This is a genomic window from Priestia sp. Y58, assembly GCF_029522095.1.
GTDB lineage: Bacteria > Bacillota > Bacilli > Bacillales > Bacillaceae_H > Priestia > Priestia megaterium_E.
In genome coordinates this window covers 286,778-343,490 of the sequence record NZ_JAKWFL010000003.1, presented here as the reverse complement: position 1 = coordinate 343,490, position 56,713 = coordinate 286,778, and the positions used below count along the sequence as shown (strand labels likewise).

61 protein-coding genes, 1 other RNA gene, 1 pseudogene and 2 riboswitches (2 of these 65 cut by a window edge) are annotated in these 56,713 nt (G+C 38.7%); of the genes and pseudogenes, 25 read left to right on the top strand and 38 right to left on the bottom strand.

The annotated features are described in order from the left end of the window. The 3 genes from MMB68_RS11805 to MMB68_RS11795 all read left to right on the top strand — a co-directional run. A protein-coding gene (locus tag MMB68_RS11805) for an alpha/beta hydrolase (RefSeq protein ID WP_264409130.1) crosses the window boundary here: on the top strand, window positions 1–1,313 show its 3' portion. 241 nt of this gene lie to the left of the window's left edge; 1,313 of the gene's 1,554 nt are visible here — the last part of the coding sequence; the start codon falls outside the window, past its left edge; it ends in the stop codon at window positions 1,311–1,313. A 15-nt stretch (window positions 1,314–1,328) separates the two neighbouring features. Further along, entirely contained in the window at window positions 1,329–1,799 is a 471-nt protein-coding gene (locus MMB68_RS11800) for a DinB family protein (protein ID WP_264409129.1), read from the top strand. Window positions 1,800–1,935: 136 nt separating this feature from the next. After that, window positions 1,936–2,721, top strand: a complete 786-nt coding sequence (locus MMB68_RS11795; protein WP_277548865.1) for a nucleotidyltransferase domain-containing protein — start codon at window positions 1,936–1,938, stop codon at window positions 2,719–2,721. Window positions 2,722–2,785: 64 nt separating this feature from the next. Here MMB68_RS11795 and MMB68_RS11790 read toward each other — a convergent pair whose 3' ends face one another. After that, window positions 2,786–2,983 (bottom strand): hypothetical protein, encoded by a 198-nt coding sequence (locus MMB68_RS11790; RefSeq protein ID WP_264409127.1) that lies wholly within the window; start codon window positions 2,981–2,983, stop codon window positions 2,786–2,788. 412 nt (window positions 2,984–3,395) lie between these two features. Here MMB68_RS11790 and MMB68_RS27520 point away from each other — a divergent pair. After that, a pseudogene (locus tag MMB68_RS27520) lies at window positions 3,396–3,560 on the top strand (MFS transporter); the annotation flags it as partial. A gap of 120 nt (window positions 3,561–3,680) precedes the next feature. On the opposite strand, the gene MMB68_RS11780 reads toward MMB68_RS27520, so the two are convergent. The 3 genes from MMB68_RS11780 to MMB68_RS11770 form a co-directional block, all read right to left on the bottom strand. Then, window positions 3,681–3,878, bottom strand: a complete 198-nt coding sequence (locus MMB68_RS11780; RefSeq protein WP_098979922.1) for a hypothetical protein — start codon at window positions 3,876–3,878, stop codon at window positions 3,681–3,683. Between the two features lie 115 nt (window positions 3,879–3,993). Continuing rightward, window positions 3,994–4,422 carry a metallothiol transferase FosB gene (gene fosB / locus MMB68_RS11775; RefSeq protein WP_264409126.1) on the bottom strand — a complete coding sequence of 143 codons (429 nt, stop codon included), beginning with the start codon at window positions 4,420–4,422 and terminating at the stop codon, window positions 3,994–3,996. 67 nt (window positions 4,423–4,489) lie between these two features. After that, window positions 4,490–5,101 (bottom strand): LysE/ArgO family amino acid transporter, encoded by a 612-nt coding sequence (locus tag MMB68_RS11770; RefSeq protein WP_277548864.1) that lies wholly within the window; start codon window positions 5,099–5,101, stop codon window positions 4,490–4,492. Between the two features lie 103 nt (window positions 5,102–5,204). Between MMB68_RS11770 and MMB68_RS11765 the strand changes: the two genes are divergently transcribed. Beyond that, window positions 5,205–6,647 (top strand): aminotransferase-like domain-containing protein, encoded by a 1,443-nt coding sequence (locus tag MMB68_RS11765; protein WP_277548863.1) that lies wholly within the window; start codon window positions 5,205–5,207, stop codon window positions 6,645–6,647. On the opposite strand, the gene MMB68_RS11760 is transcribed toward MMB68_RS11765, so the two are convergent. The 3 genes from MMB68_RS11760 to MMB68_RS11750 are packed head-to-tail and all read right to left on the bottom strand — an operon-like array spanning window position 6,638 to window position 8,966. After that, entirely contained in the window at window positions 6,638–7,714 is a 1,077-nt protein-coding gene (locus tag MMB68_RS11760; RefSeq protein WP_221782983.1) for a HAMP domain-containing sensor histidine kinase, read from the bottom strand. The two genes, MMB68_RS11765 and MMB68_RS11760, sit on opposite strands and share 10 nt — an antisense overlap. Continuing rightward, window positions 7,711–8,391 (bottom strand): response regulator transcription factor, encoded by a 681-nt coding sequence (locus MMB68_RS11755; RefSeq protein ID WP_221782981.1) that lies wholly within the window; start codon window positions 8,389–8,391, stop codon window positions 7,711–7,713. Before MMB68_RS11755 ends, MMB68_RS11760 begins: the two co-directional genes overlap by 4 nt. 11 nt (window positions 8,392–8,402) lie before the next feature. Then, window positions 8,403–8,966, bottom strand: coding sequence for a class I SAM-dependent methyltransferase (locus tag MMB68_RS11750; protein WP_221782979.1), 564 nt, complete (start codon window positions 8,964–8,966; stop codon window positions 8,403–8,405). 233 nt (window positions 8,967–9,199) lie between these two features. Here MMB68_RS11750 and MMB68_RS11745 point away from each other — a divergent pair, with 233 nt between their 5' ends. Further along, entirely contained in the window at window positions 9,200–9,334 is a 135-nt protein-coding gene (locus MMB68_RS11745) for a hypothetical protein (protein WP_260506605.1), read from the top strand. 83 nt (window positions 9,335–9,417) lie between these two features. Here MMB68_RS11745 and MMB68_RS11740 read toward each other — a convergent pair whose 3' ends face one another. Then, window positions 9,418–10,137 (bottom strand): SDR family NAD(P)-dependent oxidoreductase, encoded by a 720-nt coding sequence (locus MMB68_RS11740; RefSeq protein WP_221782977.1) that lies wholly within the window; start codon window positions 10,135–10,137, stop codon window positions 9,418–9,420. 197 nt (window positions 10,138–10,334) lie between these two features. On the opposite strand from MMB68_RS11740, the gene MMB68_RS11735 reads away from it, so the two are divergent. Together MMB68_RS11735 and MMB68_RS11730 are read left to right on the top strand one after the other, a co-directional pair. Next, window positions 10,335–10,961 carry an FMN-dependent NADH-azoreductase gene (locus MMB68_RS11735; RefSeq protein ID WP_028413489.1) on the top strand — a complete coding sequence of 209 codons (627 nt, stop codon included), beginning with the start codon at window positions 10,335–10,337 and terminating at the stop codon, window positions 10,959–10,961. Between the two features lie 66 nt (window positions 10,962–11,027). Next, a complete protein-coding gene (locus MMB68_RS11730; RefSeq protein ID WP_165635933.1) occupies window positions 11,028–11,240 on the top strand; it encodes a hypothetical protein in 213 nt (70 codons plus the stop codon). Between the two features lie 79 nt (window positions 11,241–11,319). Here MMB68_RS11730 and MMB68_RS11725 read toward each other — a convergent pair whose 3' ends face one another. After that, window positions 11,320–12,087: a TrmB family transcriptional regulator gene (locus tag MMB68_RS11725; protein WP_221782975.1), complete on the bottom strand. Its 768-nt coding sequence runs from the start codon at window positions 12,085–12,087 to the stop codon at window positions 11,320–11,322. 122 nt (window positions 12,088–12,209) lie between these two features. Here MMB68_RS11725 and MMB68_RS11720 point away from each other — a divergent pair, with 122 nt between their 5' ends. The 3 genes from MMB68_RS11720 (at window position 12,210) to MMB68_RS11710 (ending at window position 14,806) form a co-directional block, all read left to right on the top strand. Beyond that, window positions 12,210–12,983, top strand: coding sequence for a sulfite exporter TauE/SafE family protein (locus MMB68_RS11720; RefSeq protein ID WP_013056888.1), 774 nt, complete (start codon window positions 12,210–12,212; stop codon window positions 12,981–12,983). Between the two features lie 164 nt (window positions 12,984–13,147). Beyond that, window positions 13,148–13,813, top strand: a complete 666-nt coding sequence (locus MMB68_RS11715) for a hypothetical protein (RefSeq protein ID WP_264409122.1) — start codon at window positions 13,148–13,150, stop codon at window positions 13,811–13,813. Between the two features lie 102 nt (window positions 13,814–13,915). Next, complete coding sequence (locus tag MMB68_RS11710) at window positions 13,916–14,806, top strand: PhzF family phenazine biosynthesis isomerase (RefSeq protein WP_221782971.1); 891 nt, start codon at window positions 13,916–13,918, stop codon at window positions 14,804–14,806. Window positions 14,807–14,846: 40 nt separating this feature from the next. On the opposite strand, the gene MMB68_RS11705 is transcribed toward MMB68_RS11710, so the two are convergent. The 3 genes from MMB68_RS11705 to MMB68_RS11695 all read right to left on the bottom strand — a co-directional run bounded on the left by MMB68_RS11705 (window position 14,847) and on the right by MMB68_RS11695 (window position 17,793). Next, window positions 14,847–15,125, bottom strand: a complete 279-nt coding sequence (locus tag MMB68_RS11705; protein ID WP_223260155.1) for a hypothetical protein — start codon at window positions 15,123–15,125, stop codon at window positions 14,847–14,849. A 113-nt stretch (window positions 15,126–15,238) separates the two neighbouring features. After that, window positions 15,239–16,741 carry an NAD(P)H-hydrate dehydratase gene (locus MMB68_RS11700; RefSeq protein ID WP_221782970.1) on the bottom strand — a complete coding sequence of 501 codons (1,503 nt, stop codon included), beginning with the start codon at window positions 16,739–16,741 and terminating at the stop codon, window positions 15,239–15,241. An 11-nt stretch (window positions 16,742–16,752) separates the two neighbouring features. After that, window positions 16,753–17,793 (bottom strand): C45 family autoproteolytic acyltransferase/hydrolase, encoded by a 1,041-nt coding sequence (locus MMB68_RS11695; RefSeq protein ID WP_221782968.1) that lies wholly within the window; start codon window positions 17,791–17,793, stop codon window positions 16,753–16,755. Window positions 17,794–17,935: 142 nt separating this feature from the next. Between MMB68_RS11695 and MMB68_RS11690 the strand changes: the two genes are divergently transcribed. The 3 genes from MMB68_RS11690 (at window position 17,936) to MMB68_RS11680 (ending at window position 20,978) form a co-directional block, all read left to right on the top strand. Then, entirely contained in the window at window positions 17,936–19,813 is a 1,878-nt protein-coding gene (locus MMB68_RS11690; RefSeq protein WP_264409120.1) for a terpene cyclase/mutase family protein, read from the top strand. 326 nt (window positions 19,814–20,139) lie between these two features. Next, window positions 20,140–20,682 carry a GNAT family N-acetyltransferase gene (locus MMB68_RS11685; protein ID WP_264409119.1) on the top strand — a complete coding sequence of 181 codons (543 nt, stop codon included), beginning with the start codon at window positions 20,140–20,142 and terminating at the stop codon, window positions 20,680–20,682. A 101-nt stretch (window positions 20,683–20,783) separates the two neighbouring features. Further along, the gene (locus MMB68_RS11680; protein ID WP_264409118.1) at window positions 20,784–20,978 is read left to right on the top strand and encodes a hypothetical protein; all 195 of its coding nucleotides are present in this window, start codon (window positions 20,784–20,786) and stop codon (window positions 20,976–20,978) included. 1 nt (window position 20,979) lies between these two features. On the opposite strand, the gene MMB68_RS11675 is transcribed toward MMB68_RS11680, so the two are convergent. From MMB68_RS11675 to MMB68_RS11660, 4 genes are all read right to left on the bottom strand, one after another. After that, window positions 20,980–21,765, bottom strand: a complete 786-nt coding sequence (locus MMB68_RS11675) for an ABC transporter ATP-binding protein (RefSeq protein ID WP_221779860.1) — start codon at window positions 21,763–21,765, stop codon at window positions 20,980–20,982. A gap of 18 nt (window positions 21,766–21,783) precedes the next feature. After that, a complete protein-coding gene (locus MMB68_RS11670) occupies window positions 21,784–22,266 on the bottom strand; it encodes a GNAT family N-acetyltransferase (RefSeq protein WP_221782962.1) in 483 nt (160 codons plus the stop codon). Between the two features lie 157 nt (window positions 22,267–22,423). Beyond that, a complete protein-coding gene (locus MMB68_RS11665) occupies window positions 22,424–22,900 on the bottom strand; it encodes a site-2 protease family protein (RefSeq protein ID WP_028413498.1) in 477 nt (158 codons plus the stop codon). 146 nt (window positions 22,901–23,046) lie between these two features. Further along, window positions 23,047–23,865: an AraC family transcriptional regulator gene (locus MMB68_RS11660; RefSeq protein ID WP_260506632.1), complete on the bottom strand. Its 819-nt coding sequence runs from the start codon at window positions 23,863–23,865 to the stop codon at window positions 23,047–23,049. 138 nt (window positions 23,866–24,003) lie between these two features. Here MMB68_RS11660 and lacZ point away from each other — a divergent pair, with 138 nt between their 5' ends. After that, complete coding sequence (gene lacZ, locus MMB68_RS11655; protein WP_277548860.1) at window positions 24,004–27,108, top strand: beta-galactosidase, LacZ type; 3,105 nt, start codon at window positions 24,004–24,006, stop codon at window positions 27,106–27,108. A gap of 36 nt (window positions 27,109–27,144) precedes the next feature. On the opposite strand, the gene MMB68_RS11650 is transcribed toward lacZ, so the two are convergent. The 4 genes from MMB68_RS11650 to MMB68_RS11635 form a co-directional block, all read right to left on the bottom strand. Beyond that, a complete protein-coding gene (locus tag MMB68_RS11650) occupies window positions 27,145–28,056 on the bottom strand; it encodes an EamA family transporter (RefSeq protein WP_221782956.1) in 912 nt (303 codons plus the stop codon). Window positions 28,057–28,154: 98 nt separating this feature from the next. Next, the gene (locus MMB68_RS11645) at window positions 28,155–30,071 is read right to left on the bottom strand and encodes a vWA domain-containing protein (RefSeq protein WP_277447869.1); all 1,917 of its coding nucleotides are present in this window, start codon (window positions 30,069–30,071) and stop codon (window positions 28,155–28,157) included. A gap of 11 nt (window positions 30,072–30,082) precedes the next feature. Continuing rightward, a complete protein-coding gene (locus MMB68_RS11640; protein WP_221782952.1) occupies window positions 30,083–30,973 on the bottom strand; it encodes an ATP-binding protein in 891 nt (296 codons plus the stop codon). Window positions 30,974–31,129: 156 nt separating this feature from the next. Then, a complete protein-coding gene (locus tag MMB68_RS11635) occupies window positions 31,130–31,360 on the bottom strand; it encodes a YkvS family protein (protein WP_013056869.1) in 231 nt (76 codons plus the stop codon). 421 nt (window positions 31,361–31,781) lie between these two features. On the opposite strand from MMB68_RS11635, the gene MMB68_RS11630 reads away from it, so the two are divergent. Both MMB68_RS11630 and MMB68_RS11625 read left to right on the top strand, forming a co-directional pair. After that, window positions 31,782–32,276, top strand: a complete 495-nt coding sequence (locus MMB68_RS11630) for an RNA polymerase sigma factor (RefSeq protein ID WP_221782951.1) — start codon at window positions 31,782–31,784, stop codon at window positions 32,274–32,276. Then, window positions 32,273–33,463 (top strand): anti-sigma factor, encoded by a 1,191-nt coding sequence (locus MMB68_RS11625; RefSeq protein ID WP_221782950.1) that lies wholly within the window; start codon window positions 32,273–32,275, stop codon window positions 33,461–33,463. The genes MMB68_RS11630 and MMB68_RS11625 overlap by 4 nt, the downstream gene beginning before the upstream one ends. Before the next feature lie 27 nt (window positions 33,464–33,490). On the opposite strand, the gene MMB68_RS11620 is transcribed toward MMB68_RS11625, so the two are convergent. Beyond that, window positions 33,491–33,943 (bottom strand): helix-turn-helix transcriptional regulator, encoded by a 453-nt coding sequence (locus MMB68_RS11620; protein ID WP_221782949.1) that lies wholly within the window; start codon window positions 33,941–33,943, stop codon window positions 33,491–33,493. Window positions 33,944–34,096: 153 nt separating this feature from the next. Here MMB68_RS11620 and MMB68_RS11615 point away from each other — a divergent pair, with 153 nt between their 5' ends. The 3 genes from MMB68_RS11615 to MMB68_RS11605 all read left to right on the top strand — a co-directional run bounded on the left by MMB68_RS11615 (window position 34,097) and on the right by MMB68_RS11605 (window position 35,580). Further along, window positions 34,097–34,717, top strand: a complete 621-nt coding sequence (locus MMB68_RS11615; RefSeq protein WP_277447870.1) for a hypothetical protein — start codon at window positions 34,097–34,099, stop codon at window positions 34,715–34,717. 109 nt (window positions 34,718–34,826) lie between these two features. Continuing rightward, window positions 34,827–35,004: non-coding RNA, 6S RNA (gene ssrS, locus MMB68_RS11610), on the top strand. 147 nt (window positions 35,005–35,151) lie between these two features. Beyond that, window positions 35,152–35,580 (top strand): pyridoxamine 5'-phosphate oxidase family protein, encoded by a 429-nt coding sequence (locus tag MMB68_RS11605; protein ID WP_221782945.1) that lies wholly within the window; start codon window positions 35,152–35,154, stop codon window positions 35,578–35,580. Window positions 35,581–35,608: 28 nt separating this feature from the next. Here MMB68_RS11605 and thiE read toward each other — a convergent pair whose 3' ends face one another. From thiE to MMB68_RS11580, 5 genes are all read right to left on the bottom strand, one after another. Further along, window positions 35,609–36,253 carry a thiamine phosphate synthase gene (thiE, locus tag MMB68_RS11600; RefSeq protein ID WP_221782943.1) on the bottom strand — a complete coding sequence of 215 codons (645 nt, stop codon included), beginning with the start codon at window positions 36,251–36,253 and terminating at the stop codon, window positions 35,609–35,611. Between the two features lie 13 nt (window positions 36,254–36,266). Then, a complete protein-coding gene (thiM, locus tag MMB68_RS11595; RefSeq protein ID WP_221782941.1) occupies window positions 36,267–37,073 on the bottom strand; it encodes a hydroxyethylthiazole kinase in 807 nt (268 codons plus the stop codon). 75 nt (window positions 37,074–37,148) lie between these two features. Then, window positions 37,149–37,257: riboswitch (TPP riboswitch) on the bottom strand. Window positions 37,258–37,449: 192 nt separating this feature from the next. Beyond that, window positions 37,450–38,667 carry an MFS transporter gene (locus MMB68_RS11590; RefSeq protein WP_221782940.1) on the bottom strand — a complete coding sequence of 406 codons (1,218 nt, stop codon included), beginning with the start codon at window positions 38,665–38,667 and terminating at the stop codon, window positions 37,450–37,452. Window positions 38,668–38,762: 95 nt separating this feature from the next. Beyond that, window positions 38,763–39,362 (bottom strand): TetR/AcrR family transcriptional regulator, encoded by a 600-nt coding sequence (locus tag MMB68_RS11585; protein ID WP_221782937.1) that lies wholly within the window; start codon window positions 39,360–39,362, stop codon window positions 38,763–38,765. Between the two features lie 315 nt (window positions 39,363–39,677). Further along, window positions 39,678–40,142, bottom strand: coding sequence for a GNAT family N-acetyltransferase (locus tag MMB68_RS11580; RefSeq protein WP_221782935.1), 465 nt, complete (start codon window positions 40,140–40,142; stop codon window positions 39,678–39,680). Between the two features lie 169 nt (window positions 40,143–40,311). On the opposite strand from MMB68_RS11580, the gene MMB68_RS11575 reads away from it, so the two are divergent. Continuing rightward, window positions 40,312–40,818 (top strand): hypothetical protein, encoded by a 507-nt coding sequence (locus MMB68_RS11575; protein WP_013082979.1) that lies wholly within the window; start codon window positions 40,312–40,314, stop codon window positions 40,816–40,818. 97 nt (window positions 40,819–40,915) lie between these two features. On the opposite strand, the gene MMB68_RS11570 is transcribed toward MMB68_RS11575, so the two are convergent. Beyond that, window positions 40,916–42,415 carry a UDP-N-acetylmuramoyl-L-alanyl-D-glutamate--2,6-diaminopimelate ligase gene (locus MMB68_RS11570; RefSeq protein ID WP_221782934.1) on the bottom strand — a complete coding sequence of 500 codons (1,500 nt, stop codon included), beginning with the start codon at window positions 42,413–42,415 and terminating at the stop codon, window positions 40,916–40,918. 462 nt (window positions 42,416–42,877) lie between these two features. On the opposite strand from MMB68_RS11570, the gene MMB68_RS11565 reads away from it, so the two are divergent. After that, window positions 42,878–43,486 (top strand): DNA-3-methyladenine glycosylase, encoded by a 609-nt coding sequence (locus tag MMB68_RS11565; RefSeq protein WP_221782932.1) that lies wholly within the window; start codon window positions 42,878–42,880, stop codon window positions 43,484–43,486. 68 nt (window positions 43,487–43,554) lie between these two features. Here the strand turns inward: MMB68_RS11565 and MMB68_RS11560 are convergent, their stop codons facing one another. From MMB68_RS11560 to MMB68_RS11540, 5 genes are all read right to left on the bottom strand, one after another. Next, entirely contained in the window at window positions 43,555–44,523 is a 969-nt protein-coding gene (locus MMB68_RS11560) for a sugar phosphate isomerase/epimerase family protein (protein WP_221782930.1), read from the bottom strand. 1 nt (window position 44,524) lies between these two features. Continuing rightward, window positions 44,525–45,529 carry a Gfo/Idh/MocA family protein gene (locus MMB68_RS11555; RefSeq protein WP_033578852.1) on the bottom strand — a complete coding sequence of 335 codons (1,005 nt, stop codon included), beginning with the start codon at window positions 45,527–45,529 and terminating at the stop codon, window positions 44,525–44,527. A 12-nt stretch (window positions 45,530–45,541) separates the two neighbouring features. Then, the gene (locus MMB68_RS11550; RefSeq protein ID WP_016763946.1) at window positions 45,542–46,567 is read right to left on the bottom strand and encodes a Gfo/Idh/MocA family protein; all 1,026 of its coding nucleotides are present in this window, start codon (window positions 46,565–46,567) and stop codon (window positions 45,542–45,544) included. 32 nt (window positions 46,568–46,599) lie between these two features. After that, window positions 46,600–47,325, bottom strand: coding sequence for a ThuA domain-containing protein (locus MMB68_RS11545; protein WP_277548859.1), 726 nt, complete (start codon window positions 47,323–47,325; stop codon window positions 46,600–46,602). A gap of 89 nt (window positions 47,326–47,414) precedes the next feature. Next, a complete protein-coding gene (locus MMB68_RS11540; RefSeq protein WP_029321510.1) occupies window positions 47,415–48,446 on the bottom strand; it encodes a LacI family DNA-binding transcriptional regulator in 1,032 nt (343 codons plus the stop codon). Between the two features lie 250 nt (window positions 48,447–48,696). On the opposite strand from MMB68_RS11540, the gene MMB68_RS11535 reads away from it, so the two are divergent. Next, window positions 48,697–49,272 carry a cell wall hydrolase gene (locus tag MMB68_RS11535; protein WP_221782926.1) on the top strand — a complete coding sequence of 192 codons (576 nt, stop codon included), beginning with the start codon at window positions 48,697–48,699 and terminating at the stop codon, window positions 49,270–49,272. Between the two features lie 31 nt (window positions 49,273–49,303). Here the strand turns inward: MMB68_RS11535 and MMB68_RS11530 are convergent, their stop codons facing one another. The 3 genes from MMB68_RS11530 to MMB68_RS11520 all read right to left on the bottom strand — a co-directional run bounded on the left by MMB68_RS11530 (window position 49,304) and on the right by MMB68_RS11520 (window position 52,046). Next, window positions 49,304–50,638 carry a sodium-dependent transporter gene (locus MMB68_RS11530; protein ID WP_221782924.1) on the bottom strand — a complete coding sequence of 445 codons (1,335 nt, stop codon included), beginning with the start codon at window positions 50,636–50,638 and terminating at the stop codon, window positions 49,304–49,306. Window positions 50,639–50,814: 176 nt separating this feature from the next. Next, on the bottom strand, window positions 50,815–50,997 hold the full coding sequence (locus tag MMB68_RS11525; RefSeq protein WP_221782922.1) for a hypothetical protein: 183 nt from the start codon (window positions 50,995–50,997) through the stop codon (window positions 50,815–50,817). 302 nt (window positions 50,998–51,299) lie between these two features. Continuing rightward, the gene (locus MMB68_RS11520) at window positions 51,300–52,046 is read right to left on the bottom strand and encodes a TspO/MBR family protein (RefSeq protein WP_264409105.1); all 747 of its coding nucleotides are present in this window, start codon (window positions 52,044–52,046) and stop codon (window positions 51,300–51,302) included. Between the two features lie 226 nt (window positions 52,047–52,272). Beyond that, a riboswitch (TPP riboswitch) is annotated at window positions 52,273–52,371 on the top strand. 96 nt (window positions 52,372–52,467) lie between these two features. On the opposite strand from MMB68_RS11520, the gene tenA reads away from it, so the two are divergent. Then, on the top strand, window positions 52,468–53,157 hold the full coding sequence (tenA, locus tag MMB68_RS11515; protein ID WP_013056845.1) for a thiaminase II: 690 nt from the start codon (window positions 52,468–52,470) through the stop codon (window positions 53,155–53,157). Between the two features lie 28 nt (window positions 53,158–53,185). Here tenA and MMB68_RS11510 read toward each other — a convergent pair whose 3' ends face one another. From MMB68_RS11510 to MMB68_RS11500, 3 genes are read right to left on the bottom strand one after another with little or no spacing between them, the layout of a single operon-like run. Continuing rightward, window positions 53,186–54,586 (bottom strand): aldehyde dehydrogenase, encoded by a 1,401-nt coding sequence (locus MMB68_RS11510; RefSeq protein ID WP_221782918.1) that lies wholly within the window; start codon window positions 54,584–54,586, stop codon window positions 53,186–53,188. A 13-nt stretch (window positions 54,587–54,599) separates the two neighbouring features. Then, a complete protein-coding gene (locus MMB68_RS11505) occupies window positions 54,600–54,902 on the bottom strand; it encodes an ArsR/SmtB family transcription factor (RefSeq protein ID WP_029715041.1) in 303 nt (100 codons plus the stop codon). Window positions 54,903–54,914: 12 nt separating this feature from the next. Further along, complete coding sequence (locus MMB68_RS11500; RefSeq protein WP_277548858.1) at window positions 54,915–55,694, bottom strand: SDR family NAD(P)-dependent oxidoreductase; 780 nt, start codon at window positions 55,692–55,694, stop codon at window positions 54,915–54,917. A 308-nt stretch (window positions 55,695–56,002) separates the two neighbouring features. Between MMB68_RS11500 and MMB68_RS11495 the strand changes: the two genes are divergently transcribed. Beyond that, window positions 56,003–56,713 carry the 5' portion of a helix-turn-helix domain-containing protein gene (locus MMB68_RS11495; protein WP_221782914.1) on the top strand. Its footprint extends 525 nt past the window's final position, so the window shows 711 of its 1,236 coding nt (coding positions 1–711); the start codon lies at window positions 56,003–56,005; its stop codon lies off the right edge, out of view.

The window sequence follows — 56,713 nt, the reverse complement described above, 5'->3', positions numbered from 1 at the left end:
TCCTCTTATTACATACGTTAAATATAAAAAAATGTTATTTTTTAGGAGTGGGATTTGGAGGTCAAATTGCCGTTAAATTTGCTGCCCGCTACGAATTTCTTATTGAAGGACTGATACTATTGTCTCTTCCTTTATATTCAGACAGCACCCTTCAAAAGATTAAGAGATGTTACAACGAAGAAAGTAAAAACCAAATACCGGTAGATAAAATTTTCGAACTAGGAAAACTAGAGAGTTTAGAACCTACAAACATACAACAGATAATTGAAAGACTAAAAAAAATGGATCCCGGGATATATTTCCGCTTTCTTAAACTATCTATTACAGACAATCTATTTCAAGAGTTGACTAGTATTTCACTTCCTGTACTCACTTTATCTGGCCAAAATGATTTGCTGTTTTCATCTCAGTATCTGATTTCAAAAACGATGTTTTTAAAAAACTACAGTCATATGACCATACCTAACGCACACTCTTTATTTCTAGTAAAAGAAAAAACAGCTTTAATCAGAGAAATCATCATAGATTTTATTAAAAGTAATACACAACAACTGCCTTCTTTAAAGAATGATCCTATGAAAATACTTAAGAACTGGGAAAGTGACACAGCTATAGATATACAAAAAGATTTTCATGCACATACACCCTCTCTTAAAGTAGATTTTTTGTACTCTTTTTCAGTCTATGTAAATGGCCAGCTTATTACAGAAGGCTGGAATAAACGTTTTGCTCAAGAAATTTTACTATATCTTATTTTTCATCATTCTATTAGCAGAGAACAGCTATGCGAAGCGCTGTGGCCCGAAATGCCTTTAAGCAACGCCAAAAAGAATTTACGCGTCTACTTGTCTCATTTAAAAAAATTATTGAACGCAGAAAATTCAGAGCCGGTTTTACTTGTTAACAGGCAGCTCATTTCTTTAAATGCAGATGTGTCAAGCGATGGATTAGATTTACTAACTGACCTTCAGTGGATAACCGAACAGTCTGACCCAGCGCTGAAATTCAAGGAAGCTGAACAGCGACTGCACCAATTAGTTCCTCATTATTTAACAACGATTTATGACGATTGGTTCCTTGATATCCGAGTGAAAATAGAGATTATTCTTCTTGATCTATTAATCTGGATGAAAGAATGGCTTTGTGAAAATGGAAAAGTTTCAAAAGCCGTATTTCTACTCATTAAATTTATTGATTTAGTAGAAGAAAAGGAATTCATTTATGATGAAATTGTCGATTGCTATATCAAGCTCGATAACAATGAAAAATCAGCGTACTGGCTGGATCAAAAACTGCGGTATTTATTTGAATAAAAAGGATGTGAATGCATGAATTCGTACTGTGAGATGGTGTTTAATCAAATAAACGTTAACATCCATTCCCTAACCGCAATCATTAATGACGTTACAGAAGAAGAGCTTGCTTATCGTCCCCTCCCTCACAAGCGGTCTATTCAAGAGCTGCTGCAGCATTTATGTCTCATTTGTATTGCAGACTATTATATTTCCTTAGGCTACTCTGCAGATAAAATGAATGACTTTTATCTGCAGCATCCAGCTTATACAAAGCTTGAACTCAAAACAGCTTTAATAGATGGCTTCAATCAGCTAAAAGCGGCCTACTCTTCTTTTGACGAACGAAAACTGTTTTCACCGCAAACATCCTATTGGGGATGCACGTATACGCGCTTTGAATGGCTGCTTGAAATTCAGTCTCATTTATATCATCACCGTGCGGAACTGTATACGCTTCTAACCTGTTACCGCAGAAACGGATTGGATGTAGTGCTTTTTGAGTGATATAATTTTTCACTCTCTATATTTTCATAGCTTTTTAGAGGCTTAAAGGAAGCTTCTTTTATTTGTTTACCATTTTCCATCCATTATGAAATATAATTTGTATATAGAAAGCATTAAAAGAAAATGAGGTTGGCTTATGAAAGAAACAATTGTTGCAGCTTTAAAGAAAATTGAAGAAGATTTCGACGTAAAAGTATTATACGCTTGTGAATCTGGAAGTAGAGCGTGGGACTTTCCATCTAAAGATAGCGATTATGATGTTAGATTTATTTATATTCATAAGAGGAATAAATATTTAAGCATTGATCCAATCGGTGTAGGTAAAAAGCGAGATGTAATAGAGCTACCTATTAATGATCTCTTAGATGTTAGCGGCTGGGACTTAACTAAGACGTTAAAACTTTTTAGAAAGTCAAACCCACCTTTACTAGAATGGATGCAATCAAACATTGTATATTACAAGGCGTATTCAACATTTGATAAAATGAAAGAACTACATTCTAACATCTTTACTCCTACTTCTTGTATATATCACTATTTAAATATGGCTAGAAATAACTTTAGAGAGTATTTGCAAGGTGATGAAGTAAAAATTAAAAAATATTTTTACGTTTTAAGACCTGTGTTAGCTGCTAAGTGGATTGAACAATATAACGAATTTCCTCCGCTAGAATTCCCTATTCTCTTAGAGAAACTGTTACCAGAAGGAGAATTAAAAGAAGAGGTTAGCAAGCTGTTAAAGCGGAAAATTAGTGGGGATGAGTTAGATTTAGAACCATGTATCAATGTTATTAATGAATTTTCAAACTTAGAAATTGACCGTTTAGACAAATACGTCAGAACTTTATCTGTAGAATTAGATGACCCTACATATGAATTAGATCAATTGTTTAGAGATACTCTAGACGAAGTTTGGAACTAAGTATAAAACAAAAAGGCTTATCCCTAATGCAAGTAGCAGCGGATAAGCCTTTTATCTATATCTATTAAAGCGGTATATTATTATTTGTATTTTTTGTTTCATTCAAATAGTTCTCCACATATATTTGTTCTGCATCTGTAGCATTTTCAATTCCATCCTCCGGACTAAATTCAATGTTTCTCTTTATTGCTACACGATCTGCAATGTAACCCATTGCTAACAAAAACACTATACATCCGCCTGCCCACAGCCACATTGTCATTTTAATACCCCCTTTTTCTTCTTTAGTTCACCTAGCGTCGCGTAATACAGCATATATCCTCCGCAGGATAAAAACCCTCCAACAAGTAAAATCGCAAGTTTTTTAATAACTATCCCCTCCACATTCTTTTACACAAAACAGAACTAACAGATACTTCGACTGTATATTAAACGTTTTTCCGCAAAAAGGAATTTAAATTAACATTCCCTATACTTACTATACGTTTTAGCACGAAGAAAAGTTTCAGAAAATTAAATTAATAATTTTCGAGTTGATTTTCAACAAATCTGATTATAATTTTTTATGTTTCATCCTAAATAATTTCAAAAATACAAAGTTACTGCTGACAATCTATCTACAAAGAATTCGAGGCTTTACGCCGTTTTAATCCGGTCTACTATGATTGCCCGGTGCATTAATTATGATGCCGACTATGACTGCAGATATGAACCAATTACCTTAACATTTAATTTCTCACGGTACAGCTTTAAGTAGTACAATTCGTCAAGTTGCAGGTTCAATTGGTACCGCTATACTTGTTACAATTATGACTCAACAAACTACGGAACACCTCGCTAAAGCAATAACAACTTCGACTATAGATGGTAGTAACGATGCATTCTTATTTGTCTTCATAAAAATAGTACTATTTTCAAAAGAAATCTTTTATTTCTCCTGAGAATAGTACTACACTATATTAGATAACCTTTATTTTTGTTTTGATTGTATAATATGTATCTGCTACGAGTCCTACTGCAAGTCCGCTAATCATCCCGTACGGTAATACACCTGGTACATTTTGATAAAAAGTGCCGATTAACATTGCAGCTAGGATGCCGAAAAGTACGCCTATCACAATATGCGAACCAAACTTCACCTGTTTTGCGGTATACATTCTTCCTCCTCCTCACTTTTTTTCCATTATATCACAACAGAATCGTTTATTTAATGATAACTGAGCGAGGAATGCGAATGTAATAAAACTGTAACCTTATATAACTATTTTAATACTACTCTTTTGGCGAATAAAATGTCATATGAGGCTTTTCTTCTTGGTAATACGCTAAACGATCTTGGAGCGTACCGGTATGGAATTCAAATTTATGACCGTCAGGATCCGTAAAATAAATAGATTTTTTGTCTCTCTCGTCACGATTTCTTCCAGGTAAGATATTTACATTATGCTGTTTTAACAGCTCTTTTGCTTGGTCAAAGCTTTCAATGGAAATAGAAAATGCTAAATGAGTATACGAATACTGAATGTCTGATCTAGGAATACTTTTTTCTTCGTTTAACGCCAGCCACAGTCCATTCAAACTAAAGTAAGCGGTGGATTTTCCTTTCACTAAAAGTTCTGCTCCTAGCACTTTCTTATAAAATGTGATGGACCGTTCTAAATTTGACACAGAAAAGCACATATGATTAATTCCTTGAATCATCTTTCCCCCTCGCTTTCTAGAAAAAAGTACTTCTTTCTATTACATAACTTTCCTTTTAGCATCTATTTTACTGAAAAAACATACTTTTTGCCATGTAAAGAGCTACTCCCCAAATCATACATGCAGAAGCCTTATTCACCCAAATCATTATTTTCCCATTCGAATCCATTTTCCCTACTGCTTTTCCTGCAAAAGCTAAGGATAAAAACCATATCCACGAAACGGATATCGTAACGAGCGTAAAAATCCATTTTTCTTTTCCGCTGTACAGCAGAGAATTTGTTCCGATTACGCCCATAATATCCATCAGCGCATGGGGATTTAGCAGAGATACAGAAGCAGCAAATAAAATTTGTGCTTTTAGCGTCATCCCTTCCTTTAATGACGTTTTTGAAGGTTCGCTCTTCCACGTCACAAAGCCCATATACGCTAAAAAAAGAAGACCTATTCCAAAAATAAGCGTTTGAAAAAATGAAAAAGCCGCGGCTGCTGCTGAAACTCCCAGCACTGCTACTAGAATTAAAAACGTATCACAAACAGAAGCCGTTACCACTACGGGAAGCGCCTGTTTGATCGTTCGTTGATTTGCTCCTTGGTTAAAAACAAACACATTTTGTACCCCTAACGGTAAAATCAAACCGAATGCTAACAACAAAGCATGTATAACCACTATAAACATGTTGCTCTCTCCTTTCTCTTTTATCCTACAATTGACATCCCCTGTTGTCTCCATCCAAGTTTTGATTTATAATACCAACCAAATTATAAAAAGGTGGTCTCACATGAACTGGACTCCAAATCCGGCTGATAAAAAGCCAATGCACAAACAAATTCAAGAATATATGAAAGAGAAAATCATAAATGGAGAGTGGCCTGTTGGAACTAAAATTCCTTCGCAGCGCCATTTGGCTGCTAGCTTTTCTGTAAATAGAAGCACGGTGGTGACAGCAACCGAAAACTTAATTGCTGAAGGATTGCTCAGCGGAAACAAAGGCGGTGGCACCAAGGTCATTAACAATACGTGGAGCTTACTAGCATCAGGTTCTCACATGAACTGGAATTCGTATGTAGAAGCAGGAATATACCAACCAAATTCTCCCACTATCCGCCATATTAACGAAGCTGAATTTCAACCGGGCATTATTCGTTTAGGAACTGGAGAGTTAGCACCTGACCTGCTTCCTTCCCCTCAGCTTTCGGAACTATTTAGCGGAATTAACCATGGAAGCGTACATTTGGGCTACGAGCACCCAAGAGGAAATGATGAGCTCAGACAAGAGTTAGTGAATCATGTAAAAAAACGAGGCATTGAAACGTCTCCTTCATCTATTTTAATTGTATCCGGTTCACTTCAAGCCCTTCAGTTAATTTCAATCGGCCTGCTGCCTCCAGGTGCCAATATATTAGCTGAAAAGCCTTCTTATCTTTATTCTCTACCATTATTTCAGTCCGCACAAATGAAAATAACGGGCGTTTCATTAGATGAAGAAGGAATGCATTTAGCTTCATTAAAAGACCAGCACGAAAAAGAAAAAGGCACAGCTTTATATACAATACCGAACTTTCATAACCCCACCAATGTAACGATGAGTGAACAAAGGCGCCAAGCACTGCTTCGCCAGTGTGAAAGAATGCATTTGCCTATTATTGAAGATGATGCTTACGGAGAGCTTTGGTTCCATTCACCGCCTCCGCTTTCATTAAAAGCTCAAGATAAAAATGGAATGGTTCTTTATTTAGGAACGTTCTCTAAAACATTCAGTCCGGGATTTCGAATTGGATGGATTGTAGGGCCTGAACATGTAATTGAGCGATTAGCTGACCTTAAAATGCAAGTTGACTACGGAGCCAGTTCCTTATCTCAATGGGCCGCTGCTGAAGCTCTCAAAACCGGAATTTATGACAAGCATGTGGCCAGCGTACGCTATAAATTAAAAGAAAAATCTCAGCAAACACTGGCTATTCTAGAGAAGTATTTGAAGAATCTCGCTGTGTGGAATGCTCCGAGCGGAGGTTTTTATTTTTGGCTTACGCTGCATAAGCCTGTTTCGATGCGGAAGTTATTTAAGCACTGTCTCGACGAAGGAGTTCTTTTAAATCCAGGCGCATTGTATGACCATGAGACATCACAGCATACCAGAATATCTTTTTCTTATGCGACGCTTGCAGAATTTGAATACGGCATCAAAATAGTCGCAAAAAGCCTTAAGAATCTTTACAAGTGATTCTTAAGGCTTTCTTGTGTTAACGGCAGCTTTATCAAAAAAGTGAGCTTATTATGCTGACGCTCTGCTCGTATCTTCCCTTGATGCAGCTGAATGATTTGTTTTGCAATAGCCAGTCCTAAACCTGAACCATTCGCGTCCGTTCTTGATTCATCACCTCGATAAAATCGATCAAATAACTTTTCTACCTCAATTTTTTCACTGATGTTAATGCTGTTCCTAAAGGAAATTACCAACGAATCCTCATCAATTTCCTGATTCACCTCTAATACGGAAGGCTTTTTGCTGTATTTCTTGACATTTTCAAGCAAATTTTGAAATACTCTTACCATTTTTTCCACATCAATAAATGCATTCCATTCACAAGCAAAGTTAGTCTGAACATCAATGCCTTCTCTTGTTAAAATTGGCTCGTACTCTCCTATTACCTGTTGAAGCAAACGTTTCATATCGACCTCATTTCGTTGAAGCTGAAGATCAGGACTCGTTAATTTTGTATAGTCAAACAATTCTTCTATTAAATCAGTTAAGTATTTTGCTTTTGAATCAACAATGGATAAGTAGCTATCTAATGTTTCATCATCCATACTTTCTCTTTTTTTGATTAAATCTAGGTATCCAACGATGGATGTTAACGGCGTACGCAAATCGTGAGATACACTGGATATTAGCTCATTTTTCACTTGCTCCAGCTCTCGTTCACGATCAAATTTTGTACGAAGCTGCGCAGACATTTTGTTAATATTTTGACTTAGCTCAGCCAGTTCATCTTTTCCTCGCACATGGATGGTTGCGCCTAAATCTCCATTTGATATTTTTTGAACTTGTTTAGAGATTTCTTTCAGATAACGAATATGGGAACGAATAAGTATTAAAAAAACCAAAACAAAGATTACAACAGCAATAAAAATAAGCCCAAATGCCAATAAATTATATGCAGAAACATTCATGTTCTCTTCTTGTATATACCTGCTCAAAACAAGCCTAGCAATTAAAATAAAAATTAAATTGGTAGCCAAAAAACTTATAATGATAGCAAAAAGAAGTTTTACACTTATTCTTCTCATATCCTGTATCCTACGCCCCATATGGTTTTAATATAAATGGGCTTTTTGGGATTATCCTCAATTTTTTCACGGATTTTTGTGATATGGACCATTACAGTATTATCGGATTTAAACGCGTCTTCTTGCCACACTGCTTCATATATTTTCCCCATGCTCATCACTGTTCCTTTGTTGCGTGCCAGCAGCTCTAAAATATCAAACTCTTTTGGCGTTAAACGAATCTCTTGGCCGCGTACAAAGACGAGACGGGTACTGCGGTTGATTTCCAAATCGCCGATTTGAATAATTTCACGCTCAGTACGTTCATTGTATTTTTTATAACGTCTAATTTGTGATTTGACTCGTGCGATGAGCTCGAGTGGGTTAAATGGTTTCGTTAAGTAATCATCTGCGCCTGCTGTTAGACCAGAAATTTTGTCCATATCTTCTGACTTAGCCGAAAGCATAATAATGGGCATATTTTTTTCTTCACGTATTTTAAAAGCAGCGTCGATTCCATTCATCTGCGGCATCATAATATCTAATATAATTAAATCTACTTCTTGTTCTTCTAAAAGCGCCAAGCCAGATACAGCATTAGAAACTTTCAGCGCTTCAAATCCTTCATTTTCTAAGTAAATAGCAATTAAATTACGAATTTGCTCATCGTCATCTATAATTAAAATTCTGTCTTTCATGTACAAACTCCTTATATCTCATTCTTTTCGCATGTAAAAATGTATGCGGGAGGAACGTTTCTCCACTCTTTTTCAACTTTAATGTGCGGGAAAAACGAGCGGATCAGCTGTTTTTTTAAATTCGTATACTGAAACGTAATAAATTTCCCTTCATCGGCTAATACGCTGCGCGTGTTTTGCAAGATACAGTCCGACACTTCAGACGTTAAAGAAGCAAAAGGAAGACCTGATAGTACGTAATCCACTTTTGGAATATCATACTGTATCAAGTACTTTTGAACATGTTCAGCGGATCCGTGTATCACATACACATTTTTTTCATTCCTTACTTGTTCCTTTACTTTTTCGTAAAAATGCCGATTGTATTCGATAAGAAGCAAAGTTGTCTGAGTGCTTCGTCTTCTTATTAATTCACGGGTGAAAACTCCGGTTCCTGGCCCGTACTCTACTATACAGGCTGCATGTTCAAAATCAATCCCTTTTACCATTTTTTCCGCTAAGTGCGTAGAGCTTGGCAAAAGTGCTCCTACCGTTCGCGGCTGGTGAAAATATTGATACATAAAAGCTAAATTCATTTTCTATTCCTTCTTTCTACTCTTTCTTTCTAGAATAGAAAAAAAATCTAAAGAAACGTTAAGTAAATTTCTTAAGAATTCTTAAGAAAACAAAAAGGAGGATGGGACAAACGTATTTTAGTTGAAGGAAGATCCGAACTATGAATTAAAATCCTTTATTGAGAATTAAGTGCATTCGAATTTTTCATGGTGATAGTGAACGTAGGTTTCATGTATGTAGGTGCTTCTAGCTATTGATTGGAGGGAAAGGCGAAGACTCCTGCGGGAAAAGCGGAACAGATGAGACCCCACAGGAGCGCAAGCGACGAGGAGGCTCATCGGCCGCCCGCGGAAAGCGAAGTCTGGCACGGAGATCAACAGCGGTATAACAAGCGCCATACTGAATTATTTATCCCATTTGTTCGTCTTTGGATTGATGTAGTTAATGTCTCCATTCCTTTTGAAAGAGTATTCACCGTAAATAACATCCGCTATTTAAATCGAAAGTGGCTCCTGTATAATGTTTTGCTTGAGGGCTCAGTAAAAAAAGAACCGTATCTGCCACGTCTTGAGGCGTAACAAAGCTTGGAATCAGCTGATGAGCGATGTATTCATTTTTGCGCCACTCTGGAATATTTTTCATCATATCGGTATTTACCATTGTAGGTGCTACGGCGTTCACCCGGATATAAGGAGAAAAATTCATCGCACAGCTCTTGGTTAATCCTAGTATTGCTGCTTTAGACATTCCATATATAGCATCGGAGCTTCCTTCCATTCCTGACACGGAGGATATATTAATAATCGCTCCTTCCGTTTCTTTTTTCATTAATAATTCGCCGAAGTACTTGGAAAAATAAATATATCCTTTAATATTAATGTCCATCACAAAATCTATTTCGTTTTCTTCATAGTCCAATAAATTTTTTCCTAAATATACGCCCGCATTATTAACTAACCCATACAAATTTTTATCTTTTATTTGATAAAAAAGATCTTTTACATCGTTTCCTTTTTTAACATCTACTACGTGTGTTTCAATATGGCCCTTTGTATCTTCAGCTAGCTGTTTCAAAGCTCCATCGTTAATATCACAAGCAATAACTGAATAGCCCTTCGACACACACTCTTTTACAATTTCTTTGCCAATTCCAGAACCTGCACCCGTAACGATTATCCATTTTTCTGTCATCTCGACACCTCTTATTTACTTCTGTTAGACATACTTGTTATGAGAATATTCAAATATTTATTATACCATTATTTTCTATATAGATATCCCTTTCTTGCATTCTTTTTTAGCTTACCTGACAAAGCGCGTATAGTTTTTTATGAGAGTGATAACGATAAGACAGTACATTATTTCAAACAAGAAAGAGATGATAAGACGTGGCAAAAGTACTTTATATTACAGCTCATCCTCACGATGAGTCTCAATCATTCAGTATGGCAACTGGAAAAGCATTTATCGATGCTTACAAAGAGCACAATTCAAGTGACGAAGTTGTACATATTGACCTTTATAAAGAAAATATCCCTCATATTGATGCGGATGTATTTAGCGGCTGGGGCAAACTTCAGTCTGGCTCGGAACTCTCTTCTCACGAACAAGAAAAGGTCAATCGCCTTGCAGAACTGAGCGAACAGTTTGTAGGAGCGGACAAATATGTTTTTGTAACGCCTATGTGGAACTTTTCGTTTCCGCCTGTTATGAAAGCTTATTTAGACTCTGTAGCCGTAGCAGGTAAGTCATTTAAATACACGGCAGAAGGTCCGGTTGGGCTATTGACGGATAAAAAAGCGCTTCACATTCAAGCGCGCGGAGGCATTTATTCTGAAGGCCCTGCAGCTGATATGGAAATGGGGCATCGTTATATTGGGATTATGATGAATTTCTTCGGAGTACCTTCGTTAGACGGTATTTTTGTGGAAGGGCATAACGCAATGCCAGATAAAGCCCAAGAAATTAAAGAAAAAGGAATAGCAGAAGCAAAAAAACTTGCCCAAACTTTTTAATATAAAGAGGCTGTAACAAAAATGTTTTAATTGAAGGAAGATCCGAACGAGGACTCGAGACTCTTAATGGAACATCAACTTTGTTCGGATTTTTCTGTTGGTAAGGTGAACGTAGCTTTCATGCATGGTGGCTGCTTCCAGCAGTTAATTGGAGGGCAAGGCGAAGACTCCTGCGGGAAAAGTGGAACAGATGAGACCCCACAGGCGCGTAAGCGACGAGGAGGCTCATCGGCCGCCCGCGGAAAGCGAAGCCTTGCACGGAAATTAACTGCGATGTAACAAGCTATTCATACTAGATCATTTACCTCGTTTGTTCGTCTTTAGATGGAAGTGATTTCGTTATGTCTAAGTCTCTTTTCTACGCAAAAAAATTTTCTCTTTCCTTTTCGATCCACCTGTCCATTTCTCTATCACTTTTTTCTACAAGTCTGTTAACGAGAATATCATGCCAAATATAATTTTCAAGTAAATTAATGTTGACTGCGTTATTTGTATAGTACGCCATTTCTTTGTGACCATAAATCATTTCACTGCTGTCAACAGATATAATAAACCAGTTTTGATTCCCAATGTTTTCGGTATAGCTTGTATGACGGTGCCGGTCAAATTCCTCCATCGCTTCATCTTGTTCAAACACAATTCCTTTTAGTGTGACACTCTCCCTTAGCTGTAATAAAAGAGGCTTCAACTCATTATAAATATCGGGCCAAAGCGAGATGACAATTTTATTTTTTGCTTTTAACAATAGCGACTCACAAAAAGCAAGAATGGCTGTTTCTCCTTTCATCGTCATAACCCGGCTTTCTTCTACAGACTCTGCAGTTTCAAGACGTTTAAGCGTTTCGCTAACGTCTTCATACGTTTCGTTCCATTTTTTTTGCAGCGAATGCAAAAAAGCATCGACGGGCAACGATGTGTACTGGGTGCCATCATTACTCTCTTCTTTTAACACCATGCCTTTTTCCTCTAGTGTTTGTAAAATATCGTATACACGCGCTCTTGGCACACCTGAATGTTTACTAATGCTATAAGCAGTGGAAGATCCTTTTTTGACAAGCGTCACATATACCTTTGATTCATACTGATTAAATCCAAGCGACTGCAGCTGTTGAATAATATTTTCCATAAAGGAAACCTCCCTGTTTTTTAAGTTATTTGAAATTTTCATCATTTACATATTTACAACTGCTTTTTATATAGTTACTATTTAAGTAGTCACTATATATTATGACATGAGGAAGGTGCTTTATGGAAGAATTAAGTTTACAGATTGTTCTTTTGCTTTTACTCTTTGGTTTTTTAGCTGCGTTCATCGACTCTGTAGTTGGCGGAGGCGGTTTAATTTCAACGCCTGCCCTTTTATTTTTAGGCCTGCCTCCCGCTGCTGCCTTAGCTACAAATAAATTAGCTGGAACGATGGGCGTATTAACGAGTACCATTCGATTTGTCAAATCCGGAAAAGTCGATTTTCGCGTTGTAGGTAAATGGTTTCCTTTTGTATTTATTGGCTCTTTAGGAGGTTCAATCACGGTTCATTTTCTATCCTCTGCTTTTTTGAAACCTGTTATTTTGATTCTCCTTGTTTTAGTTGCTATTTATACAATCTTCAAAAAAAACTGGGGCACTACGTCCACGTATAAGCCGCTGTCTATTAAGAAACTTATTTTCTTTACTGCACTTATTTTTATTATTGGCTTTTACGATGGATTTTTAGGAGCAGGCACAGGTTCATTTATTTTATTCGCTTTTTTATTTATGGGATTTGATTTCCTGCAGTCAGCAGGCAGCGCAAAATTTTTAAATTTCGGCAGTAATTTAGGTGCTTTGCTTGTATTTTTATATTTTGATTCTGTTGTATTTTCTTACGGATTAATTATGGGGTTTGCGATGATCGTTGGTTCTTTTGTGGGATCAAACGTCGCTCTATCAAAAGGCGTGACGTACGTCCGAACGCTTTTTATTCTTGTCACTTTAAGCCTTATTAGCAAAAACATATTTGATTATGTAAATCAGTACAAATAGATCAATGGTTTCTTTAGAACTATAACAATGAACCTATATATCTATTAGATTAATAAAACCACCTCTTACTATTTTCTTATTTTTGGGTAAATGTGTAAAAAAACACTAAAATTGTTGTATACTGGTCCATGTTTTTTTACATAATTTAGAAATATTATATAGAGGTGAACATTTTGTTTAAGAAATTCAGGTTTTTATGGTTTATTTTGCTGATTTTTGCACTTATTTTTGTCAAAAATACGTTCTTTTCTTCTTCAGAGAACGCCGCTGAGACTCTAGCAACGTCAGATGTTCCACAAGCCGCAGCTACTTTCAAAGAGGGAAACAATCAGCAGGACGGAGTCATTATTCAAAAATATCGCAAACAGCTAGATGCAGCACAGAAAAAAAACGACGAAAAAGCTACTAAAGAAATACAAGAAAAAATTTATGAAGACGGAAGACAGGCGGCACTAAACTTTTTACCGCGCAATAAATTTCAAAGAGCTTTTTCTCAGCCTTCTAAAAAATCGGCCGATGACATTTATAACTTTCTAATTGCCCAAGTAGGATTTGGAGGATATGATTCTCTTTATCAAGAAGCAATAGCCGCAAAAAAAGAAGCAGCTTCTTCTACTGATGAATTAAATATGGGTGGCATTCAAGCTAAAACCGCTGCACTTACATACGGCACACTAGCACAAAGAGAGCAGCTGCTTGTTACAAGTCTTGCTTATGACTTAAGCAGCGTGGGCGTCATTTCTTCCGATACAGCTAAAGGTATTGATAAAAAAGCGACTCATATGCTAGAAATTAGAAAAGAAGGAATAACTGCCGTGATGCAAGAATAGTTTTGCGAAGTGAAAAGCAGCATGTAAAAACTGCTGCTTTTTTATTCTAAATAACGGTGGTTATAGCTTTCATATAATGATATAAAAATGGAGGGGATTTTTATGAAAGAAGCGATTGTGTATCAATACGACGCGTTTAGCACGCGCCCTAATAAAGGAAATCCTGCGGGAATTGTGTTTAACGGAGATGATTTTTCGACTGAAGAAATGCAGGAGATTGCTTATCAAGCACAGTTTAACGAAACGGCTTTTATCATGAAGTCTTCCCGCGCTGATTTACGAATTCGATACTTTACGCCCGGACAAGAAGCAGATTTGTGCGGCCATGCGACTGTCGCTTCTCTTTATGCTTTACATAGTAAAAACAAACTTCAAAAGACTACATTTACAGTGGAAACAAATGCTGGAATTTTGCCTATGACTGTACAGAGCAGAAACGGACAACCTGTTATCACCATGACTCAAGCTTCTCCGCAGTTTCATCCGTTTTTAGGTTCAAAAGAAAAGCTGGCAAAAGCTCTTAATCTTCATATTGATGACCTTGATCAAAGACTTCCTATTGTATATGGAAGTACAGGAAACTGGACGCTTATTGTACCTTTAAAAAGTTTAGATGCCTGTAACAAGATGAAGCCTAATCAAGAAGATTTCCCTCATATTTTAACTGATATGCCAAAAGCATCTATTCATCCCTTTTGTTTTGAAACGATTCACTCAGAAGCTCATATGCACGGAAGACATTTCTCTTCACCATTTTCGGGTACGGTAGAAGATGCTGTAACGGGAACAGCTTCTGGCGTAATGGGCGCCTATTATGCGACGTATGTTGATCAACAGGAAAACGACCACTGGCAATTTGTAATTGAGCAAGGACAGGAAATAGATAGAGATGGCTTCGTTCATGTAGAAATTACAAAAAAAGAGAATACGTATGGTGTGGTAATCGCAGGAGAAGCTGCCTATGTAACAAAGCAAATCGTTTCTCTTTCCTAATAAAAACGTGTCCGCCTGTTTGGCGAACACGTTTTTTTGTTTAATAAATAATAGCCTGTACGCTCATTATTGTAACGGTTAAAATAAGAATCACATTCCCTATAATTAACCACGGCTTTGCGCTCCCTCTTCTACCTTTAATAGCCGTGATTAGTCCAGCAATGGGCAATAAAGCCATAATGATGACCCAAATTTTACGAAGAATGCTGGAATCCAAATAAAAACCAAACTGCATCATCGCAAATAACACGACTGTAATAAGGAAGAAAAGTGTAGGCACAGCTAAATGAATGCCTCTTGGTCTCATTGAGTAGTACACAACATCACTTTCTTTCTATGTAAAATCTTACGTAAAATAACGTTATCATTTACACAGAGTTTTGACAACTTTTTGAAGGATTTTGTCAACAAACTTTAATAATCCAGAAGAAATCACTTCTCATTCAGCTGCCCGAAGACTGCCGGAAGTGCAGAAATAACGTCGCTTGCTAACATATCTATCATTGTATGACCCTGATCGAGCAGCACATCCGCTGCTTTTCCATGCACATATACCGCATTACTGATTGCTTCTTGAAGAGAATCCTGCTGCATAATAAAAGCGAGGATGATCCCTGTTAACGTGTCACCCGTTCCACCTTTTGCGAGTCCCGCGTTTCCAGTGGTATTTACGTATTGTTTTCCATCCGGTGTTGTAACAATCGTATTTGGACCTTTTAATACAAGGTACACCCCATTTTCTACTGCGTATTGTCTAGATATTGAAAATCGATTTGCTTCTACTTCGGCGATTGTTGTGTTCACGAGCCTTGCCATTTCTCCCGGATGAGGTGTTAAAATCGTGGCATGTTCTCTTTCTTTTACTTCTTTTTCTAAATGGGGAAGATGAAAAAGAGCATCGGCGTCCACTACAACAGAAATCGGCTGGTGAAGCACTTGTTCGACGACTTTCTTCGTTTCTTTCGTTCTCCCAAGCCCTGGTCCGACTGCAATTGCATCATACTTCCCTTCTTCTAAAGGAATCTCGCCTGCAAAAGAGCCATCTTTGCTTGGACATGGTTTATACATCACTTCCAGCATGTGAGCAGCTGCAATCGCATGAATATCGCTCGGAAGCGCAAGCGTTAAAAGTCCCGCTCCGCTTGTGAGCGCTGCTTTTGACGTTAGCATCGGCGCTCCGGGTGTTTGGAGCGACCCTCCTATTACGATTCCTTTTCCGTGTGTACCTTTATTGGATGAAGCATTCCGAATGGGAAAAGATTTCTTAATATGCTGAGTTGACCATACCTCTTTAAGAGATGAGCTTTTTTCAATTGCTAGCGGCGGAATACCGATATCTACTACAATCAATTCACCATAGCTTTCTTTGCTCGGGTATGTAAATGCCGTGACTTTCGGCTGCTGAAGCGTAATCGTAGCATCTGCACGTACCGTAAGCTCTTGCTTCTGTTCCATTACTCCACTTGGGACATCGATGCTGTATATGTAAGCCTTAGAGTCGTTTATTTTTTTTATAATGTTATCATAAGGAGATTTGATGCTGCCTTTTACGCCTATACCTAATAAACAATCAATAAGGACCGTATACTTTTTCACAGAAAAGCCGTCTCCCGCCGATTGCCACGTGAACCCAGCATTTTCATAGATGATCATGGCTTTTTTAGCCGCGCCTTTTATTTTTTCCCGTGCAGGAACTACCCAGACGTCAACTTCATAGCCTTTTGACTTCAAAGCACGGGCAATAACAAAGCCGTCTCCTCCATTGTTTCCCGTTCCTATAAGCAGCCCTATGTTTTCATGTTTTTCGATTCGCTCACTCAGTGCGTTTGCAGCAGCCTGCCCGGCATTTTCCATAAGGGACTCTTCACTCATCCCAATTGTATTCATCATATAATCATCTACTTGATACATCTCTTGATTCGTTACAATTCTCATTATGCTGCTCCTTACTGAAACGGAAAGGGTTCATCTGTATTTACCGTTCCTTTTATATTCGTTATAGTTAATTGTTCTCCTTTCACCCAATCTTCAAACGAGAAAATGAGAGGTTTTGCTTTTTGTCCAATCCCCACAATGACTTGCAGCGTCTCCGGTACATATGCTACTGTATGAAGCGTTCCAGCAGAATTCCGGTAATCTTCTTTAAAAATACCGTATTCATCTTCATTAAATAAAGAGAAAGCTTCAAGAGGCGATAGCTTTTTTTCAATATGATCTCGAATATGATCGAGCCTTTCCTTTGACTCTACCAAATGATGACGATTTTCTTCGACCAGCTGATTAAAATGGTTCGTACACCCCATCATCGTCCCTCTTTGTACATGAACGCCTCGTCCAGATGCTTCGACTACTGCTCCCTGTCCGCTGCGATCATAAATGGAATAATTAAACGCATGACGGTGCGGTGCCCTTTCTAAAATAGCAACAGCCTCTTCTGTCGTTTCACATGTTTCTAAAATAAACCGAGCGAGCGTACAGCAAATAAATCCATTCGTTTGACGGCGGCGATTAACAAAATGATAGCCAATTGCTAATCCTTTTTCGTTCATTCCATCCATTCGCCCAATCATTCTCGTTCCAAACCCGACGCTTGCATATCCTTCATTTGGCTGAAAAAGCAAAAATCGACCTTCGTACGTTTTAGGATGATAATCGTAGTTTCGCACATACACGCCGTGCTGCATAAGAGCCGAGCATCCCGTTTTTTTCCACTCTTGCTGATACCCGCTGTACTCGTGAATAACGTCTTCAAGAGGCCAATCTAAGCCTTCTGCTAATCCCACTAGCTCACCCCACAGTCCCGGAGCAAATAAGTCGTAATAATGACGAGCTTCTTTTGCTATCGTTTGATAACTTCGTAATGAACGTTTTCTTCTTTTATGATGATTTTCAAACAACTTTGTTCCTTTATGTAATTCCCCTTGCATTTTACCAAGCTCTCGGTAAGAGCCTCGTCCTTGAATGACTTCTACCTGTATTTCTTTCACTTCTATCACTCCAATTTTCCAGTACCTTTATTGTGCAGCAAGCGCTCTATTCTTTGCAACTTTCTCCTCTCATAGAACTCTCTTCCTTTGAATACAGTTATAAAGAAACAGGTCGAAAGATTGAAAAGCATTATCATAAGAGGTGATCATATTGCTAAAGGAAGTTCAGCTAGAGATTCAGCGAAGAATCGCCTATCTGCGCCCAACACAAAAAAATGACGGGTCATTTCGCTACTGTTTTGAAACAGGCGTTATGCCTGATGCGTTTTTAATTATGCTTCTTCGCACCTTTGATTTAGATAAAGAAATGTTGATTAAACAATTAACCGAACGGATCGTTTCCCTTCAAAATGAAGATGGTCTTTGGACGTTGTTTGATGATGAAGAACATAACTTATCCGCCACTATTCAAGCTTATACAGCTCTTTTATATTCAGGTTATTACCAAAAAAACGACCGGATCTTGCGAAAAGCAGAAAGATATATTATAGATTCTGGAGGCATTTCGCGCGCTCATTTTCTTACAAGATGGATGCTTTCTGTGAACGGCTTATACGAGTGGCCAAAGCTATTTTACCTCCCGCTTTCTCTTTTGCTCGTGCCTACCTATGTACCGCTTAACTTTTATGAATTAAGCACCTATGCCAGAATTCACTTCGTTCCGATGATGATAGCGGGAAACAAAAAATTTTCACTTACTTCTAGGCATACACCTTCTCTTTCTCATTTAGATGTAAGAGAACAGAAACAGGAATCGAAGGAAACTGCTCAAGAATCACGCGCTTCTATTTTTTTAGTCGACCATTTAAAACAGCTTGCTTCTTTACCTTCTTACATCCACAAGCTTGGTTATCAAGCAGCTGAGCGTTACATGCTAGAAAGAATTGAAAAAGATGGAACACTCTACAGCTACGCCACCTCTACTTTTTTTATGATTTACGGTCTTTTAGCTCTTGGCTACAAAAAAGATTCATTTGTGATCCAAAAAGCAATTGACGGTATTTGTTCACTACTTAGTACATGCAGCGGCCACGTGCACGTAGAAAACTCCACGTCAACCGTTTGGGATACCGCGCTGCTCTCCTACGCTCTACAGGAAGCAGGTGTACCGCAGCAAGATCCCATGATTAAAGGCACAACTCACTACTTAAAGAAAAGACAGCATACAAAGCTTGGAGATTGGCAGTTTCATAACCCAAATACAGCACCTGGAGGCTGGGGATTTTCCGATATTAATACGAATAACCCTGACTTAGACGATACGTCTGCTGCTATCAGAGCTCTTTCTAGAAGAGCGCAAACCGATACAGATTATTTGGAGTCTTGGCAAAGAGGCATTAACTGGCTGCTGTCCATGCAAAACAAAGACGGGGGTTTTGCTGCATTTGAAAAAAATACCGACTCTATTTTATTTACTTATCTGCCGCTTGAAAATGCAAAAGATGCAGCGACGGATCCGGCTACTGCCGATTTAACCGGTCGAGTGCTTGAGTGCCTCGGAAACTTTGCCGGTATGAATAAATCCCACCCTTCGATTAAAGCTGCAGTAAAATGGCTGTTTGATCACCAATTGGATAATGGGAGCTGGTACGGCCGGTGGGGAGTTTGCTACATTTACGGAACGTGGGCCGCTATTACAGGACTCCGTGCTGTAGGGGTTTCTGCTTCTGATCCGCGTATCATCAAAGCTATCAACTGGCTCAAAAGCATTCAGCAAGAAGACGGCGGGTTCGGAGAATCATGCTATAGCGCTTCTTTAAAAAAATATGTGCCACTATCGTTTAGCACCCCTTCTCAAACGGCCTGGGCTCTCGATGCTTTAATGACAATATGTCCATTAAAAGATCGAGCCGTTGAAAAAGGAATTAAATTTTTACTGAACCCAAATCTTACAGCGCAGCAAACTCATTACCCCACGGGAATTGGTCTTCCTGGACAATTTTATATTCAGTACCACAGCTACAATGATATTTTTCCTCTTCTTGCACTTGCCCACTATGCAAAAAAACATTCTTCGTAAAGAGGCTGGGACAAAAGTAGTTTAGCTGAAGGGAATTCCGAACGATGAATCGAGATTCTTGCTTGAGAATCCAACTCGTTCGGATTTTTTCATTTCTAGGGTGAACGTAGGCTTCATGTATGTAGAGCAGTTAATGGGAAGCCAAGGCTTGCGCGGAAATCAACCGCAGCGTAATAAGCCCTCCATACTAGCACATTGATCCCATTTGTTTGTCTTGAGATTCGATGGACTTAGTTATGTCTCAATTTCTTTTTATACATAAAAGCAGGTTTTTTAGGAAAGAAGTGGAATACCTTTTTAATGTTAGGAAAGAAAGGATGCATCAAATGAATAATGTTTCACCACTTTTAAAAGGAAAAAATGTGATACTAAGAAAACCAAAAGATAGCGATGTAAATGACTATCTAGCATGCAAACAAACAAAAGAACTTATTCGTATGTACGGAGGCGATACCCGAAACTTAAAACCTCTTACATTACAAGATGCCAAGCGGCACGTCGAGTACATAAAGTCTCAAAAGCTGAATTGGTGTATTGAATATGAGCAGCGTTTTGTTGGAGAGGCTCGGCTGACCGTTAACGAGTACGACCGGCGCGCACGGTATGCAATTGGTTTATTTGATTCTTCCGTTTGGAACCAAGGGCTCGGCACTGAAGTTACAAAATTGGTACTTGCGTACGCATTTGAACACCTTCACTTGCACAGAGTCGATTTACGAGTGCTCGAATACAACCATAGAGCCATTGCTTGTTATGAAAAATGCGGTTTTGTAAAAGAAGGAATAGAGCGTGAAGGTGCTTTTATTGAAGAGGCATTTCAGACAGATCTTATCATGAGTATACTTGAACAAGAATATTATCAGCTGTAGAAAAGAGAATCAGCTGTCATCATCGTACTTCTTTAAAAGTTCGTATAGCCCAAGCCTTTTGTGAATAAAGTAACATAACGATATAACCAAAGGAGCCAACGATGACAACTTATGATTCCTCTTCTTTTGTATTTGTAACCATTGATAAACATGACATTGCTGCTTTTTTACTAATTGATATTATTTGCAGCACCACTATTTATGTAGCATGTAAACATTATCTCCACAATGAGCTGGTTTCCATTGCAAGCAGCGTTCTTTTTCCCATGGTATGTAAGAAGGTTTCTCGACGCTAGCTCAGCTTTTTACCGGTTCTTTTAATGACAGCCAAGTGCGTTCCTTCTGCTGCTGAATCTCTACGGAGTGATTAAAAAATTTAGAAAGATGCGGCTCAGTGAGCTGGTCTTTCGTTTTTCCAGAAGAAAACACTTCTCCTTGCCGCATACAAAGCGTATGGGTAAAGCAAGGCAAAATTTCTTCTACATGGTGAGTAACATAAATAAGCGTAGGAGCTTTTGGCTGCTCTGCCATTTTTGCAATCAGCTGAAGAAGCTGTTCTCGAGCCATTATATCTAGACCTGTACATGGCTCATCAAGTATTAAAAGCTTTGGTGAAGCCATAAGAGCTCGGGCAATTAGTACTCGCTGGCGCTCTCCTTGAGAAAGTGTTCCGTAGGCCTGATTTTGTAAATCTTCGCAATTTAACAGCTTCATTAATTCTATGGCTTGGTTCATATCTTTTTGCTCCACTTGTTCATATAACCCAATAGATGCAAATTTTCCGCTTAAAATCATTTCTACAACCGTATCGTCATCTCGAAACCGCTGCTGAAGCGAAGAGCTTACCCATCCAATTTCTTTTCTGAGCTCAGACAGATTTGTTTCTCCAAATTTCCTTGAAAGAACTTCTACTTCCCCTTTTGTAGGCCAGATATATCCGTTGATGATATTTAAAAGCGTCGTTTTTCCGGAACCATTTAATCCAAGCAAACACCAATGTTCCCCTTTTTCCACTGACCACGACACGCTTTTTAAAATTTCTTTTTCTGCTCGTTTTACTGAAATGTTGTTAATGTTGATCATGCTAACACTCCTTTACTCTCATTTTTCATTATATACACTATAAAAGAATAATGATTTATCCCATTTGTTAACTTGCTTTTCTTTTTTCATGCCAATTCTTTCAGCTACTTTAATCGATGGGTAATTGGCCGGATCAATTAATGATATAATCTTCTGAAATTTCAGCGTATTAAGTCCGTAATGCAGGCAAGCTTTTGCTGCTTCACTCGCATAGCCTTTTCCCCAGCAGCTGCGTAAAAATAAATAGCCAAGCTCTGGATCTACCTTTCCGTCTACTTTTTGAAGAACCATGCCGCACTGCCCTAGAAACTCTCCATTCTGTTTAGCCTCAGCGACCCACATGCTAATGCCATATGTTTGATAATGCTGCTTCATCCATTGAATCCAGCGATATGTGTCTTGTTCATTTTTAGTAGAAGAATAATACTTCATGGTTTCAGCATCTTCAAATATTTTCATTAAATTGCCTGCATCGCTTTCGGCCATAGCTCGCAGCGTCATTCGCTCTGTCTCAATAATCGTATGAATCCTCTCCTTTCTTCCATTCTATAGCGTAATATCTTTATTATCCGCTACTATTTTCTTTTCGTAAAGTTTTCCTTTTTTCATTTAAATGAAACAGAAAAAAGGCACCAAAAAAGGCTGCTACACACAGCCTTTAATCTGGATCACACGTTTTCCCGTACCGTAATACGTTATATATAGCACGTCCATCACTTGCAGATGTTTCTGTATATTGAATTGGCAACAGTGAAAAAATAACATAATAGACTGAAAAATAAACAAATTGATAGCAAAATATATCTTCAGGCAGAATATTAGCCATAATTAATCCATTTATTATAAAAATAGTAAGTAAATTAAACAGTACACCACCCGCATACACCACTGCATGGGAAAAGCGACTATCGTTCTTAAGATTTTCATATTTACAAAACGAGTCTAGAAAATAGACTGACTTAATTTTAAACTTCCCCATTTTAAGAATGGTTTTCCCCCGCCCAATAGTAAAATCGACCTTCCCTCCGAAAATAATTGCCATGACGGAATGCCCCAGCTGATGAACAAATGATACAAGTGGCAATACAAGACAGAATGACCACACAAACTTTGGAAGATCATTTAACCCAAACACGTTTATCCCTCCTTTTTGTTTCTTCTCTCTACTTTTCCTCCCCGTTTTCACTTAAAACTACATTTAATTTCTTTTTTAAAACTCATACGGAATAACTAGCATGCACTTCATGTCTTATGACCTAGATAAACCCTGTTGTATGTAACTTATGAAAAATACATTTTCCGAAAAACAGTTGGGGTCACGTTTTCTTGTTCTTTAAAGCGCTTGATAAAATAGCTAGGATGTTCATACCCTACTTGTCTTGCTATATCTTGTACAGAGATTTGGCTGTTTTTAAGCAGCAGTTTCTTTGCTTTTTGAATTCGGACGCGCGTTACGTATTCAAATGGACGGATACCAAGAGATTGTTGAAAAAGCAAGCACGTATACTGCTCCGTTACGTTGAGCTGCTGCGCCAGTACTTCTAGCGTTAACGGCTGATGATAATATTCCTCGATATAACGAAGGGCTGGGTTTAGCTGAGTAATTTGCTGCAGGCGACTTTTGCTTTCTATATATACGCTGTCTTGGCGAAGTTTCAAAATGACGCTATATAGTAGTTCAGAGCACTGCATGGTGCTAGAGGTATGATTTTCTTCTAATCGATTCATTAGCTCTTGTAGCATCCTATAAAGACTTTCAGCATGTGTAAGGACGATTTTTCCCGAATTAATAAATTGAAGAGAAAGCATGATATCATCAATCACACTTCCGTTAAAAGAAACCCAGCATACTTGCCATTCGCTCGTAACGGGATAGTATTCGTGCGGAACGTGCGGCGTCAGAAACATTCCTTCATTTTCTTTTATAATATAAACCTCGTCATTTACACGAAGCTCGCCTCTTCCTTTTATACATTGAATCCATTGATAATCAGGAAACTCTCCCTGACGTTTAATATACGTTTGATGTCGCCAGCTTCCAGCGCTTGTAACATAAAATGGCAGTTTCATATCTTCATCTGAAAGAGCCGGAAAGTACATACGGTCCACATTACTTCCTCCTTTTTATGTGAATATAGTTATATTATCATGAAAATAATTAGATTGATAAGGTTTTCAGAAAACGTTATCATTTTCATATAAACTAATAACCTAGTAATCTAGAAATGAGGGATCGACATGTTAAAAACCGGCAAGAAATTTAATTATACAGCACCTGCAAACGGATACCCTGAATGGAATAACAACCCTGAGATTTTTCAATTGAACCGTTCAAAAGCACACGCTTTACTCATGCCTTATCAAACGGTCGAAGAGGCCTTAAAAAATGATAGAAAATCTTCTGTTTACTATCAAAGCTTAAATGGCAGCTGGTACTTTCATTTTGCTGAAAATGCAGATGGCCGCGTTAAAAACTTTTTCGCTCCTGAATTTTCATATAAGAAATGGGACTCTATTTCAGTTCCTTCACACTGGCAGCTGCAAGGATATGACTATCCTCAATATACAAACGTGACATACCCTTGGGTTGAAAATGAAGAGCTCGAACCTCCTTTTGCACCGACTAAATATAACCCTGTCGGTCAGTACGTCCGTACTTTTACACCTAAATCAGAATGGAAAGATCAGCCCGTGTACGTCAGCTTCCAAGGCGTTGAATCTGCTTTTTACGTATGGGTTAACGGTGAGTTTGTTGGATACAGCGAAGACAGCTTTACTCCAGCTGAATTTGATATAACTTCTTACCTTCACGATGGTGAAAATACTATAGCAGTAGAAGTATATCGCTGGAGTGATGCAAGCTGGCTTGAAGACCAAGATTTTTGGCGAATGAGCGGCATCTTCCGAGATGTGTATCTCTATTCTACTCCGCCGGTCCACATCTATGACTTTAGCGTTCGTTCGTCGCTTGATAACAACTACCGAGATGGTGAACTTATCGTTTCAGCTGATATTTTAAATTACTTTCAGCACGATACTCAAGATCTAACATTTGAAATCATGCTGTATGACGCGAATGGCCAAAAAGTACTACAAGCTCCGCTGCAAACAAATTTAAGTGTAAGCGATCAACGTACAGTCTCCTTGCGTACACACATTAAAAGCCCTGCAAAATGGAGCGCAGAAAGTCCTAATTTGTATACGCTTGTACTCAGCTTAAAGAATTCTGCTGGTTCTATTATTGAAACAGAAAGCTGTAAAGTCGGCTTCCGTACGTTTGAACTAAAGAACGGTCTTATGACAATCAACGGCAAGCGTATTGTACTTCGAGGAGTGAATCGCCACGAATTTGATTCAGTAAAAGGCCGGGCAGGCATCACGCGCGAAGATATGCTTCACGACATTTTGCTGATGAAACAGCATAATATTAACGCGGTGCGTACATCCCATTATCCTAACGATTCAGTATGGTATGAACTATGTAATGAATACGGACTGTACGTGATTGATGAAACCAATTTAGAAACGCACGGAACGTGGACTTATTTACAAGAAGGTGAACAAAAAGCCGTTCCAGGAAGCAAGCCAGAATGGAAAGAAAACGTACTAGATCGCTGTCGTTCGATGTACGAACGTGACAAAAACCACCCTTCTATTATTATTTGGTCGCTTGGCAATGAATCATTTGGCGGAGAAAACTTTCAGCATATGTATACCTTTTTTAAAGAAAAAGATTCCACGAGACTCGTTCATTACGAAGGAATTTTCCATCATCGCGACTATGATGCTTCAGATATAGAAAGCACGATGTACGTTAAGCCAGCAGATGTAGAGCGCTATGCACTAATGAATCCGAAAAAACCTTACATTTTGTGCGAATACAGCCATGCAATGGGTAATTCTTGCGGAAATCTGTACAAATACTGGGAGCTGTTTGATCAATATCCAATCTTGCAAGGCGGTTTTATATGGGACTGGAAAGATCAAGCTCTTCAAACAACAGCAGAAGACGGTACTTCTTACTTAGCTTACGGCGGAGATTTTGGCGATACGCCTAACGACGGCAACTTCTGCGGAAACGGCTTAATCTTTGCTGATGGGACAGCTAGCCCGAAAATTGCAGAAGTAAAAAAATGCTATCAGCCCGTAAAGTGGACAGCAGTCGACGCAGCAAAAGGAAAATTTGCCGTTCAAAACAAACACCTGTTTACAAACTTGAACGCCTATGATTTTGTTTGGACTGTTGAAAAAAACGGTGAACTACTTGAAAAACATGCGTCTCTTTTAAATGTAGCTCCTGATAGTACAGACGAACTGACGCTTTCTTATCCTCTTTATGAGCAAGAAAATGAAACTGATGAATTTGTTTTAACTCTTTCTCTCAGATTGTCCAAAGATACAGCTTGGGCTTCAGCTAGATATGAAGTGGCGTACGAACAGTTTGTACTGCCTGCTAAAACCGCTGTACCTTCAGTTAAAGCTGTTTATCCTGCTTTAACCGTTGAACAAAATGAACAAACGCTTACGGTTACTGGAACTAACTTCACGGCTATTTTTGATAAGCGAAAAGGACAGTTTATTTCTTACAACTATGAGCGCACCGAGCTGCTTGCGTCAGGTTTCCGTCCGAATTTTTGGCGTGCAGTAACCGATAATGACCTCGGAAATAAACTGCATGAAAGATGTCAAACGTGGCGTCAAGCAAGCTTAGAGCAGCACGTGAAAAAAGTAACCGTTCAGCCGCAAATTGACTTTGTTATCATTTCGGTTGAACTAGCTTTAGATAACTCTCTTGCTTCTTGCTATGTAACGTATACGCTATATAACGATGGTGAAATGAAAATTGAACAATCCTTAGCATCTTCTGAGACAATGCCTGAAATTCCTGAAATCGGCATGCTGTTTACGATGAATGCGACTTTTGATTCTTTAACGTGGTACGGAAGAGGACCTCATGAAAATTATTGGGACCGTAAAACTGGCGCTAAGCTTGGCCTTCATAAAGGCAGTGTAAAGAAGCAAGTCACACCGTATTTACGCCCTCAAGAATGCGGAAATAAAACGGACGTTCGATGGGCCACTATTACAGACGATCAAGGGCGCGGTTTTTTACTAAAAGGTTTGCCAACAGTCGAGCTGAATGCTTTACCTTACTCACCTTTTGAACTGGAGGCTTACGATCATTTTTACAAATTGCCGTCAAGCGATTCAGTAACCGTACGGGTTAACTACAAGCAAATGGGCGTTGGCGGAGACGACAGCTGGGGAGCTAAAACACACCCTGATTACACACTATATGCTAACCGCTCGTATACAAACACGTTTACGCTAAAACCTCTATAAAAATAAAAAGGACTTTCATTTGAAAGTCCTTTTTACTTATGATGTTACCTCTGGCTTCCGCTGAGAAAGTAAAAATACCGTAGCGATAATAAGAATCGTACCTAACCATTCCGTCCATCCAAACGTCACATGAAGCCATAGAACAGAGAGTGCCGCTGCTGATAAAGGCTCTGCTGAAGCAAGAACAATGGCTTCAGAAGCGCTAATATGCTTCAAACTTTCCAAATAGCAATAAAATGCAATGAGCGTTCCGAAGATGATTACAAATAACACCGCACACAGCGACAATAGCGACCACTCACCGGCTATATGCCACGGCGGGTGAATAAATGAAAAACTTACGCCGCCTATCACCATTCCCCAGCCTACTACTTCAATTGAGCTCCATTTCGCAAGAAGACGTTTAGGCTGAAGCGTATAAAAAGCAGACGTCACAGCTGCCCCAATCCCCCAAAACAACGCCCATCCTGTAATAGACAGCTCGTTAAAATTTCCGCTTGTTGCAAGAAAAAATGTTCCCGTTATGACAAGCGCAACAGAAATCATTTCTACTTTCACCGGCCATTTTCTTGCTTGCACGGCTAAATAGCCAATAATAAATATTGGCGACGTATATTGAAGCACTGTAGCTGTAGCAGCGTTTCCTGCTTCAATAGCTGCAAAATATGTATACTGCACGCCGAGCATACCGATTACACCAAATAAAAGCAGCGAAGTCCTCTCTTCTTTTGTTTTCCAAATTGTAAAAATATTGCGCTGCTTAGAGGCTATTGCCAAAAGCAGTAACCCGGATACTAACATACGAACGACGACCAGCCACTCTGCGTTAAAACTCTTATGCTGAAATAAATATTGAGCCACCGTGCCAGATACTCCCCACATTGTGGCACCAATGATTACAAGCAGCAGCCCCCATGCTCTTCTAGATGACGTTTGAACTCCTTCCACTTACCATTCCTTCTCTCTTTTTCATATATATTTAACTTACCTCGCTCCTCTTTAACGGTCAATAGCAAAAAAAGTCGAAGCAATATGCTTCGACTTTTTTAAATGCTTTTATGAAGTAATTTCTTCAGTAAAGGAAATAGCACATCGGGAAGTTCTTCGATGTTTGGTACTAGAATACTATATTTCCCGTACATATTTTGAATGGTTTTCTTTTGTCCTTCATCAATTTCCCCGTTGGATAAAAAGACGTTGATGACTTCAATTCCGTGCTTGCGTGCTTCTAATACCGCTTCGTGCGTATCTACAATACCATTTTGTTCATATCCCATAGCGGCTGGTTCACCGTCTGAAAACACAAGTAAAAACTTCTGCTGTTCAAAACGCTGAAGCAAGCGGCGTGTCATATGGCGAATGGCAAATCCATCACGGTTGTCTTCTTCAGGCTCAAGCTGCATAATTTCAGGACCGCTTTTACGCTTTAACGATGCTTGAAAGTCCATAACCGTCTGCAGGTAGTTAGGCTGGCTCGTTTCGGTGGCATCATTTGTATCTTCCCAAAACCCTACAATTTGATGAGGCACCATAACGGATTTTAATGCTTCATGAAATAGCGTAATTCCAAGCTTCGTTTCATCCATTTTATCGTACATCGACGCAGAACAGTCAACTAAAAGAGAAAAGACGGCATCAATTTGCGCAGAATTTTCGTCTTTTTTATAAAACAGACGAGGATTGTCATCTGTCCATAGTTTTAGAAGCTTTTTATTTAATCGGCCAAAGTGCAGCTCGCTTCTAGGCAGCGTTTTTTTGTGTTCAAGCGTTTTTTCAATCATTTGCTTTAATTTCTTTTGATACGATGCAATGATTTTTTTATTCTCGTCATACTGAACAACGTGATCATCGTTCGGAAGTTTAGAATCTACAAAAACAGCATAGGCATGCTTATTTTCTTTGCCATACTCATAATCCGCTTCTCCGTCTTTTTCTGGGTGCGTTTGCTCCATGGCTTCCATTTGAGAATAATCGTTGCGCGATGTCTTTTGAGAAGACCCTTGCACCATGCCCATTGCTTGATCTCCATCGTCGCCTTCACGAACACCATCGCCTAGCATGTCTGTTTTTGAGCCTTGATCCATATCAAACTGTAGAAAACTTTGCGTCGCTTCGCTTGTCTCTCGATGCCACATTTCCATTTTCTCTTCGTGAATGTCTTCATCTCCGTCTTTTTCATGCTCTAAAATATCATCGTTCACTAATGAATCTTTGCGTTTTAAATCTTCAAATGTTAACCCTTTTTCTAACTGATCATACTGAAGTTCAGCCAAGAAGAAATAAGTATTAAGCATATCTTTTTCAATAATATCATCAAAAACATCTACGAGTTCAAGGCAGATGCGCGATACGTCTTTTGTTGTTTTCGCTTCATATACATTTGTTAGCTGTCTGCGAATAAAAGGCATCGCTAAGTTAATCGATTCACTCATTGAAGGAATTTCTTCAAACGGATTTTCAGCCGTCAATAGCAAGTAGATGCCGTTAAAAAGTGCATCCGTGTACACGCTTTTTGTTAGATTTGCGCTCATTTGTGTAGCAAAATATTTTCTATAGAGCTGTCTTCTGACGGCGAAGGCTTTTTTCGTTCCAGGACGTCCGCGTTTGCATACTTCTTCTAAACGAATATCTTCAAACAGCATAAACAGCTGCTTAGCTAAGCTAGGTACCGAGGTTTTATTTATTTTCTTTAAATATGCATTAATTTCTTTGAAGTTTGAATGCCTATAGCTTCCAATACTTCTTAAAAACACATCACTTTTTAAGCCATACACTTTGTCTTCTTCTGGACGGTTATCCCAAAAGTGACTGAGATAAATAATGCCGTGTACAGGATCATAATAAGAAGAAACGCGATACTCTACTTCAATTTCATCATTTTTTGTTAATGTTTTCGTTAAATCTGCCAGCTCCATATAGAGAAAGGAATCTACATTTTTGTCGTTAAATTTAATAAATCGCATAGCGCCACTCCTTACTCAAATAATGTTTCAGCAATATTTTGAATGGCGGCTTTTTCCCTTTCATCTTCTAGCTTTTCAATAATACCGCGTTTAATCGCGCGAAGAGGCGGCATATAAAGAGCTAAATCACACGTATCGATAAGCGCACGAATAGACGCAGCTTCTTCTGATACATGGCCGCTTTGAACTTGAGTAATTAAATCTGCAGAGAGCGTGACAAATTTATCAATTAATTTTTCGTCTTTTAACTGAGACTGAGACATTAGAACTTGCTTTAAGCTGCTCCCTTGAATATATGGCACTTCAATGACAACAAAACGATTTTTTAACGCTTCGTTTAATGGGACAGTACCAACATACCCCTCATTAATAGCCGCTACTACGCCGAATGTTTGCTGACCGCGCACCACATCTCCAGTGAATGGGTTTGTAATCATTTTCCGGTAGTCAAGTACCCCATTTAAAATAGGAAGCGTTTCAGGTTTCGCCATGTTAATTTCATCAATATATAATAAATGGCCTTTTTTCATTGCCTGAATAACAGGTCCTTCTACAAACTCGATACCTGTTTTCCCTTCTTGTTCAGAAATTGTTTTAAAGCCAAGCAGCGCTTCTGCATCTAAATCAACCGAGCAGTTAACGCTATGCATCGGCTGAGAAAATAAATGGGACAGCGTTTCGGCAAGCTTTGTTTTACCTGAGCCTGTTGGCCCTTTTAAAAGTACGTTTTTCCCTAGTGACAAGGCAATAATGGCATCTTCTAAAATATCTGCTTCTTCTGCTGTATAGCCGCCTTTTCCGATTAATAGCTGATCAGCATCGGACAAGTTTTCATATTTACGATTCGCTAAAAGCGAAAGAACCTCTTTTGGTAATGATAATTGTGATAATTGAATTGACATAACAAAAAATCCTTTCTTTCTGCATACTTTCTATAGTTTACTAAAAAACATTCTTCTTCTCAAAGAATTGCTTTACCTATGCGTTTCTCTAAGGTTTCCGATAGAAAAATTGCCGTCTTTAGACATATATTCAGTAAAAAAAAGTAGGTTATTCACCTACTTTTTTACGATTTTATAGTTTTTATGATTAACGACTGTTTTCATGGATTCGCCCGTTTCAGCATCTTTCCCAAAATCTACGATAACCGAATTGTCTCGCACTACCATAACAATTCCTTTAAATCCTTTATAGTCGCCTTTTTTAGGCTGAATCGTATCGCCAACTTTAGCTGCTTTGACTTTAGGTGCTTGTTCTTCTGTACCTTGTGTATTTTCTACGTCCATCATGACCCCACCTTTTCCAATTTACCGTGTTTTTTATAAGTGAAAACACAATTTAATTTACTTTTTGTTGAAAATACTTAGTTTATTTTCCCACAAACATCCATGGTTAAACACCATGTGTTTGTCCTTTTTCATTTTGCAAACAAACGCTGTATTTTTTACTATGTATGTAGCTGTTTTTTGTAAGAGCACATCCTTGTTCTATCATAACATTTTCTGTTTCCTTCGAACACCAATTACCCTTTAGTTTTTTAAAAAAATGACAAATTACACGGAATTATGTCGAATTTCATATGATTTTCTTTTTAGTATGATAAGCTATATATCGTATTTTAAGCATCTTTTATCTATTACATACGATTTTTGATAAAAAAACCGAAACTTTTATCCACAAATTGCGTTGATTAAATGAAAGGGGGAGAAAATGGCACAACAGCATAACTTTGAACACATTTATAAACAGCACATGCATGATTTGCTGCGCTATCTTCTCTCTCTTACTCGCAGAAAAGAATCAGCGGAAGATTTAATGCAGGAGACCTTTTACCGGGCACTTTTACACTTAGAAACGTATAAAGGCGAGGAAGTGAAGCCTTGGCTGTTCAAAATTGCTTATCACGCCTTTATTGACTGGTATCGAAAAGAAAAAAAACGCCCTGCTGTCGAAATAGAAGAATGGCACTTTACTCCTCAGCCAAGTGCTGAAGAACAAGTGATGATTCAAAGTGAAATCGACGGCTGGCTTTCTGATGTATCTGCTTTGCCTCCGGCTAAGCAGAATATTGTACTGTTACGAGATTATCATGGCTTCACATATGAAGAGATTGCAGAAATGACTGGCTTTACTCTGTCAAAAGTGAAAATGGACTTGTATCGTAGTCGTCAACAATTGAAAAAAAGAAAGGAAGAGGACGGATGAGCTGTCAAGATATGAAGCATCAATGGGAAAAATATAAAAACGGCACTTTGACAGACAAAGAAGCAGAAGCACTTGAACAACATACGGAAAATTGTGAAGCATGCTCAGCTCATTTGGAGCACTTGCTAACCGAAGATGAACCGTTACCGCCAACTTCATCAGCTACTTCACTAAGTGACGATACGATGTTGGATAATAAAAAAGTCAAAAAGTCCATTTATATCGCCAAATGGAAGCAGCGCCTTTCAAATGTGACAACTGTCATTGGCTCTGTCGTTCTGCTATGGATAATCGGCAGCTTTTTATCTATTGTATATTATCATCAATCAAAAACCGAATACATAAACAGCGTGAATCAAGCGGCTATCGAATCTGCTTTTCCGAACGTTCATATACGTGAAACCACTTCTGATACACAGTCCTTTTTCCGAATGCAGTCGCAAATGGAAGCTTATAAGCAAATTGGACGTGAAGAGCAGGCCATTGGGACGTTTACATTTCATCAGCTGTTTGATAAAACGAGCGGTGTAGAAAAAGAATTTTCCGGAGGCAAATACGATCTTAACCTTTCTTTTGTCTATCCTGATCCAAAAAAATTAAAGCTACATGCAAAAGAGTATAAGGAATGGACGAGCGAAACATGGAATGCATTAGAAAACCTACCAAAAGGGACGGTAAGCGAAGTGGCTATTTCTTTTGATAATACGTACTCACTAAAAGAAGTTCAGCAAAAAATGAATGCCATCGACAGCCGTGATTTTTCTACCTCTTGGTACGCGCTTAATACAGGGAACGAACAAAAAACAAGCACAAAAGATGAGCCATTAATTGACTTAACATCAACATTTGGCTTTCCAGAGTTTTTAGACTTGCCTTACGAGCACAAAGGAAATCAAACGCACTCTACTAGCAAGTCGAACATTTTAAATATGATGAAACTATTAGCCGATAATGAAGAAACGGTCCAAAAAGTTCGTCAGCTAGACCATTCCGATTTGTTGCTAAAGCAGCGATATTCTTATGTAAAGAAACATGGAGTCGGTGTGTACGGCGTTGTGATTACAGGACCTACCAAAAAGCTTCTGAAATTAAAAAATGATCCGTCGATCACCTACGCGTCACTTGGAGATGTAGAGCTATGGAATTGGTTCAACCGCCCTTCATCCGGCACGTTAATGAATCAGTAACAAGCACTTGAAAACAAGTGCTTGTTTTTATTTCTTCGTTAATTCTTCAAACCTTTTTACCGCTTCGCTTTTATCAAATGAACTAAACCATCGATAGTCTTGGTCATCTAAAATGCGGTAGTGCTGACTAATCATATTTTGCTGCAGACGAAAAGAGCCTTCTTTTTGAATTTCTTTCCACCATACTCTTCCTCCGAGCGTTTTATCTTTTGGAGAAGATATGCCGTCATGAGCAATGATTTCTACTACTTCTAAAGGAACGTCTCCTAAAACCGATTGAAGGATTTCACTGTCACCAAACAAACTGCATACTGCAACAGTGGTCGTCCACCCTGCTTCCGTGCGCCCTTTTTCAATTTGAACCAATGTTTTTTTGGAAATACCAATGACTTCAGCCATTCTGTCTTGTGAATAGTTTCTTTCTAAACGAATCAATCGTATTTTATCCGATACTGATTTAATCACTTCTTGTTTATTCATTTTCACAGCCCTTTCTTTCTATACACGCACATGTCTTTAGTGTAATATTACACCTAATTAAAGAAGAGTTTCAAGCGTTTCCCTTTATCACAAAGCGGGGAAATATACTGAAATGGTTTTTGTATACTAAAACAATTAAAAGGAGTTGAGAATATGTATATCATTGTATGGGCTATGCTTGTACTATACGCCTTGCTGCTAGCTCCGGGAGCAAGCGCCGCTGATGATTTGCTGTTTAAAAAACTTATCACAGGAAATTTTCAACAGGTAGATCCGCTCGTGGTTATGGTATTCTCTTTTTTAGGACTTTTCCCAATATTGTTTATGGTAATGATCTGTAAAAAAGATACGTACAAACTGCCTGGATGGCCATTTTCTCTTCTATCATTTGGGCTTGGAGCTTTTTCTCTTTTGTTCTATTATCATTGGAGAGGACAAAAAGTTCGAACACGTTCGCGTATTCCTTCACGTTTCATTGCTATCATTTCTTCTCGTCTATGGATTGGACTATGCTTAGCACTCACGATTGCAGGTTACGTATACGGACTATCCATAGGTTCAATAAAAGCTTATGGAGATGCTTTTATGCAGTCACAGCTTGTTAGCGTGATGACCGCTGATTTTTTTGTTTTAACGTGGCTTTCTTACTCCGTTATGACAAAAGAAAGGATAGCATCCCGACCTTCCCTTCTCTTATGTTTCATTCCAGTTGCGGGTTCTTTTCTTATTTTGTTACTGCATAACCGCCAAGATATTAGAGAAGAAAAACTTTAAATAAAAGTCTTGCGTTCCATTCATTATTCCGTTATAATCATTTCTTGTACGATGAAAGTTGATTAATTAGAAAACATTTATATATCGGCATTTTATTTACATTTGTTATACATACCTGCGCTGTGCGTATACTCATGTTGTCTTAAACCTTTGAGTGTTAAAAGGGAGCTCAAAATTTAGCTGCAGATAGCACGCCCTTCTTGGGACGCTAAACCCGGCTATGAGGGCACCCACCTAGTAGATCTGGGTATTTAAGACACTTAGGGTTACGGCAGTGCGGGCTTATTTTTTAGTTAGCTGTAGCTAGCTTTTTTTATTTTTTAATTTATTAGTTTACATAATTATTTTATTGTTAACTTATATTTTTTTTAGACATGTATGTTTTATTTATCTTCGATTGAGGAACATAAAAAGTAATAAAGGAGATGGATAAAATGAATGAACAAAAAATTGCTAAAAAAGTAAATGAAGTATTAGAAGGAAATCGTGTAGGAACATTAGCCACAGTTGTAAACAACAAACCCCACTCTCGCTATATGACATTTTTCAGCGATGAAGATGGTATCGCTCTTTACACACCAACAAATATCAATACACATAAGGCAGAAGAAATCGAAGCCAATCCGAACGTGCACGTACTATTAGGCTACAGCGGCGAAGGATATGGTGATCAATACTTAGAATTATCTGGGACAGCTGTTCTTCGTACTGGTGATCAATTAAAAGGACGTATATGGAACAATCACATGAAAGAATGGTTTGACGGTCCAAATGACCCTGAGTATGTTGTTCTGGAAATTACGCCAAACGAAATTCGCTTTATGAATGAAGGCGAAGAAACTCCTCAAACTGTTCAGCTATAATAAAAAAAGCGCACACTGTGCGCTTTTTTTATTTTCCTACCGCTTCTTTCAATTGAGCTGCTTTTTCTTTTGGAGACGCTGCTAAGCTAATCGCGGTAATAATAGAAACGCCATCTGCACCTGCTTCTACTACTTGTTTGGCATTTTCAGGCGTGATGCCACCGATTCCTACAATTGGAAAGTCAATATTCTGGTTTCGCACTTCTTCAATTAATTTTGTACCTTGCACTGCTTTTGCGTCTTTTTTTGTAGAAGTAGGAAAAACAGGTCCCATTCCTACATAATCCGCCCCGTCTTTTATCGCTTGCTGCAGCTCTTGTATATTATGAACAGAGACGCCCACAATTCCTTTTCCTATTTTTTCTCGAACAATATGAGCTTTTTCATCTTCTTGTCCAATATGAACGCCATCTGCTTGTAAACGGATCGCTAAGTCAAGATCATCATTCACAACAAAAGGAACGTTGTGCTGCTGACAAATTTGCTGAAGTTCCTTCGCCAGCTGATATTTCGCTTCTCCTGTTAGGGCACCTTCGCCTTTTTCACGGAATTGAAACACGGTAACGCCGCCTTGAATTGCTTCTTTCAACACTTCTTTCGGATCTTTTGTACAGTTAGTGCTGCCCATTATAAAATAAACTGGCAGCAGCTTTTTGATTTCTTCGTTTGTCATTTTCCGGCTCCTTTTAACGTTGATGTACTCTTGCATATGATTCAATATCCTGCCCAGATAAAAGATGAAGCTGATTTAACAGCTCAATTTGAAAGCTCCCCGGCCCTTCTTCACCTTTTTTCGCTGCGGCGATTTCACCTGCCACTCCGTAAAAACTTAAAGCAGCAACGCTTGCCTCGACATATTCTTTTTCTACAGCGGCGAAAGCTCCTATAATTGATGTTAGCAGACATCCAGTACCCGTCACTTTCGTAAATAACGGGTGACCGTTGTCTACTGTATACGTTGTGTTTCCATCCGTGATTACATCTTGTTTACCCGTAATAACAATCACTGTACCTAATTTGTTCGCTGCTTTCTCAGCAAGTTCAATGACGTCTCCTTGTCCTTCTAATGAATCAACGCCTTTAATGAGCCATGACTCGCCTACTACATTCGCAACTTCAGCAGCGTTACCACGAATAACTGCAATATTTAATTCTTCTACAAGCTGACGTGCTACTTCTGTACGAAACGGTGTTGCTCCGGCTCCTACAGGATCGAAAATAACCGGCACGCCATTTTCATTTGCTGATTTTCCTGCTATTCTCATCGCTTCTACTTCTTGAGCCGTCAGTGTACCCATATTTAAGACAAGCGCTCCGGCGATTCGTGCCATGTCAGCCACTTCTTCCTTCGCATAAGCCATAACAGGTGAAGCTCCTAGTGCAAGCAGTCCATTTGCAGTAAAATTGGTTACCACGACATTCGTAATATTATGAACAAGTGGACTTGTATCTCTTACTTTTTCTAATTGAGCTGAAATTTTACTAATATCCATATTCTCTCACTCTTTTCATTTAGTTTTAACACTGCAAAAAAAAGACAAAAAAGCACCTTGCATGCGCAAAGTGCTTTGGTATGTACTCACATTCCCTGCGCTGGCATTATCCAACAGGTTCAAATGGTCAACAGGCGCCCCTGTACTCTCAGCCTGCCCCGCGCAAGCTCCCATACTATTCTTGTTACGTTTAAAGTTTACTATTAACCTTTTTTATTTGCAACCATTTCACTGTTTTGCCGATAAAATAAAGCTTCGCTATAGGCTGAGTGGTGTTGTAAATCTTACAGCTTTACTAAAAGCATCATTGAAAGACCTCCAGTAAGCTACTGGAGGTCTTTTATCCCCTAAAAATTCTATCATTTTTTCCTTCTCGTTATTTCTCTTGAATCGCTTGATTTCTCACAGCTGTTTTTCGGTCCTTCCCTGCTCTTAAAGATAAAAGAAAACAAAGCAGCAGTACAAGTGCAGCTGATACGTACGGGTAATTAATGTTTATATCAAAGAGAAAGCCTGCTACAACGGGTCCAATAATATTCCCAAGACTTGTATAAGCAGAATTTAGTCCGGCTACGTACCCTTGGTCGTCTTGTGCCATCATCGACATTTGCGTGCTGATTGCCGGACGTAAAATATCTGTTGCTAAAAAGACGATAAATGTTACAACAATAATAAGCCAGTACGTGTGCACAAATAGCGTAAGTAAAATAAAAAGTCCCGTCATCATCAAGCAAAACGAAATCACTCTTTTTTCACCGAACTTATTTAAAATCCATCCAAAAATCGTAACCTGCACAACAGCCCCTGCAATAGAGCCAAACGTAATAACAAACGCAATATCTTTTGGCGTAAAGCTAAATTTATGATCAACAAATAGTGAAAAAATTGTTTCATAATTGGATAATCCAAACGATGTCACAAAAACGATAATTAAACTTAAAAAATAAGGTTCTTTATAAGAATTCATAAGCTGCAGTAGCAGCCGATCTTCTTTTGGATTCTCATTGTTTGAAACAGCAGGATTTTGTACAGGACGAGACTCTGGCAAAACAAGAAGCGTAATCACTGCAGCCAAGCCTCCTGCTACTGCGGCCATATAAAATGGCACGCGCATGCCGTATTCAGCTAAAAAGCCTCCGATACCGGGCCCAATAATAAATCCTGTTGTAATCGCCGCCGTCACATAGCCCATTCCTTTAGCACGTTCTTTAGCAGACGTCACGTCCGCTGTATAGGCCATAACAGCAGGCATAATGAGCGCGGCCCCGACCCCGCCTAACATTCTCGATACAAATAATAAAAGAGGCGTACTCACTGAACCAAAGAACCATTCAGACAAGGCAAAAACAATCATTCCCGCTACAATAATTTTCTTTCTCCCTAACGAATCTGATAACCGCCCTGCTAAAGGTGAAAACAGAAATTGAGTTAGTGAAAACACCGCTACTAAAAGCCCCATCACGCTTCCGTTGATATGAAGCTCTGTCATATATGTTGGCATAATTGGAATAACGAGACCAATTCCTGTAAAAATAATAAAAATATTTAGCATGAGCAGCAAAATCGCCGCTCGATTTCTTAACAATAATGACATATAAACCTCCTGATTAAAAAATACTGAACGTTCGGTCTATAAAAATACAAAATAATGAGGGATTACTCATTACCTCAATAAGCATCCCCGATTATTTAAGAAGACCTTGGTATGATTCCGTTTAAAAATACATCGATTGCTGAATGGTAAAGCTGCAGGGCATTTTCCGTGTTCGTTTTTCGAGACATGCGGCTCATTCCAACAAACAGCCCTTCTAAAATCACTGCAAGCTGCTCTGCATTTTTATGAGAAAACTCACCTTCATCGATGCCTTTTTGCAAAAGTTCACGGTTAAAATCCACGTGCCGTTTCACCATTTCATCAATTCGCTCTTCGATATCGCTGCCCTTTTCCTCATTGTTAAAAAACTCATCGGCGGCTTTCGTAAGAGGATGATTTAAATCATCTAAAATGATTTGCTCCGCAATTCCAAAAAGCTTATCTCTTGTTGTTTTGTAAAGAGACTCTCTTTCTTTCCAGTTTCGTTCCCACTCGAGATCCCATTCATCTATTAAATAGAGAAAAAGCCCTTCTTTACTTTTAAAGTGATAATAAATATTCCCTTTACTGCTTCCCGTAGCTTCTACAATTTCCTCAATAGATGTAGCTTTATAGCCTTTTTGAGAAAACAATGCTTTAGCGGCATCTGCCACTTTTCTTTTGGTTTGTTCACTTTGAAGCTTTTTTTTATTCAAGCTATTTCCACCGCCCCGCACATTTATTATTTATACTGAACATTCGTTTTGTATTATCTGACACCTATACTACATAGGAAAATCCTTTTTGTCTAGTGAGAAAACCTAGTTTATACCTTTTATATGAATTATGACAAAACAAAAAACAAAGAGGTTGAGACATAGCTAAATCAAGCGCTAGAAGCCACTACATATATGAAAGCTGCGTTCACCATCACCATAAAAAATCCGAACGAGCTGGATTCTTTATCAAGAATTTTGATTCATCGTTCGGATCTTCTTTGACTAAAATACTTTTGTTCCAGCCTCTTTTAATCAATCATTCAATTTCTTTGTCATAAATACACTGTATGGATCTTCTTTATAGGTAGAAAATGGTTCACACTCGTAAAATCCAAAACTGGCGTATAGCTTTCTAGCCGGTTCAAAAGCGGGTGCGGATCCTGTTTCTAAGCTTAAGCGTCGGTACCCTCGTTTTTTTGCTTCATTTATTATGTACTGCAGCAGCTCTTTAGCAATTCCTTTTCGCAAATGAGCCGTGGCCGTTCGCATCGATTTAATTTCTCCGTGATGCTCATCTAGCTCTTTTATAGCCCCGCACCCTGCTAGCTGGCTGTCTTCCCACACGCTCCAAAACGTAATATCACGGTGTTTTAAGCTTTCAATATTTAGAGCATGAATACTTTCAGGAGGTGAATGTAAGTTCATTCCTTGAAGGTGAGAACTTACTAGTTCAATAACTTCATTGTTTGTTAATTGGTCTCTTTTTATTTTAATCATCTTCTCTTCCTTCCTGCTACTAAAGGGTGGTCAACCACAAACCGACTTATGAATAAATTCACTGTCAACCTTTAAAAATCCTTTTATACACTCCCTTCTTTTTCTCAGTTATTAAAACCGACTTTGCCAAGCAGATGTTTCATACATTGTTAAACGGAGGTGAAATTCATTGAAGAAGGTTTTATTTTGTCTTGTCCCTCTTTTGTTTTTATTATCCGCCTGCTTTAGTGATCCTGTTCAAGATGATTTAATCGACTATAACAATCAAGATTTAAAAAAAGCTGCTCAGCTTGAAAAAGAAGCGATTGACGCATACGATTCTGTTACAGGCGCTAACTACACAAGTGACGCGGTGATGTATGATACGATGACGAGTGAAGTCATTCCTACCTATCGTAAATTTGTTGATGAACTGGAAAACATCGATGTAGAAACCGACGATCTTCGAAAGGTTCATGAAGGCTATATAAAGGCTGCAAATACCCAGTATAATGCTTTCATTAAAATTGTCAGCGCTTTAGAAAAGCAGGACCGCAACCTTATTGCTGAGGCAAACGCTATGCTTGATGAAGCACGAAAAGGCATACGCGATTACAATGCAGCTATTAAAAAGCTGGCTAAAGAACATGATGTAAAAATTGAAGAACCAAAAACACAGCGAGAAAACAGCCTATAATTTTGATACAAAAAGAAGGTCTCTAAAAATAGTAAGAGACCTTCTTTCGTATGCCGTTTCAATTTCTACACGTTCGTTCGATAAATGAAGAAGAGTATTAGGAAATATTGCTTAACGATGCATAGTAAGAGGCAATAATTTCTTCATCGGAATGCGGAATTTCGTTTCCTTTTACAAGCTGAGCGCCGTTAATACAGCCGCTTGTAAGTAAAATAATATCATTCGGCTTTCCTAAAGAAAGCGACTTTAATACCCCTTCTGTTCGAGTAGGGGCGCAGTGAATATTACTTGCGCTTGGATTTGAAAAACCTGTCATCACTTGATCTACAATTACGTTCGGATCATGATGACCTGGATGATCAACCGTTACGATAATTTCATCGGCTTTTCCTTCAATGGCACGCGCCATTTTAGGCATTTTATTAAAATCTCGAATGCCGATTCCTGCAATCATGACAATTAGCTGGTTATACTCCATCTTTTTTACTTCTTCTACTAAACGCGTAAGGGCAACAGGCGTATGGGCATAGTCTAAAATCACTTTTTGGTTATTAGGACCTTCTATCACTTGAAAACGCCCTTCTGGACTTTCCAATTGAGGAAGCACACTAATAATATCCTCAATGTGGTATTCAAAGTGAAGAGCTGTACCAATGGCGGCTAGCACGTTAGCAATGTTGTAATCGCCATATACAGGCACTGCTACTTTGTATGACTGTCCTTTATACAGTAAATCAAAGAAAGAGCCCCCTTCTTTGACAGTAATGTTTTTTGCTTGCAGAGTTGCCTCCGCATTATTTAATAAGCTATACGTGACTTTAGGTCCTTCAAATAGCCTGCTTAAGTCTTTACCCATGTCCTGATCATCTATATTAATAACAGCATGTTTTGCCTGCTGAAATAATTTCATCTTGCATTTTTTATAGTGCTCAAACGTTTTATGATACTCTAAGTGCTCTTCTGAAAGATTTGTGTGAATGGCTACATCAAAATAAATATTTTCTACTCGCTGCTGATCAATCGCAATTGAAGATACTTCCATCACCGCCGCTTCATCGCCTTTTGTATACAAATCATAAAAAATTTTATGCAAGTCTACCGATTCAGGTGTTGTAGGCGTACTTTTTTTATAAACTAACTTCTTCTTTGATGACCAAATGCCGGTCGTGCCAATCGATCCTGTCGGCAATTTTAAAAGGGTTAAAAGCGACCTTACGTAAGCTGCCACGGTTGTTTTACCATTTGTACCTGTAACGCCAATTGTCTCAATTTTTTCATCCGTATAATCAAAATACATTTTAGAAAAAGAAGCCATTACTTTGCGAACGTCGTCAACAGCTAAAAACGTACAGTGAGAATACTGAATGCTCAAAAGACGCAGCTCCTCAATGCTTGTCCCAAAGACTGCTACGGCTCCTCTAGCTATAGCTTCTTTAATATATTGATGTCCATCTTCATTTTCACCTTTTATACTAAAAAATACTGATCCGTCGTGAACCTGCTTTGAATGATATGTTAGACGGTTGATCGTTTGAGATGCAGGCCCAAAAATATGTTTAATTGATAAGTTCATTAATGTATCAAAGTGGATGTTCATAGCTATTCCTCACAGTGTATAAATTTTATTTTTAATATGTTCTAAAATCCCTTAAATACTCTTTGAAAGATATTTTTTCTTTATTTCCATTTATAAAGAACTTTCTACAATTCAATCTTTTTATTTTGCTTTCATGTGTAGAACGAAAATAAAGAAAAGACGGATCACTATTTTTTAAAACTAAAAGTATGTAAAATATGGATGAACTGTGTATATCATACTAGAAGCAAAAGCGAAGTATTGTAGTAAAATATTCCCCCTATACGTGCAAAACGAAACCATTCTTTAAAATAAAATAATTTCATAGAGTAAGTTGAATCATGATAAATACTTGAACGTGGGGTAAGAAAGATTACTGTATTAATCAGTGCCTTCCTTTGCAAAATCACAAAGAAAACATCATAATAAAAGATGCGCATAACAGCGTGAATGACTCTGTTTTGAAAGGATGGACTACAGCAAATGACGCGTTCTCTTTTAGCGATTGAACCACTTCCTCTTTTATTTTATCAACAGCCTACACTTGAATTAGCTCAGTCGCTGTTAGGATGTCTTCTTGTTCACGAAACGGCAGAAGGAACTGCATCTGGTTTTATTGTAGAAACTGAGGCTTATAAAGGGCCTTTCGACCGAGCAGCTCATAGCTTTAATAATCGGCGCACAAAAAGAACGGAGGTAATGTTCGGTCCTCCTGGTCATGCCTATACGCATACAATGCATACACATTGTTTACTCAATGTTGTAAGCAACGACATCGATTGTCCAGAAGGCGTCCTCATTCGAGCTATTGAGCCATTTAGTGGAAAAAATTTGATGAAAAATAGACGTCGAGGGATGGAAAATGAAATAAATTGGACAAACGGTCCTGGGAAACTAACAAAAGCACTAGGGGTTTCAATGGATTTGTACGGTCATGATTTAACCAGCCCTCCTCTTTATATTGCTCGTGGCTTCACTCCTTCAGAGATTTCCGCCGGACCTCGCGTTGGCATTGATAATTCTGGTGAAGCGAAGGATTACCCTTGGCGCTTTTGGGTTACCAATCACCCGTTTGTATCGAAATTCAGGTGAACAAAAGGCGAATTGATTTATTAACGAAAATAAAAGAAGCACCTCTTTTTAGAGATGCTTCTTTTTGCTTACGCCCACCACATTTGTGAGGGAGTTTCTTCAATTAATACACTTTGTAAGTTTGTAACCGCGCGTTTAAATCCTTCTTCAATCGACATGATTGGATCTTCATGCTCAATGCTGACTACATAATCGTATCCGTATGTGCGAAGTGCACTCATCATATCAGACCACTCTTTTACATCATGTCCACATCCTACGGATCTAAACGTCCATGCACGCGTTTGGACTTCTCCGTATGGCTGCATATCCGTCAGGCCGTACATGTTAATATTATCCTGGTCCAAGTACGTATCCTTTGCATGGAAATGATGAATGGCATTTTCTTTTGCTAAAATTTTAATAGCTCCTACCGGATCAATTCCTTGCCACCATAAATGACTTGGATCAAGGTTAGCGCCAATCGCTGGACTTGTTTTTTCTCGAAGCTTTAGCAGCGTATACGGAGTATGAACTAAAAATCCACCGTGAAGTTCTAAACCAATTTTTACATTATGCTCCTCCGCTAGTTCTCCAATTTCTTTCCAATAAGGAACAAGCTTATTTTCCCACTGCCAATTCAATACGTCTCCATACTCGTTAGGCCAAGGAGTAACAGGCCAGTTTGGGTACTTCGCTTCTTCGTGATCTCCTGCTGTTCCAGAGAAGCAGTTAACCACTGGAACACCTACTAGTGATGCTAGTTGGATGGTCTTGCGAAGCGTTTCGTCAGATTCTTTTGCAAAACTTGCCTCAGGCGAAATAGGATTGCCGTGGCAGCTAAATGCACTGATTGTAAGTCCGCGGTCTTTTATCTGCTTCATATAGGCTTCTCTTTTTTGTTCATCTTCAAGCAGCTCATCTAACGGACAATGACTGTTTCCCGGATAGCCCCCCGTTCCGATTTCAATAGCATGAAGACCTGCTGCTTTTACTTTATCTAACATCTTTTCAAAAGAAAGATCCGCAAATAAGACCGTGAATACTCCAAGTTTCATTTTAATTTCCCCCTGTGCGATATATTTCGTCAATAATAGCTGAGACTTGAAGCGCTTCTTGTGGCTTTACCACTAATTCAGCATTTCCTTTACACGCTTCAACGAAATTTTTAGCCTGACTTAGGCTGTAATCATCTTCTCCATCTATCCAAGGTGACGTACTGTTCATGAGCATACCGTTTTTAGACGTGTATAGTTCAAACGGAAACACGCTTAAACCGCCCTCTACCCCTGATATGCTTACGTGCTCTTCATCATCTTCGATATTAGCTGCCCAAGAAGTTTCTAAAAGAAGCGACGCTCCATTTTCAAATTTAATATAGGCCGTTACATGATCATCCACGCCGAATGTTTCATGATCAAATGCTCCCCATTGATTTAATTGGTTAGGCGTTTTACTCAGGTCATTATATGTACTTCCCAGTACTTCAGTATGCTTTGGGTTTCCCATCAGCCAAAGCGTTAAATCAAGCAAATGGCAGCCGTAATCAATTAAGCTGCCTCCTCCTTGAAGATCTTTGTTCGTAAATACCCCCCAACCGGGAACCTTTCGGCGACGCATTGCTCTGACACGTGCAACTAATGGGCGCCCTACCTCTGTCATCATTTTTTTCGCAGCCTGTGCTTCTTTCATGAATCGGTAATGATACGCAATCGCTAACTGCTTACCTGATTCTCTAGCAGCAGCAAGCATTTCTTCACCTTGCTCTTTAGACATCGCCATTGGCTTTTCACATAGGACGTGAACGCCTGCTTTTAGCGCTTCTACTGCAAACTCGGCGTGAAATTTATTCGGTGTACAAATACATACAGCATCCACTTCTTTAAACATATCTTTGTAATCAACAAATACGTGAGGGATATTATGCTCATTGGCTACCTCTGTGGCTCTTTCACTGTTAATATCGCTAAGCCCCCAAATCACACATTCATCACCCAGTTGTTTGAATGCCGGGATATGCCTGCTTACAGCAATCCCTCCTGCTCCGATTATGCCAATTCTCACGTTTTTCACCTCTTACACGCGCGTAATTTGTTTCGTTTGACTTGATTTTAAAGCTGCTAAAATAACAGCAAGTGATTTTAATCCTTCTTCACCAGGAACAGGAGATTCTTTATCTTCTGCAACTGCATCTACAAATTGCTCAATGACGTGAGAATTACTTTGTCCGCCTTCATCGTTCGACTGAATTTTTCCTAATTCATAGTTCACCACTTCACCCGTTGCATATTGTGCAACTAATGAATACGTCGGATCGTCCTCCAAACGAAGAATCCCTTTCTCTCCGTAAACAATCGTGGAGTTATCTTCTTTTCCATTGTAAGCCCAGCTTGCCGCAAGCGTCCCGATAATCCCGCTTTCCGTTTTTAATACGCACACAGCATTGTCGTCTACATTTGCAAAGTCTTTTGCATTGCTTTCTACAAATGCACCGACTTCTACAATTTCTTCATTCAATATGTAGCGGAGCATATCGGTTTTATGAACGCCTAAATCCCCCATAGCACCAATAAACGCTTCGTCTTTTTTGAAGAACCAGCTGTCTTTTCCGTCCACGCTCCAACCTTCAGGGCCACCGTGGCCAAAAGCCGTACGGAAACTGTAAATTTTACCGATTTCCCCTTTTTCAATAAGTTCACGAGCTTTTTGATGAGAAGCTACAAAGCGCTGATTATGTCCGATCATTAGTTTTTTACCGTTTGTTTTTGCTGCTTCAATCATTGCTTTCGCTTCTTCTTCTGATGTTGCCATCGGCTTTTCACACAGGACATGAACTCCGCTGTTTAACGCTGCCACCGAAATAGGCGCATGAAGATAATTGGGCGTACATACGCTCACTGCTTCCACTGTACCGCTTGCTAAAAGTTCTTCGTAGTTTGTGTAAGCTTTTACACCGTACTGCTGCGCTACGCTGTTTGCACGTTCTGTGTTTATATCGCAAACTGCTACTAATTCTACTTGTTCATTCATCTTATATTCTGGTAAGTGACGGTGTTGCGCAATGCTTCCGCACCCAATAACGCCAATTTTTACTTTTGCCATCTTTCCTATCCCCTTTGCTTAAGCATTATTAATTAGTTTTTAACAGCGATTGATTCAAGCGGTTGCGCATTGCCGTAAACAGGACGTTTTCTCTCTGCTGGCTTCGCCCATTTAATAGCATTCATAATGACACGCTGAATGTCTTTGTTATGGTATGTTGGATATGTTTCATGTCCAGGTCTGAAATAAAATACTTTTCCGTTTCCGCGTTTGTACGCGCAGCCGCTTCTGAAAATTTCTCCGCCTTCAAACCAGCTCGTGAAAATCAGTTCATCAGGTGCTGGAATATCAAAGTGCTCTCCATACATTTCTTCACGCTCAAGCTCGATAAATTCACCAATACCTTTCACAATCGGATGACTCGGTTCTACTACCCACAAGCGCTCTTTTTCATCTGCTTCACGCCATTTTAAGTCGCAGCTTGTGCCCATTAACGTTTTAAAAATTTTAGAAAAGTGACCTGAGTGTAAGACAATAAGCCCCATACCGTCTAGCACGCGCTGCTTTACTTTCTCAACGATCTCATCTTTCACTTCGTCATGTGCTAAATGACCCCACCATACTAAAACATCCGTTTGATTTAATACTTCTTCAGTCAACCCGTGTTCTACTTCGTCTAATGTTGCGGTATGCGTACGAAACCCTCCTTCTTCTAAAAAAGAAGCGATGGCACCGTGAATGCCTTCAGGGTAAATTTCTCTTACAACCGGATTTTTCTGTTCATGACGATTTTCATTCCATACTGTAACATTAATCATTTTCATATCCCCTTTTTTTGTGAATGCTAACTTATATCCCCTTTTTTCATAAATGCTAAACTTTGGTTAACCGGTTAACTTACTGTGATTCACCCGCGCTTAGCAGTCGAATCTCGAATAATAAGTTCAACCGATAACTTCACATGCTGCAGCGTGCTGAAACGGTGTTCAATTGCTTGAATAACAGACGTCGCGGCGACGACTCCTTTGTTAAATACATCTTGACGAATGGTTGTTAGACTTGGAGATGCATAGCTACTAAACGTTATGTCATCGAACCCTACGATTGAGTAGTCCTGCGGAATTTTTTTCCCCTTTTCTTGCAGTGCTTTCATAATTCCAAGCGCCAGCGTATCAGAGGATGCAAAAACCGCCCGAATATCCTTATGATCTTGCAGCAGCTTGTTCCCTAAATTGTAACCGTTATCAAACGAACTTTCGTTCACTTCAAAAACAAACGTCTTTGATGGTGTAATGCCCGCTTCTTTTAATGCTTTCTCGTAGCCTATATACCTCTTTTTATCCACTGGACTATTGACGAGGTGATGCGCAACAAAGGCAATTTCTTTGTGACCCAAATTCACTAAATGTGTTGTAGCTAGATATCCTCCATACTCATCGTCTACAGAAATATGATGATAATCACGTTCGTACCTTTCGTATGTATCTACTAGCACAATCGGATTCGATAACGCTTTCATTTTCTCATACAATCGATGCGGGAAGGCTCCTAAAAACAGAAGACCATCAATATTTCTCGTTCGAATCCATTTTAAGCAATCAGCTGGGCTACTCGCTCCAGATATGACTAGATCATAACCATGCTTGCGGATTACATATTCAATTCCACTAATCATTTCACTGTAATAATGGTTATCTTTAAATATAGTAGAAAGTGAATCATCTGTAAGCGGGAACATAACGCCAATCATATTTGACTTTTGTTTCGAAAGACTAACGGCGGTTAAATTTGGTTCGTAGTTTAATTCTTTTACCGCTGTTAAAATTCGCTCTTTTGTTTCATCGGATACTTTGTTAATTCCGTTTAAGACGTAAGATACTGAAGCTGCAGACACCCCTGCATGCTTTGCTACATCACGAATCGTTATCTTTTCTCCCATAAAATCTCTCCAGTTAAACGGTTAACTATTTACTCGTTCATTATAATTCACTCCTTTATTATCAGTCAACGTATTTTTCAAATTATCTGTTAACTATTATAATTTCTTCCTAGATTGGTATGTTTTAAGCAGTGACAAGATGTATTGACACCTGTTAATCTTTGAAACGTACATATAAAGTTCGGTGCACAGCACGCACCGATCCGTGATAAAAGGGGCGTTCAAAAGGATTTCAGGAGGTACTTACTTTATGTTTAAGAAACTAGCAATTATTGGAGCACTGGCAGTTCCTATGTTCGGCATAAGTCACGGGGCAAATGCCGCTGAAACAACCCATCGCGTAAAAGCCGGAGAGACTCTTTACAAGATTGGCGCTGAATACGGCGTTACGGTTGAACAGTTAAAAGAAGCAAATCACAAATCTACCGACTCTATTAATGCAAATGAAACATTAACAATCCCTAACTCTATTAGCGAAAGTGATAAAGAATTGTTAGCTCGCCTTGTACAAGCGGAAGCAAAAGGCGAACCTTACGCTGGCAAAGTGGCTGTAGCAACAGTTGTCTTAAACCGCGTGGATAGCGATTCTTTCCCAGACTCTATTCATGATGTGATTTATCAAGGTACACAGTTTACACCTGTACAAAACGGTGAAATTAATAAAGCAGCGGATGCTGAAGCAAAAAAAGCTGTAAATGAAGCACTAGCTTTTAGAGGTCAAGGAAAAGGTTCGTTATTCTTCTTTAATCCAGATAAAACAAGCGACCAATGGCTTCGTCAAAAACAGGTTACGACTACAATCGGAAATCACGTTTTTGCAAAATAAACAAAAAAAGCACTCAGATGAGTGCTTTTTTTTAATATGCAACAAGTAAGCTTAATAGAACAGCTATAATAATAATAGGCAATACGTATTTAACTAGAAAGAACCATGCGTTGAATAATTTAGCACCTTTTGTACTTCCTGAAATAAACTCTTCATACACGGCTTCTTTTTTCATTTTAAATGTCACAAAAATCGCAATGGCTAGACTTCCAAGAGGCAGCATTAAGTTGCTCACAAAAAAGTCAGCTACGTCAAATATACTTCTGCCAAAAAGTGAGACATGTTTTAGTACACCAAACGAAAGTGCTGATGGGATACCTACCACAAACACAAGAATCCCTGATAAAGAAGCGTAGCGAGTTCGTTTTGTCTGATCGTCTTTGGTTAAAGCAGCTACGATAATTTCCAGCAGTGAAAAAGCAGACGTAAGCGTAGCAAATAGAAATAAAATTAAAAACAGTGCTAAAAAGACGGTACCAAACGGCATTTTCTCAAATACTGTTGGCAAGACCACAAACAAAAGTCCAGGTCCTTCAGTTGGCTTTAATCCAAACGAAAAAACGGCTGGAAAAATAGCCAAGCCCGCCAGCAGCGAAACAAACAAGTTCAAAATAGCAATAGTGCCAGCTGAACGCGTCAAGCTTACTTTTTTCCCTAAATAAGAGCTATATGTCACCATGCAGGATAATCCCACGCAAAGCGAGAAAAACGACTGACCGAGCGCATAGAGAACAGATGACCCTGTAATGGCTGAAAAATCCGGTTTTAAAAAGAACTTTACTCCGTCCATTGCTCCGTCTAATGTTAAAGAACGCACCACGATAATGATAAAACAGATAAATAACAGCGGCATCATGTATTTATTAGCACGCTCTATTCCTTTTTGTACGCCTTTTGAAATAACAAACACTGTAATTAATAAAAACAGCGCCTGTGCACCTAATACCACATAAGGTTGGCTAATGACGGCATTGAACAACGGGCCGTACTCTTTTCCGCTTAGCATACCGGTTATGCTCATAATCGTATATAAAATCACCCAGCCGCCAACGACGCTGTAAAAGGAAAGCAAAACGACACAGCTGAGTACTCCGAGCCTGCCAATCCATACCCAAGCGGATTTTGGAGCAATTGCCTTATAAGCACTAATCGCTTCTTTTCCCGTATGTCTTCCAATGATAAATTCTGCCAACAGAAGCGGCAATCCAATAAAAATCGTAAATAAAATAAACAACGCAAAAAATGCTCCACCGCCACTGGTTCCCGTTACGTATGGAAACTTCCATATCGCTCCTAGACCAATTGCTGCCCCAGCAGATGCTAAAATAAAACCGAGGCGTGAAGACCACTGATTTCCTTTACTCATATAATGTTACTCTCTCCTCTTCTAAACTCAAAACTCACCTGATTAGTACTGTACCATAAATGCAGAAGAAAATCATTCCCGTTTTACTTTTTTCTATAAAACGATATCTATATAGAATAGAAAAAATGAAGAAGCAGCTGCTTCTTCATTTTAAGGTTGGTATTTCTATTCAAAATTTATTCTCTGTACGATGATTCATCTCCACGGTAGGCTTCTTGAGTTGAAATTTCTTCAATATGCATATGCCCTTCTCTCTCTAAACGAAGGACCGTACGCTCTGCATCTTCATAACTCTCGCACGTCACTTGTTTATATTCCATATCATCTTTATCTGTGTAAGCGACTAAATATGTTTCCATTTTAACTCCTCCTATATAACCTGTATGTAACGTATGTTGCCTTTTTCGTTTATTTCTAAACATATAGGCTCCAAACATAAAGCCTAGCATACTATAATAGCGGAACTTCAATTTAAAAAAGTTGAATTTTTCATTATACACCGATGCAACATGGAGGTTATACTTATGACATTTATTTTATCATTCGTACCAATTGTTGTTCCTTTTGGTATTTTAATTAGCTTAATTGCTTTTACAGCTGCTTTTTTACAATCAAAAGAGCATCATAAAAAGCTCTAGCTTACAAAAGCTAGAGCTTCTTTTTAAAAGCGTCTATAGCGTTTAATCAGTCCCACAATAATGGCAATTGCTAGTAAAACAACCGAAATGATGACAGTAATGACAATTGGCTGATTTCCACTTTGCTTCACTGCAATGGCAATATAAGCCCAAATAAAAACAAGCGGATAAACAGCGTCTCGGTTTTTTAATGTAAACATAATGCCTAGCACAGCTCCTACCAGCAGCATAATAACCGTCCATGCTAACTCGCTCAGGCCAAGCAAGTGCTGTATTCCATTTGCTTGAAATACAACAAACACATTGACAATAGTCGCAACAGAAATCCATCCAATATAAAGCGAAATCGGCAGACGCATAAACCATGTCGTCATCCGAGAATGCTGAATAATGGAATACACAATCATTAATGTGCCTAAAATAAAGAGCATAACTAAAAGGGATAACTTATAGTAATCGTTTTGGAAAATAAAGATCCACGCACTATTTAACAAACAGTTTAGAAAAAACCAAATGCCGATACGTGCATATATTTCCTTTTGATCTTCTCTTGCAAAAAATTGGCGTATAACCCAAATGGTTAATAACAAATAAATAACGCCCCAGATAGCAAAGGCATAGCCCGCTGGTGTAAACAAGGTAGGAACTTGCGCAGAAGCTTCCCCCGTTGTTTTGCCTCCTATTGGAATGGCATTTGCTAAATAATTCACAAGCAGTGTAATAGCCAAGCCTACTGCATTTAATATAGCATACAAACGAAATTTCGCCATTTTGTTCTCTCCTTTCTTCTATTTATATGGGAATGTTTCGGAGACGAAAACGGCTCTTCCCTTCATTAATACCTCTTCTTCCCTAAAAATATGCATTTTTAAACAAAAATGATTAAAAATAGCTTTAAGAAATTTCCTCTTTAAAAAATAAAAACGGTTAGCGCACATTTTCCTATAACTCTTTCTATTTTTCAGAATATATGGTAAGTTAAACATAGATTAATAGGAAGTCCACTAGGGGTGCCCACCGGCTGAGACAAGTTTTCTTGATCCCTTTGAACCTGATCTGGCTCATACCAGCGTAGGAAAGTGGCAATGTTCAGTTTTTTTACTGTCCTTTGCCACTCCGTTTATAAACGGAGTGTTTTTTATTTCCTTTATGTGCTTGTTTGTGACTTCCTCATATTAAAGGAGGATTTTGATGTCATTTTCATCTCAATTAAGACAAGAAGCAAACTATATTTACGAAGCCATTTTTAACCATCCTTTTATTAAAGGAATTGCTGAAGGAAACGTGCCAAAAGAAGCGCTGATTCACTACGTTTCTCAAGACTACGAATACTTAACAGCATTTGTTCGCATTTACGGCGCTGCTTTAACAAAATGCCGCACGCGTACTGAAATGGAAGCCTTTAATGCCGGCATTTCTACGGTATTACATAGTGAAGTACACCCTCACAATAATTTTTGTGAAGTAGCAGGCGTACGTTATGAAGATCTTCACACTGAGACGCTTTCACCGACGGCTAGCCACTACATTAACCATATGACAAGTGTTGCGCACACAGGTAGCTTAGCGGAAATCATTGCAGTGCTTCTTCCATGCCCATGGACGTACGTTGAAATTGGCCAGCGCATTACAGAACAAGTAAATCCATCTCCTTCTCACCCTTTTTATGAATGGATTCAGTTTTATAATAATGAAGAAATGAATGGCACAACACAATGGTTTTGTAACAAGCTTGATGAACTCGCCGAACAAGCGACTGAAGAAGAACGTAACCGTATGAAAGACCACTTCATCAAAAGCTGTGAACTGGAGTATTTATTTTGGGAAATGGCATATACCCAAGAAAAATGGCCGCTTTCTCAGCTTTCACTTTCAAAATAACGAAAAAGCCTCCTGTCAGGAGGCTTTTTTATTTCAGTAATTTTTTGATCATTTTCAAGCTTTGTTTTTCCGAAGGATAGCGGAATGACAAATCAAACTTGGTTGTTTGAGACAGCATGCTTTTAAAATGAGAAAATGTCCGGAAGCTGTCTTTTCCATGATATTGACCCGTGCCGCTCTCTCCTACTCCGCCAAACGGCAAATATGGCGTAGCGATATGCATAAGCGTATCGTTTATACAGCCTCCTCCAAATGAAAGGCGCTCCGTTATGACGTTTTGCACATCTTCACTTTCTGTAAATAAGTAAAGAGCTAACGGCTTAGCTTTTTCTTGAACTTTATGAATGACTTCGTCTAGTGTTTCATATTCAATCATAGGAAGAATAGGCCCAAAGATTTCTTCTTGCATAACATCTGATGTCCAGCTTACTTCACTTAACAACGTAGGTTCTATTGTTAGCGTGTTTTTATTGTACCCGCCTCCAACTATAGCATTTCCGTCTTTTAAAAACTCAACTAGCCGAGTAAAATGGCGCTCACTGACAATACGGCCGTAGCGGTCGCTTTCAAGCGGATTGTTACCGTAAAATTGAGAAATTGCTTTGCGAAGTTTTTCTACAAGCTGCGCTTTTACCTTTTTATGCACAAGCAAATAATCAGGAGCAACGCACGTTTGGCCTGCATTCATCCCTTTCCCAAACATAATTCGCTTCGCTGCAAGATCTAGGTTTGCGTCTTCATGTACAATGCACGGACTTTTTCCGCCTAGCTCAAGCGTGACGGGAATAAGCTGCTTCCCTGCTTCTTGCATAATAATTTTCCCTACATTTACACTTCCCGTAAAGAAAATATAATCAAGGGGCTGTTTTAAAAGCAGACTTGTCGTATCTACAGCCCCTTCAACCACCGTCACAAATGCTGGGTCAAAAGCTTCAGCCAGTAATTCTTGTATAACGCGAGATACGCTAGGCGTTAATTCAGAAGGTTTTATAATTGCCGTGTTTCCAGCCGCAATCGCTCCTACTAAAGGAGACAGTGCTAATTGAAACGGATAGTTCCACGGAGCAATAATTAACGCGACTCCATACGGTTCAGGAACAATTTTCCCTTTAGAGCCCACATGTGTTAAAGCGGTTTTTACTTTTTTAGGCTTCATCCATTTTGCTAGATGTTTAAGCGTAAATCGAATTTCCTCTAGTAAAATCCCAATTTCCGACGTGTAGGCCTCTACTTCAGATTTATTTAAATCTTGTTTTAAAGCATCCATAATTCTCTGCTCGTTTTGTTTGACTGCGTCTCTTAGCTTATTCAGCGCTTGAATACGGCTGTTGATACTCTTTGTCTTTTGCGCATAGAAATACTGCTTTTGTGTAGAGACAATATGTTCAATGACCGTTTCATCTGTGATATAAAATCGCTCGTGGTTCATCACTTTCATCTCCCTATAAACATTCGGCTTCAACTGTAGCAAGCAAGCTTTTTAATAGCTCAACTGCCTCACTTAAAGCTAGTGAATAATATCTCTGCGTCCCTTTTTGCTCAATTTGCACAAGCTTTTGATCGCGTAAAATTTTTAAATGATGAGAAATTGCCGGTCTTGATAGCGTAGACTCATTTGCAATTTCATTTACGGTTAAAGGCTCTTTTTCGGCGAGCAGCAAAATAATATCTTGTCTTGCTGAATCACTTAGCGCCTGAAAAATAGGAATGCTGGCACGAAATAACTCGACTGCTTTTTCACTCATATAGATTCCCCTTTATTTAATTTCTTGTGTTCTTCGGACAACGGATGTAAGCCACTTTCTTGGTACAAAGCGCGGGATGAACGTGGCGAGACGAAACTGCACTCCTGGTACGATAACCGTCTGCCCTTTCATAAATTTTTTATAGCCAACTTTAACAACTGTTTCTACATCCATTGCACCGCTTTGAAAAAGCTTGGAGTTGCTTAGCTGGGCGCGGTCGCTAAAACCAGTTTTAGTTGGACCCGGGCATAGAGCGCTTACCGTTACATTGGTACCTTTTAATTCATTTTCAAGGGCCTCTGTGAAAGACAATACGTACGCTTTTGTTGCATAATACACCGTCATAAGCGGACCCGGCATAAATGCAGCAACGGACGCAATGTTTAAAATTTTACCGTGATTTCGTCTAACCATATCCGGTAAAAATAATTTTGTTAAATGAGTTAATGATCGGATATTTAAGTCAATCATGTTTAACTCGTCGTCTAAAGCTGTTTCAATAAATTTGCCGTATAGTCCAAAACCAGCATTATTCACTAAATAGTCAACGTGCATTTTTTTATTTTTAAGTTCTTCATATAGTGACTGTATCTCTTCTTCTCTTGATAAATCCTTAATAAACGTTATCACGTCAATATTATAAGTAGATTTTAAATTCTCTCCAATCGCTGTTAGTTTATCAGCGCTTCTGGCAACTAAAATTACAGGATACCCATCCTTTGCGAATTGATAAGCTAACTCTTCACCTATTCCTCCGGACGCACCGGTGATGAGCGCATAATGCTGTGACATAGTGTTCACTCCTTATGTTTATATGTTCAAGAACTTAAACATTTAAACTTATCTTATAGGATTCATTTTTTCCCGTCAACTGTTTTCTATACTCTTCTTTTCTTTTATGTTTTCCTTTTTTTCCATTTGCGTATTTCTGTACATTTTTTTACAAAATATGCGTTTTCTTTACATAGAAGGCTAATGTCGTCTAGTTTTGACAACCTTTGTCACCTAGCAGGAAAACAAGTGAAGATATGGTGAATACAACATACAACAAATAATCCATTACATAGTTGGATGAAAATAGATAAGGGAGGAAATGAAAAATGATGGAGACATATACAATTAAAAAAGTAAGTGATCAATTAGAGGTAGAGAAGAAAACGCTAAAACAATGGGAAAAATTATTGGGCAGCTATTTAACAATTGAACGAGTAGATGGGGCCCGTGTCTATACAGAGGAACAAATTGAATTATTTAATGATATTAAACAGCTGTTTGATGAACAATGTACGTTAGATGAAGTCAAAGAATATGTTCAGCTGCTGATAAAGGAACAAGAAGAGCAGGAACATTTAGTGATGGAATCAGAGGCAGCGGTTTCAAAAGAAGAAGAACCGCCACAGTTGAAAACAACAGCTAAAAAAGAAAACGTCATTGATTTTCAAGAACATTCCAATAAACAAATGAAGCAAGAAAAGAAAAAGGCTGCCGAAAAGCAGGAAAGCATTTCAGAAAACAAGCAAGAGAAGACCTCTCCTATACCTGAAGCACGATTAGCTACTGAAGAAGAAAAGCAGGCTATTTCTGCTTCTATTGAAGAGCCAAAACCAAACGACCTTGTTGTGAATGAAAAAGAACTGCTTCAAGGGGAATTAGTAGAAGCTGTTCGCCGCTATGAAGATGTGTTTGAGGTACTTGATACATTTAAAGCTGATTTGTTAAAAGAAATGCGAGAAGGTATGCGAAATGAAGTTCGCGAAGAAATTGTCGGAGAAGTAAAAAGAGAGCTTGAAAAAAGTGCTACCCAAACTGTA

Bases quoted from the DNA above. Each gene is read 5' to 3' on its own strand.
- MMB68_RS11800 (WP_264409129.1), top strand. From the start codon at position 1,329: ATGAATTCGTACTGTGAGATGGTGTTTAATCAAATAAACGTTAACATC.
- MMB68_RS11795 (WP_277548865.1), top strand. From the start codon at position 1,936: ATGAAAGAAACAATTGTTGCAGCTTTAAAGAAAATTGAAGAAGATTTC.
- MMB68_RS11790 (WP_264409127.1), bottom strand. From the start codon at position 2,983: ATGACAATGTGGCTGTGGGCAGGCGGATGTATAGTGTTTTTGTTAGCA.
- MMB68_RS11780 (WP_098979922.1), bottom strand. From the start codon at position 3,878: ATGTATACCGCAAAACAGGTGAAGTTTGGTTCGCATATTGTGATAGGC.
- fosB (WP_264409126.1), bottom strand. From the start codon at position 4,422: ATGATTCAAGGAATTAATCATATGTGCTTTTCTGTGTCAAATTTAGAA.
- MMB68_RS11770 (WP_277548864.1), bottom strand. From the start codon at position 5,101: ATGTTTATAGTGGTTATACATGCTTTGTTGTTAGCATTCGGTTTGATT.
- MMB68_RS11765 (WP_277548863.1), top strand. From the start codon at position 5,205: ATGAACTGGACTCCAAATCCGGCTGATAAAAAGCCAATGCACAAACAA.
- MMB68_RS11760 (WP_221782983.1), bottom strand. From the start codon at position 7,714: ATGAGAAGAATAAGTGTAAAACTTCTTTTTGCTATCATTATAAGTTTT.
- MMB68_RS11755 (WP_221782981.1), bottom strand. From the start codon at position 8,391: ATGAAAGACAGAATTTTAATTATAGATGACGATGAGCAAATTCGTAAT.
- MMB68_RS11750 (WP_221782979.1), bottom strand. From the start codon at position 8,966: ATGAATTTAGCTTTTATGTATCAATATTTTCACCAGCCGCGAACGGTA.
- MMB68_RS11740 (WP_221782977.1), bottom strand. From the start codon at position 10,137: ATGACAGAAAAATGGATAATCGTTACGGGTGCAGGTTCTGGAATTGGC.
- MMB68_RS11730 (WP_165635933.1), top strand. From the start codon at position 11,028: ATGGAACATCAACTTTGTTCGGATTTTTCTGTTGGTAAGGTGAACGTA.
- MMB68_RS11725 (WP_221782975.1), bottom strand. From the start codon at position 12,087: ATGGAAAATATTATTCAACAGCTGCAGTCGCTTGGATTTAATCAGTAT.
- MMB68_RS11720 (WP_013056888.1), top strand. From the start codon at position 12,210: ATGGAAGAATTAAGTTTACAGATTGTTCTTTTGCTTTTACTCTTTGGT.
- MMB68_RS11710 (WP_221782971.1), top strand. From the start codon at position 13,916: ATGAAAGAAGCGATTGTGTATCAATACGACGCGTTTAGCACGCGCCCT.
- MMB68_RS11700 (WP_221782970.1), bottom strand. From the start codon at position 16,741: ATGAGAATTGTAACGAATCAAGAGATGTATCAAGTAGATGATTATATG.
- MMB68_RS11685 (WP_264409119.1), top strand. From the start codon at position 20,140: ATGAATAATGTTTCACCACTTTTAAAAGGAAAAAATGTGATACTAAGA.
- MMB68_RS11680 (WP_264409118.1), top strand. From the start codon at position 20,784: ATGACAACTTATGATTCCTCTTCTTTTGTATTTGTAACCATTGATAAA.
- MMB68_RS11675 (WP_221779860.1), bottom strand. From the start codon at position 21,765: ATGATCAACATTAACAACATTTCAGTAAAACGAGCAGAAAAAGAAATT.
- MMB68_RS11670 (WP_221782962.1), bottom strand. From the start codon at position 22,266: ATGACGCTGCGAGCTATGGCCGAAAGCGATGCAGGCAATTTAATGAAA.
- MMB68_RS11660 (WP_260506632.1), bottom strand. From the start codon at position 23,865: ATGTACTTTCCGGCTCTTTCAGATGAAGATATGAAACTGCCATTTTAT.
- lacZ (WP_277548860.1), top strand. From the start codon at position 24,004: ATGTTAAAAACCGGCAAGAAATTTAATTATACAGCACCTGCAAACGGA.
- MMB68_RS11645 (WP_277447869.1), bottom strand. From the start codon at position 30,071: ATGCGATTTATTAAATTTAACGACAAAAATGTAGATTCCTTTCTCTAT.
- MMB68_RS11640 (WP_221782952.1), bottom strand. From the start codon at position 30,973: ATGTCAATTCAATTATCACAATTATCATTACCAAAAGAGGTTCTTTCG.
- MMB68_RS11635 (WP_013056869.1), bottom strand. From the start codon at position 31,360: ATGATGGACGTAGAAAATACACAAGGTACAGAAGAACAAGCACCTAAA.
- MMB68_RS11630 (WP_221782951.1), top strand. From the start codon at position 31,782: ATGGCACAACAGCATAACTTTGAACACATTTATAAACAGCACATGCAT.
- MMB68_RS11625 (WP_221782950.1), top strand. From the start codon at position 32,273: ATGAGCTGTCAAGATATGAAGCATCAATGGGAAAAATATAAAAACGGC.
- MMB68_RS11620 (WP_221782949.1), bottom strand. From the start codon at position 33,943: ATGAATAAACAAGAAGTGATTAAATCAGTATCGGATAAAATACGATTG.
- MMB68_RS11615 (WP_277447870.1), top strand. From the start codon at position 34,097: ATGTATATCATTGTATGGGCTATGCTTGTACTATACGCCTTGCTGCTA.
- MMB68_RS11605 (WP_221782945.1), top strand. From the start codon at position 35,152: ATGAATGAACAAAAAATTGCTAAAAAAGTAAATGAAGTATTAGAAGGA.
- thiE (WP_221782943.1), bottom strand. From the start codon at position 36,253: ATGACAAACGAAGAAATCAAAAAGCTGCTGCCAGTTTATTTTATAATG.
- thiM (WP_221782941.1), bottom strand. From the start codon at position 37,073: ATGGATATTAGTAAAATTTCAGCTCAATTAGAAAAAGTAAGAGATACA.
- MMB68_RS11590 (WP_221782940.1), bottom strand. From the start codon at position 38,667: ATGTCATTATTGTTAAGAAATCGAGCGGCGATTTTGCTGCTCATGCTA.
- MMB68_RS11580 (WP_221782935.1), bottom strand. From the start codon at position 40,142: ATGATTAAAATAAAAAGAGACCAATTAACAAACAATGAAGTTATTGAA.
- MMB68_RS11570 (WP_221782934.1), bottom strand. From the start codon at position 42,415: ATGAACATCCACTTTGATACATTAATGAACTTATCAATTAAACATATT.
- MMB68_RS11565 (WP_221782932.1), top strand. From the start codon at position 42,878: ATGACGCGTTCTCTTTTAGCGATTGAACCACTTCCTCTTTTATTTTAT.
- MMB68_RS11560 (WP_221782930.1), bottom strand. From the start codon at position 44,523: ATGAAACTTGGAGTATTCACGGTCTTATTTGCGGATCTTTCTTTTGAA.
- MMB68_RS11550 (WP_016763946.1), bottom strand. From the start codon at position 46,567: ATGGCAAAAGTAAAAATTGGCGTTATTGGGTGCGGAAGCATTGCGCAA.
- MMB68_RS11545 (WP_277548859.1), bottom strand. From the start codon at position 47,325: ATGATTAATGTTACAGTATGGAATGAAAATCGTCATGAACAGAAAAAT.
- MMB68_RS11540 (WP_029321510.1), bottom strand. From the start codon at position 48,446: ATGGGAGAAAAGATAACGATTCGTGATGTAGCAAAGCATGCAGGGGTG.
- MMB68_RS11535 (WP_221782926.1), top strand. From the start codon at position 48,697: ATGTTTAAGAAACTAGCAATTATTGGAGCACTGGCAGTTCCTATGTTC.
- MMB68_RS11530 (WP_221782924.1), bottom strand. From the start codon at position 50,638: ATGAGTAAAGGAAATCAGTGGTCTTCACGCCTCGGTTTTATTTTAGCA.
- MMB68_RS11525 (WP_221782922.1), bottom strand. From the start codon at position 50,997: ATGGAAACATATTTAGTCGCTTACACAGATAAAGATGATATGGAATAT.
- MMB68_RS11520 (WP_264409105.1), bottom strand. From the start codon at position 52,046: ATGGCGAAATTTCGTTTGTATGCTATATTAAATGCAGTAGGCTTGGCT.
- tenA (WP_013056845.1), top strand. From the start codon at position 52,468: ATGTCATTTTCATCTCAATTAAGACAAGAAGCAAACTATATTTACGAA.
- MMB68_RS11510 (WP_221782918.1), bottom strand. From the start codon at position 54,586: ATGAACCACGAGCGATTTTATATCACAGATGAAACGGTCATTGAACAT.
- MMB68_RS11505 (WP_029715041.1), bottom strand. From the start codon at position 54,902: ATGAGTGAAAAAGCAGTCGAGTTATTTCGTGCCAGCATTCCTATTTTT.
- MMB68_RS11500 (WP_277548858.1), bottom strand. From the start codon at position 55,694: ATGTCACAGCATTATGCGCTCATCACCGGTGCGTCCGGAGGAATAGGT.